Source organism: Anoxybacillus andreesenii (assembly GCF_030813005.1).
GTDB lineage: Bacteria > Bacillota > Bacilli > Bacillales > Cytobacillaceae > Robertmurraya > Robertmurraya andreesenii.
On sequence record NZ_JAUSTU010000002.1, the window covers coordinates 173,015 to 230,685 of the forward strand.

Sequence of the window (57,671 nt, forward strand, 5' to 3'; positions counted from 1 at the left end):
GTGCTGCTTACCTTTAAGCCGTCTAGGTCGTCCTCAGAAATCGAAACTAGCTCTTCCAGTCTTTCAATCTCGCCTTCCACTCTACTAAGCTGTGATTCTTTTTCATAAATCTGTGCTTTAATGGTGCTGTCGATTGCATCCTTATTTGAAGTGTCTTCTTCCTTTTCCTTCTTCTTCGATAAGTCACTCCTAATTTTTTCTAACCTACTTATGTTTTCTTTGATGGCATCCCGATCATTTTTTAGCTTCGTGACTTCCGCTTCGAGCTTCTTGATGGTTGCTTCTACATTTTTAGGAGAGTATTCAAAAAGAGGTGTACCAGAGTGGATCTCTTCCCCTTCCGTAACAAGGAATTCCCCGAAATCCCCCATTCCATTTTGGAAGTAGACATTTTCCTCTTCAGCGGGTGTTACGACACCTTCTTTCTGTTTCGTTAAAACGAGATTCTGTTCCTTAACTGTTCTCCAGTCATTTATGTATTTCGATCGTGCCACTTCACTGTCTTTTTTAAAAATCAGAAAGAAATTGACGACAACAAAGAGGGCAATCATACCGACGACGCTCCATTTTTTCCAATTCATTCTTGTTGCCCTCCTTAGAATAAGACCTCAAATTTAATAAAGGTAAAAAGTGCGAAAAAGACCCACATAAAGAGATTTATAGAGAGGGTTAGGATCAAGATGTACTTTGCACTTTTTTCCGTTATGACTCGCAAATACTTGAATTGAAGGATGATCACCCAAATGGAGAATAATGATATGACACCGAAAAAGTTGGAAATTAGTTCGTAGTCAGTTAAATATTGGGCAATAACCCCTATTGAAAAGGGAGAAGATGCATGATCTAATCCCCAATACAACTTCATTGGGAGAATGAGAGCTTTTTCAATTAGAAAAATACTCGCAGCATAAAGCTGCATAACCACGAGCTTCCGGTATTCAACATCAGTGAAAATCCAGAAAATAAGGGCTGGAAAAAAGATGATAAGAGCAGTTACGAGCACTGATTGAAGAACCTGTCCCATTGCAAAAAGAGCTTTAATAGTGGAAAGTTGTGTATCCGTAGTTTCATAGATTAGTTTGGATAGCTGCTCACTACCAATGCCGAAATAGGCCGAGATCGTTGCTAGTACGAAGGTCACAACCAGAAGAAGCGACGTTTTTTTCCATATGCCAGAATATTTTTCTGCTTTATTTAGTTGGTGAGAGCTTATATACGGCGTCCTTAGCCCCCTCCACAGCTGTACGTGAAACAACATTTAGAATCCCCCAAAAATATGTCATGAACTATCTTCCTTATTTTACAACAATATTTGGAAATCGGCACGCAATATATGACTAAACGGTACCAGGTACCTATTTTGAATGAACGTTCAAAAAGGTACCTGGTACCGCTTTAGAGGAAAAAACCGCTTGGCTCATCATGAACCAAACGGTTTTCAAGTAAATGAATGAGCAGCCATTCATTTTATTAGATAATACAGATTTTATCTTGCTACATCGATTTCGGTTGGTCGGCCCTTTCTAATCGCTGATACAACTAGTGCCAACACGGCGAAGACAGCAAGTAATACGATAACCACCAATGCATTCGACCAGGCAGAGCCCATATGATCAAGGGAAATAACTGCCTTAAATCCAGCATTCGTGTAAGTCAATGGCAAGAACTTACTCATTGAGCGTAATCCTTCTGGCAGCATTTCAACTGGTAGGTTGGAGCCTGTTGTTGAAAGCTGAAGGACGATGAATATAAATGCGATAAAGCGGCCAATATTTCCTGCGATAGAAACAAGGAAGAAGACAATCGCCAGGAACGCTAAGCTAACCACGCAAGCAAACAAGATGAAGGCAATGCTGTTGCCCACTTGAAGCTTTAAGAATACTAAGGCAAAAATTGAAACCACCAGTGCCTGAACAATCGCTAACACGGATAGATGTAGGAACTTCCCGATAAACCACGCAACACCCGAGGTCGTTACATCCGCTGGCTTTCTGAAATCAACCACAAAGGACATAATCAGAATTCCAACAAACAATCCAAGCGATAAAATGTATGGCGCTGTTGAATCACGGTAGTATTGGTAATTATTCACCTTTTCCTGAACGAGATTAACTGGCGATGAGAACATAGCAATATTTTTGTCTGTAACCTTCAGGGCACTTGTCTTTTCAGCACCGCCCTTTAGACCTTCCGCTAGTTCTTCACTACCTGCATTCAGCTTACCAACACCTTCATCAACCTTGGTAACGCCATCTGTCAAGGTCCCCCAGCCTGTTTGAACGGACCCTGTTCCATCACTGACTTGCTTCATTCCAGTGTTCAGCTTGGAAGCACCGGCTGAAAGCTGCTTCCAGCCCTGATCAACCGTTTGGTTACCAGCTGAAATTTGGCCTGCCCCTGAATGAAGAGTCGCAACGCTGCTCGTTAAAGTCTTCCAACCTTTTTCAAGATCAGATGTTCCGGCAGCTAATTGATTCGAACCTGCTGCTAAAGCAGTAGCACCATCAGATACTTGTTTTTGACCAGCAATTAATTTGTCAAACCCATCAAGCAGTGAACCAGGTCCAGGTAAAAGCTTTGATACAAGACCACCTACTTGAGAATTTAAGTTCCCCATATTCGTTGATAGCTCAGTCATACCTCCTGATACAGCTTGCCCCGTACCCACTAACTTCATGAAGTTCGGGTCGTTGCGAAGATTCGGGTTTGCTGCTAGATAAGCCTGTAAGCCATCGGATAAGCCTTTTGTTGCGGCAGAAAGATTCTGGGTACCTTCATTAAGCTTGCTAATAGCGCCCCCTAGACCCTCCGCACCTGGTTGTAGAGCCTGTAGGCCAGTGGCTAGCTCTTTTTTAGCTGTTTCGAGTCCAACCAATACCTGTTGGGAACCACCCTTTAAGCCTGTTAAGCCTGCTTCAATTTGTTTTGCTCCAGCGGATAATTTTTCTAAATCCTTCGTCTTCCCTTGGAGCGTCTGCAAAAGCAACCCTGTCCCATTATTCAGATCCTTCGCTCCATTCGCCAGCTTCGAAATATCCCCTTGTTTCGATGTAAGCGATGTCAAAAGTTCGCCAGTTCCAGCCTCCAATTGCTTGGCGCCGCTCGCTAGCTTGTTGATATCTCCGGACTTCTCTGTCAGTGCTGATAGAAGCTGACCAGTGCCATCCTTTAGCTCTGCCGTTCCGGAATGGATTTGCTCGGATCCATCTGCTGCGGACTTAAAGCCATCAGCCACTTCCCCAAGCTGTGCAAAAATATTTTCCACATAGGTTTGTGTAATTTTGTTTCCTAGTTGCTCACGAATTCTTTCTGTTGCACTGTTTGTTACTTGAGCAGCCATAAAGTTGAGCCCTTCATTTTGGATATATTTGAGCTCAAGCTGCTTTGGATCCGGATCTAATACCGTCGTGACATTTTTTGAAAAGTCTTCTGGAATTTCAATTACCATATAATAGTCTAAATTTTTGAGTCCCTTTTTCGCATCTTCTTCACTTACAAATTTCCAGCCTAGACTTTTGCTTTCCTTAAATTCCTCGACGAGATCCTTCCCTACGTTGATTGGTTCGTCACCAGACATTGCTCCCTTATCCTTATTGACAACCGCTACTGGTAAATTCGAGAGGTTGTCATAAGGCCCCCAAGTTGCTGATAACATCACGGCTGCGTAGACAATTGGGATTAACAAGACTGCGATGACGGAAATGAGTACCCCTTTGTTTGTGAAAAGCTTGGCCATTTCGGCCTTAAATAACTTCATTGCCTCCATCTGTATACCCCCTTAGCTTGATGAATCTATATCAAGATGGAGTTAGGTGTGCGAAAAATTCCGTCGTGCACCACAATTGTCTTATTAAATTGTCCATCTTCCAATACACAACGCCATGATTGGTTACCCACCCACCTCCATTCGTATTAACATAATATTCTAAACATTTTTGAAAAATCCTTCATTTTTTCAAATTTTTTAGTTGAAATTTACTATTTTTCTTTTTTGAGGGTAATATTATTGGGTTTTATGGGAAAAAAGAATGAAAAAAGCACCTCAGTAACCCGAGGTGTGAAATGGAGATTGATTTGTTCAATTTAAGAATTGAACAATAGGCGCCGCCTTCTAAAAAAGGAAGTTGCGTTTTCCTACTTTTCTATTAAAACATAAAATTTTCTTCTATGTTTTCGCCAAAAACCCGGAATTTCCCGCATTTACAGCACATAATCTTGTCTTTTTGAAGAAATCCTCGTTGCAATATAACTATAGTAATATTTTTTTCACTGACGATCCTTTCTTACCACTTAGAGTTCCTCCTCCGTCCCCCATGAATTTTTGTTATAATAGAGAATACGGTATTTTTGCACAGGCTGTTTTCTTATTGAGAATAGAGCCTTCACAAGCAGTTTGGAGGTATCGAAATTGTCATCGATTCCAGATAAATATAAAGAGTTGCTGCACATGGCTGCAGCTGATTTAAAGAACCTACTATGGTCGGAAAAAGAAGAGGATGCAAAGCTCGTTCAGAAGGGCTTGCTTTTGTATCGGCAAGGCCTTGTTTCAAAGGTTCGCCTAGAAGATGAGAAAATACTTGCGGTAGTACAGGATGTGACCCGCGTCCACGTCGAGCTCGACCTGAACTTCCTACAAATTAGCCACTGTTCCTGCCCAGCCGATGGGCTATGTCGTCATCAGATCGCTGCCTTTCTCTTTGTTTATGCCATGGTTGGGAGCGTTTCGGAATGGGTGGAAAGCTGGCGCCAGCCAATTCAAGAAAGAAAAGCTGCACATACCTGGGGCATCCAGCGTGCAAAAGATCTCCTTAAGACCTCTGGAAGCATGAAGCCAGACTATGACCGCTGGGTCCAGCGTTTTCAAGAAGGATTCGAATCAATCATGCAAGCTACGAAAAATCGTAAGCCTTACTTAGTCGCCTCTCTGTATGAGGCCTATTCGCGCAAGCTGAAAGCGGGTGCGCCTGTCGAACAGGAATGGCGTCAGCTCTATTTTCTTGTTGCGTCCATCCATACCTTTATCAACCTGCTCCGCTTGAGTACAGAAAACAGTTACACCGAGGACGAAATTAGCCGTTATTATCGTGGAGTATTCTTCACTATGATCGATGATGTGGAAGAATTAGTGGAGAAACTCAATGTCCAAGCCCTGCCCTTTGCCTTTGACAATTTTATTGAAGGGCTAAAGAATGATTCGACAAAGCTTGTATCGGAAAACTTTGTGCTGGAATTTGAACGGACTCATTTATATGTGATCCTGTGGACACGGCTTTTTAAAAAGAAATCCTGGCACGAAAAAGAGCTTGCCGATCTGGGACGATTTGAAAAAACATTACCAGTCCTCATGGCTACCATCCACCAATGTATCATGCTTTGTGAAGATGAAAAAGCCCTTCGTTTACTGCATGACCTAGAGAATTTTTCGACCCCTTTTATGATTTATTGGCTAGAAAAGCTAACCGCTGCGAAGGATTGGAAGCGAATGGGGCCCTATGTGGAGATGTTCACTGCTCATGCAAGAGAGTATATGCAATCCCTAAACGAGCATTATGCGCGTATTGACTTTTCGCGACTGGCCATTCGAACGGTTCAGGCCTACGCAAATGAGACAAAAAAAACCGAAGCTTATGAGAGAATACTCATTCAAACACTGCCCTATAGCTACCATTATTATGATGAATTTCTGTTTGACATGGGCTCCTATGAAAAGTGGTGTGATCTACAAGCTTATTTAGGATTTGATTTGAGCTCTATCTCGACTGAGAAAATTCGCTTTTTGCAAAAGGAGCAGCCTGACATCCTGCTTCCACTCTATCATCAAGCGATTCAGCAGCATATTGAGATGAAGAACCGCGGCAATTATCGGGAAGCCGTGAAGCTATTGAAAAAATTACGGACGATCTATAAAAAGCTAAAACGACAGGATGATTGGCAGCAGTTTCTTGACCTTTTATTAGAACGGACGAAGCGACTGCGCGCATTTCAGCAGGAATGCGAAAGGGGGAAGCTCCATGCTTAGCACGAATGCCTTAACGATAAATATTGAGCCGATTGGGGATAATCAGTTTTTTTTGACAGCTGAATGCGACGACAGGTTTGTCATGCCTTCCGAGTGGAAGGGACTGCTCTTTAACCGCCATGAGGAGAGCTACTACGGCATGCTGATTGAGGACAAAGGGCATGGTGTAGCCGTCAACGGCTGGCAATTAGCGACATTGCTTGCGAAGGAGTCGTTCAATCGTTTGATTGAGTGGGATTGGGATGAGACAGGGCAAATTTGCCTTGCTGCTGCCGAGCCAATCTATGAAGCAATTCAGGAAAAGGAGTGGGTGCCGGATTTTGCCGCTCTTTCACAGCAGGAATTCCGCTGGAGGCTTCCAGAGCGTGTGAAAAATGAGTTTGGACCTTCCTTTTGGGAGCAAACCATTGGAGAGGATGTTCCCGTTGGCGACTTTGTGGCCGATTGGTTCAACGCTTCACTCCACACCTTTTTCGAGAAAAATAAGGAGTGGAGGGAGAAGATTGGACAAAGGCTTGAAGCCCTGCAAAATCAGTCGATTGCCCCTGGTGCCTTGGCCGCTTATTTCGATGAGGAAACATGGAGCGAATGGATGGGCGTCAAGGAAAACAACCATCCTTTTACCATTGGTCTGCGCTTGGAGGAGCCTGCCGATATCGATGGAACATGGGATTTAGGAATATTTCTGCGGGGGAAAAAGGAACCTGACCTCATCGTGGATGTGAAGGATCAGTCCAATATGCCGAAGGAGTGGTTCGATTATTTGGACGGAGTTTCACGGCAAGAGGAGCGCTGGATTGGGCTATTTCCGTGGCTAAAAGGGAAAAAAGGAATAGCCAGCGCATTGACAGAGGAGGAAGCATGGCTCTTTTTGACGGATGCAAGTGAAACGCTGCTCGCTTTAGGGGTAGAAATACTGTTGCCGTCCTGGTGGCAGGCGATGAAGGATGCGAACCTAAAGGTGAAGGCAAAGCTCAAAGGAACCTCGAGCCACCGTCCTTCGTTCGTTGGCTTGCAGGCGATGCTTGACTATAATTGGCGCTTTTCCATGAATGGGGTCGAGCTATCTGAGGATGAATTTAACCAGCTTGTCGAGGAGAAGCGACGACTTGTCTATATTCGTGGGCGCTGGATTAAGCTCGACCCTGGATTCGTGAGGCAAATTCAGGATTTGATGAAGCGGGCCGAAAAGGAAGGACTCCATGTTCGTGACTTGATTGAGCAGGAGCTGATGAATGCAAATACTGATGAGGCTCTGACAGAGGACGAAAGAGCCTTTGCTCGCGTGCAAATTGAGCTCAATCGCCAGTGGAAGCAAATGGTTAAGCAGCTTCGGGATGTGAAAACAATTCCGCTCGAACCAGTGCCGAAGGGCTTTCATGGCGAGCTAAGACCCTACCAAATCTTAGGCATGAGCTGGCTATTATTCCTGCGCCAATATGGATTCGGGGCATGTCTTGCCGATGATATGGGGCTTGGAAAAACGATTCAGCTGCTGTCTTATTTGCTAGCTGTTCAAGAAAAAGAGCCAGACGGCGCTGCCCTGATCATCTGTCCGACATCGGTGCTCGGCAACTGGCAGAAGGAGATTGAACGGTTTGCACCCGATTTGAAGGTGTATTTGCATTATGGGACGAATCGACTGAAGGAGGGTGCATTTGAGGATGCGGTTAGCGAATCTGATATTGTCCTTACCTCCTACGGCTTGACACATCTCGATTTTTCCGAATTTGAGCGGGTGGAATGGAGCACGATTGCGATCGATGAGGCGCAAAATATTAAGAATGCCAACACAAAGCAGTCCCGTGCAGTTCGCAAGCTAAAGGGGAAGCATCATATCGCCTTAACGGGAACCCCGATGGAAAACCGCCTATCTGAGCTGTGGTCCATCTTTGATTTTACGAACCATGGGTTCTTAGGTAGCCTCGGACAATTTCATAAGCGTTATGTTCTTCCAATTGAAAAGGATGATAATAAGGAGAAGGTGCAGGAGCTGCAGGCCTTGATTCGCCCATTCCTCTTGCGGAGAACGAAAAAGGATGAAGAGGTGGCCTTGAATCTACCGGATAAGCAGGAGCAAAAGGAGTATTGCCCGCTTACGGCCGAGCAGGCCTCCCTGTACGAACAGCTCGTCCAGGATACCCTCGCTCAGCTTGAAACGTTGACAGGCTTTGAGCGAAAGGGTCTCATTTTGCAGCTGCTGGGTCGGTTGAAGCAGCTTTGCAACCATCCCGCCCTCTATTTGAAGGAAGCGAGACCTAAGCAGGTGCTAGAGCGCTCCTTGAAAATGGAAAAGCTAACCGAGCTAGTTGAAGCCGTACTCGAACAGGATGAGAGCTGCCTGATCTTCACCCAATATATTGAAATGGGCGAAATGATTCGTCAGGTGCTAAAGGATCGATTCGGAATTGAGGCACCGTTCCTGAACGGAAGTGTGGCAAAGTCAAAACGGGATGAGATGATTACGCAATTCCAGGAGCGAAAATTCCCTGTTTTTATTCTTTCCTTGAAGGCGGGTGGCACAGGGTTGAACCTCACCGCTGCCAATCATGTCATTCATTATGATCGCTGGTGGAATCCCGCAGTCGAAAACCAGGCCACCGACCGTGCCTACCGCATTGGACAGAAGCGCTTCGTCCATGTCCATAAATTCATCAGCACCGGCACCCTTGAGGAAAAAATCGATTTGATGCTCGAGAAAAAGCAATCGCTCAACGACCAAATCATCCAAAGCGACAGCTGGATCACCGAGCTCTCCACCGACGAGCTGCGCGACCTCATCCACCTCACCTAAAACAGTACCAGGTACCAGCCGAGTCAGGCTGGTACCTGGTACCGCCGATGGACATTTCTTCCCTTTTGTCCGCCTCAGGTGGACAGTACATTCTTTAACCCCATACAAAAAACGGCGGTGTATAGCCGCCGTTAAGATGAGGGTTCGGGGATATGCTTGATTCTATCTAATGGGGATGTCAGAGGAAATCGGTTCGAATAAGTGAGTTTCATACATATCATGAAATAAAGGATTTTTTCTCACGAAGGTTTTCTGAAGATTCTTCTAGGAGGATGCGTTCTAGCTGAAGAACGCGGTTGTAAAGATGCTCATGTCTTTCATTGGATTTGCCAACCATCATAATTAGTCTTTCGAGTAGGATTTCGAAGCTCTTTTCTCTGCTAATTGGTTCACTCAAGTCGTCGTCACCTCTTTTTCAACATGGGCCACATGGTCCCTTCTCGTATCGATGAATCGAACCGATTCTGCAATCACCTCTGTTACAAATTTTCGTACGCCCTCCTCATTTTGATAGTTTCGCGTCTGAATACGTCCGGTAATGCCAATAAGTGCGCCCTTCTTACAATACAAAGAAAGATTTTCCGCATTTTTTCTCCATATGGTACATTGGACAAAGTCGGTCTCAATCTCTCCTTTTTGATTGCGAAAATTGCGGTTTACTGCCAGGGTGACATTCACAACCGAACTACCTTCCGTCGTAACCTTCAGTTCTGGATCCTTCGTCAATCTTCCAACTAATGTGACTTGATTGATCATTTTTCGACTCCTTTCTACCATGATGCCCCAATCATATAAAAAGTCTTTGCAGAGGTAAAACAGACAAATTTGTCATTTCAGATTGAAATTCGGGGCAAAAGATTCCTTTACATGTCAAAAAAGGGCGAAAATACGATCTTTGGGCTCTAATTCGGGGTAAATAGCGATTTTTCATATTCGACAAAAAACATTTCGACAAAATGCGACAGAGAGCAAAAAACCTATGTCATCGAGCCCCACCATTTCTAACTAGGTATCGTTCGCATTGTGTCACGGTTATGTTATAATTTTTAGAAGGAAATTTTTCACTGGAAATGGAGGGAATTTCTATGAAAACATTTAAATTAGTTTCCTTGCACATTGTAAGAGAGAATAAAATTGAGGATATTCCATTAGAGGATGGTTTGATTATTAACAAAGAGGATGAAAACAACACCTGGCTCATCGAAGCATATACCGATAAATCATTCCTGGACCTTTTTCAAAAGGCCATTGATCAAGACAGTGAATTACTGGTGCAGGTCGTGATTACCAAAAAGGAAAATGATCCAGCTCCATTCCGAGTGAAAGCAAAATCCCTTCATGCCTTCGACCAAAATATTAGCGTTCTTTTAGAAGGGTTTCTAAAACGGACTAGAAGTAATTATTCGGAGTTGCTGCTGGACGACCTTCTTCAAAAAGGCCTATCTGGCGACGCATTAATGGAAGAATTTAAAATGAAAATGCAAACAAAGCCCAAGCTGGCTTCCATGAAAGAGCAATAAACCCATATAGGTAAAAAAACTCCCACTTGGGAGTTCTCTTTTTTAAGTGTTGCCTTTTAATGTAGGATATCGGCTTTAAAGATTTGTTGATCTTCCTTAATCTTCAAATTCAATTGTTCTATAATATAATTGATATCTTGCTGTCTATAGTCATAAAGGGGAAGCTCTTCTCCAAAAACCTGATAATACATAATCGCCGCCATCTTCAACGCTTTGTCGCTAGCAGGCATTAGCTGTTCTGCTTTTTTTTTATTTCTTTTTTAAGCAAATCAATCACATATTTGGCTTCGGTTTTGCAGGAGAAATCATATTCCTCCCCAAGCTCCTTTTGAAGCTTCTCGATTTCCTCCATCTGCTCCTTTGTTGGCTCCTCAGATAGAATTTTGTCGATGGTTTCATTAATCTTTGCTGCTAGCTCCTCATGAAAAACGGAGTTGTTCTTAATATCATCGCTTATTTTATCATACCAGGATGAATTCGAATTAATATACTTCCGCCACTCGTCAACAAATTTTTCCATACTAAATTTATTTTCGTCCCAACCAATATCGTTCATATAATTTTCGAACGTGGTTGTGATTGAGCGTGTAATACTAATTTTAATGCCTGGTGAAAGATCTTTAAACATTCTGGTAAAAGTACCCCCCAAACTTTATCTAAAACCGGAAACTGACTTTGGCAATATCATCGATGTGAGGCAGAAACATTGGCAACAAAGCAAAATACTTATTTTACTTTATCACAATAAGTTAAATATGACAAAAAATTCATGAAATCCAATACTAAATTCTAACATATCTCGACACAAAACCCAAGGAAAATCCTATAAAAAGGTTCAGTCTTAACAGCTTCTCTAGACCACTATTGTGAAAAAGCCTATCACAATTATTATTTAATTGCAAATATGTCCATATTCAACGTCTACAATAACCGCTCGACGCAAAAAGGACAGGTTCTCACCCTGTCCCATTCCATGTGCTAACGATCCTTATTATCCTTATCCTTTGCATCTAAATCATCCTCAATGATATCTTCACCCGGGTCGTTATTGTCCTTCATCATATCCTTATCGTTATCCAGGTTCTCATCATTGTTGTCATTGTTGTTGCCACGGTTAGGAGTAACGTTTGTCCCGTTATTGTTATCATTTAAGTTTCCATTGATATCCCCATTATTGTTCTCAGGTGGTGGGTTCTGATCATTGTCATTGTTCCCACAACCAGCCATGACCATTAGGGACAAGATCGAGCATCCTAACAAAGCCAAAAGCTTTTTCATCATAAGTAAAAAGCCCCTTTCTCTTCTTCAAAAATTTGACCTAAACCACGGTCTGATGTTAGGATGCCCCAAATGGAAAAAAATCTTACACTAAAATTTAAGGATCTCTTCGCAAACATTGTTGCTTTCAAAAAAACAAAAAGCAACGGGTTTCTTCCTCTCTATTCCTGTTTCTCACCTAAGCCAAACATAATTTCAGCTTCTACAGCAACCTCCCCGTCCACAGTAGCGATTGCCTTGCCCTTCCCAAACGACCCACGCACCCGGGTTAACTCTACCTCCAAACGTAGTTGATCACCGGGTTTGACCTGTTTTCTTATGCGGCAATTGTCGATTCCTGCGAAGAAAGCCAATCTTCCTCTATTCTCTTCCTGTTTTAAAATAGCCACTGCTCCTACCTGTGCGAGGGCTTCAACAATGAGAACTCCTGGCATAACTGGATAATCAGGAAAATGGCCGTTAAAAAACTCCTCATTGGCTGTCACATTCTTGATACCGACTGCTCTTTTTCCTTCTTCGACTTCCAATATTTTGTCCACTAGTAAAAAGGGATAGCGATGTGGGATGATCTCTTTAATCTGATGAATATCAAGCATTATTATTAGTACCTCCTACTAATACTAGGTTTTATATCCCTATTGTAAGTGAAGTCATTCCATTACGCAAGGGCAGATCAAACGCAAAAAAAGCCGACAAATGCCGACTTTTCCCATAAGGAGTAGTAAACTCATATTCAAAAACGATTTTATTTATGCTCAATCAGGTCCCTAATATAAGTCCAGGTTGATTTTTGAAAGACGTCCTTTGCCTCACCATTTCCAATCACACTATAGCCAAATATTGCTCCAAGAATCACGCTTATCACGATGAACAACGAAAGGATAATGAGACGCAGCCATAATGGAATAAGCCGAATGCGAATCCTTTTCCGCTTTCCACCCTGTGCAGACTCTGTCTTAGCCTGCTCAAACTTTTCCTTTTTTGCTTGTTTGTGTTGCTCTCGTGTTTGGCTGTTTACCGACATGATCTTTCTCCTTGAAAACAATTTTGAAAATAAGCCTTTTTTTAAGGCGGGTTTTTTTAACGAATTCCGTTCACAAGTCCCAGCATCTGATCAGCGATGCTTATGGACCTCGATTGAAATTGATAGGTGCGCTGGGTATTCATAAGGTCCGTCATTTCCTTTGCCATATCGACATTAGAGGATTCTAGGGCATTTTGTTGAATCCCGATTTCATTTCGAAGAGGACCCACTAAATCGGTAAAAATCTCCTCCAGCCCTACATTCAACTGGGCAAAATTCGTTGGCAGGCCGTACAGATTATTCCCTTTTGACTCTAGGAACTGAGGTTTGTTGACCTGGACGACGGCGAGATTAAAGGCTTGAACCGTCCCATCTGTCTTTGTCACGGTCAGTCTACCATTCGGATCAATACTGTAATCCTTCGGCTCTCCCGTTATGTAAATAGGATTTTCATACTCATCAACAATAGAATGGCCATCAGCTGTCACAAGAGCAAGTTCATTCACGCCGACGGGGGATAAGTAGAATGCTCCATTCCGTGTGTATTGAATTTCGCTCCCTGCTTCGGTTTGAACAAGCACCTTATAGAGCTGATTTTCCTTTGTAAAAGCGGTATCCAGCGGACGATCCGTCGTCTTAATCGGACCTTGTGTCATCACTAATTGCGCTTGGGCAAGCTTTGCCCCAGTGCCCTGACGAATACCATTTGGGGTAAGGCGATTCACTTCCGCCGCTAAATTACGCTGATTATTAAACTGCTGATACATCAGTTCCGTAAAGGTTGCCTCTCTCCTTTTGAAGCCATTCGTATCAATATTCGCCATATTGTTGGAGATGATGTCCAATTGCTTTTGCAGCTGTGATAATGTATTCGTTGCCGTGATCATCGTTCGATTCATGCTTTAACCTCCTTTCAGCCTAACGCTTATCCGATTCTTCCAACCTCATTGGCAGCCTTGTCCATGCTTTTATCATAGGCCTGTAATACCTTTTGATTCGCTTCAAAGGCCCGGTAGGCCGTTAGCATATCCGTCATGGAACGGCTCATATCTACATTGGATCTTTCTAATTTTCCTTGCTGCAGTGAAAATTGAACACCCGCTGCTCCCCGTGCATCCGCTAAAGCTCCTCCATCACCTGTGCGATAGAGGCCATCGCCCTCTTTGACGAGGTTATATGGATCGGCTGAATAGCTGATTCCTAAGAATGCTGTTTCTCCAGCTGCCCCTTGCAGCATCCCATTTTCGTTCACGGTGAATTGGTCACTGGACAGCTGAATTCGATTTCCATTCGAATCAAGGACATAATTGCCGCTCGCGGTTGTTAAGAAGCCTTGTCCATCTAAAGTAAAGTCACCATTTCTTGTATAGCGAATCTCCCCAGCCGCATTTTGCACGGTGAAAAAGACGCTGCCGTTAACGCCTGTTTCCTGGTTTCGAGGCATGATGATATCCACTAATGCAAGGTCTGTCGTTTGCCCCGTATCCTGCAAATCTCCTTGGACGAACTTTGGCATAACCTCCTGCATGTAGACACCCGTATTAACCGGTCCTACTGTTTTGTTAAAAGGGAGATTCAAGCCTTTTTCAGTTGGCACCTTCTCTTGGTCAAAGCGCTTCAGCAGCATTTCTGGGAAGGCTCTCAAGGATGATTGGTCCGCTTTATAGCCTGGCGTATTCGCATTGGCCATATTATTCGTTAACATTTCTGTTCGGCGCTGCTGTGCAAGCATCCCTGATGCAGCCGTATAAAATCCTCTAAACATTCGCTCACCCCATCGTAAGGACTCTTTTTTCAAACGCATATCCGTTAGAAACCCTTCAAACGACCAAATACTTCTTGATGCATCTGAAAAAAGAGTCCTGCTTGTCCTCGTCAAAAAGCCATATATTCCTATTATAAAAAAAATCAGTCAAATAAACATTATATTTTTTCTCGAAATAAGAAATGGTGATAAGTACCAGCTCGTTCACTGGTCCTCATCACCCTTCTAGAGCTGTTGATACACGCGGCTACGCGATGAGTTTTTTAGCCAAAGGCTGTTTTCGTATCGATTGCGGCCTAGCCGAATCTTCGACTAGAAATCCTGTCGATGTTATCAAGCATAATGCCCGTCCCAACTGCAACACAGTCCATTGGGTTCTCGGCAACCAACACAGGCACCTTTAATTCCTCTGCTAACAGTAGGTCGAAGCCATGTAAAAGGGCTCCCCCACCTGTTAGAATAACACCGCGGTCAATGATGTCAGCTGATAATTCTGGTGGAGTGCGCTCTAAAACGCTCTTTGCCGCTTGAACAATGACGAAAACAGACTCGCGAAGAGCCAGCTCAATTTCCTCAGAATTGACGGTAATCGTTCTAGGTAGACCAGAAACCATGTCACGCCCGCGGATTTCCATTTCTTCATGACGAGAGCCCGGAAATACCGTACCAATTTGGATCTTAATATTTTCAGCTGTTCGCTCCCCAATGAGTAGCTTGTATTCACGTTTGATATACTGAAGAATTTCACTATCGAATTTATCTCCAGCCATTTTAATCGAAGCAGAGGTTACAATGTCTCCCATTGATAATACCGCGACATCTGTCGTTCCTCCGCCGATATCGACGACCATATTTCCGCTTGGCTGGAAAATATCCATCCCCGCTCCGATGGCCGCTACCTTTGGTTCTTCCTCTAAGTAAATCTTCTTTCCTCCGCTCTTTTCAGCGGCTTCCTTGATCGCTTTTTGCTCTACACTTGTGATGTTTGTAGGGCAGCAGATAAGAATCCGTGGCTTTGACAAAAAGCCTTTGACATTCAGCTTGTTAATAAAATGCTTTAACATCGCCTCTGTCACGTCAAAGTCTGCAATAACTCCATCTTTAAGTGGTCGAATCGCCACAATATTTCCCGGAGTACGACCCACCATTCGTCTTGCTTCCTCACCGACAGCCAGTACCTTATTGTTATTCTTGTCAATCGCCACCACAGATGGCTCGTTCAGCACAATGCCTTTCCCTTTTACATGGATCAGCACGTTAGCAGTTCCTAAATCAATTCCAATATCCCTAGCGAGCATGCTTTTCGTTTCCTCCTTGAAAATATCCCAATCTATTCCTTCAAAATACTTCCCTTAGGAAATTCCTAAGAATAGCACTTACGTATCACCTGTTGTTGTTTTTATAAATGCACTATATCCTAATTGACTATTTTACCATACTTATTAAAAATAAAGTAACAATTTGTCAAAAATTGTTTGACACTTTGCTAAATATTTTCAAGGAAGATATCCGTATTCATTTTGGTTCGTTCATTAAAACGGCCGTCTAGCCTTTACTTTCGAATGGGCTCGCTTTCTAGCTCCTCCTTCTTGTATTTCATTTTTGTTGCTTCACCACCACGCAAATGGCGAATTGATTTATGGTAATCTAAGATTTCCTTAACTTCATTAGCTAGCTCTGGATTAATTTCAGGAAGCCTCTCTGTTAAATCTTTATGGACTGTACTTTTGGATACGCCAAACTCCTTCGCTATGACGCGAACCGTTTTTCTCGTCTCCACGATATACTTTCCAATCTTGATAGTTCTCTCTTTGATGTAATCGTGCACACCACTCGCCCTCCCTAAATTGGATGTGAGAAGTGTGAAATGAGACTCGCTTTCATCGCTTCATCAAGTACTGCCTACCGCACACAAAGTGCGTCAGAAAGCACGTTGCCTTCTGAATTTCAGGAAATAATCAGGTCCCCAACTATATATGCATTCTCATCCTCAAACGACCCCTCACCTCAAACACTCTCTTTGTAAGGTTTGTAACAGTTTATTAGCTTGGATTAAGGAATATGCACGAAAAAGGCAATAGGGACAAGGCATAAGGTGATTTTTTCGAAAAGTCAATCAATTTGCAGGAGTTTAGACCGAGCTGGACTCTTTTTTTCCGTCGCTTGCGGGGAATTACCCTCGGGGTTGCTTAAATATCGGAAGCTGCTCCACTAAAACCTCCGCCCAAAATCGACGGTAGCTCCATTATTTCCCGAGAAATTTGTCGGTTCGGATTGATATATGTCTGAGGGGGTATTTTTTCGACGGTATGAAATCCTTTGATGGAAATGGTGCCTATCTTAATGAGTCGGTGTTTGGGAAGAAAGCCGGTGTTTCCGTGCTATTTTAAATGGAGCTAGGAAATGTACTCTTAAAAAAGAAAAAACCCGCAACTAAGCGGGTTCCCTATCTTTTGGATATTATTAGGCGTCGGAAGAGTCTGCTTTATCAGCGTCTTCTTCGTCAGATGTTGCATCATCATCTTTAGTCTTATCTTGTTTGCTGTCATCAGCATTTTTCGACTTGTCTTCTTTAGGTGCTGGCTTTTCCTCTTTTGTTGAATCATCTGTTTTTCCGCTATCATCAATTTCCTTGCCTTCGGTCACTTTTGCTTCCTGTAAGGCACTTAACGGCTTGTTGAAGTAGTCAATTGGATTAACCGCTACCCCATCTTTGCGGATTTCGAAATGCAAATGTGTTCCAGCTTCCTCGTTGTATAAGCTTTTTCCTGCTTTTGCAAGGATGTGCCCCTGTTCGACCTGGTCCCCAACCTTCACACCAATATCCGTAACGGATTGATATTGTGTTACAATACCCTTGTCATGCTCAATTTCGATTACATTGCCGAGAAGTGCATCCTCTCGTACACTTGTTACTTTACCACTTAAGGCAGCCAGAACATCAAAGGTTTCGCCATTTTCCATCGTAATATCTATCCCCGTATTTGGACGATAGCTATTATTGTAAGAAACCAACGCTGCTTCTTGCTTTTCTTCTGGGCCATCAAAATCATAAAACTCTTTTTGAATGACAACAGAATCTGGATCTGCTACCGGCATAGAGAAGTTTTCCATCGCCCTATTAACTTCCAGAGCATCCTCTTGGAACTTCTTACCTGAAAGATCAGTGGCCTTGTAATCGATTTGTTTGTCGTTATCGGCATTGTTGCTGTTTTGGAACCAGAGAACCGCGGTTAGAATGATTGCAGCGCCTGCAATATATAGGCTAGGGTACACCCAACGCTTTTTCATGAAGCGCTTAATCTTTGAATCTTGAGAAGATCGTTTCTTTTCTTCCTCTCTCATTTTCATCACCTCAGCAACCATTCTGAACAGATTCAGCCAAATATATACATTTGTAAAAAATTTTTTTTGGTTTATTTTTCGACAAAGTCTTTAAGATTATTCATGTAAGGCGCTTTTTTTAAAAAAAATTTTTGTTGAACCTAAATATAGTTTTTATAAAGTAATCTTTGAGAAAACGTAAAAAAGCGCTACTCATTCTATTTGTATCGCCACCTAGTATGAAACGAAATGGCCGGTTGTAAGGCCATTTCATAACCATTTTCGTAGGAAAAGACCTTTTGGATAGGGGAAATTATTATGAAAAGATTTTTGAAATGGGTTGTGAGGCTACTGCCGTTTGCTTACATGCTATTGGTTTGGATTCTTTCAAGTTTGCCGCATAATGCTGTCGTGGAACTCCCAGACTCTTCCGTTGACCGCTTTTTCAAAGAGTCCATGCATCTTGTGGAGTTTGCAATCCTGTATTTGCTTTCGGTTGCGGCTGTTTTAACAAGCGGACAATTTTCAAGGGGCTTGAGCATGGTTTGTGCAGGGATTGCAATTAGCTATGGTCTGCTCGATGAATTCCATCAATCCTTTGTTCCATACCGCTCAGCAACCGTCATTGACTTTGTAAAGGATACGATTGGGGTATTAGTGGCTTATTATTTTGTTATGCGAGGCTATCGAAGGCATGGGTTTCGGTGGTTTAGTGGCTTTTTTGTAGGGAAATGAGGTGAGCAAATATCTGGGGGCCATTGAGCTCTTTTCTGACTAGGTGTAGTATCCAGTAACCTCTATTGGGTACTCGTGCTGTCTTTTTTCTAGGAGTTCAGGTTCCAATACCCCCTATTGGACACTCTTTCTCTCTTTTCTCCATCCGTTCAGGGGTCAATGACCCCTATTGAGTACTCTTTCTCACTATTCTCTCTCCATTCAGGCACCAATAAGCCGTATACTCAACTTTTACCCTCACAAACAAAAATAGGGTACACGAATCGCTTGGATCCTGTACCCTATTCTTTAAGAGCCTGTTATTTTTTGGCGGTGACTTTGGCAAGGAGGTTGGTCCCGGTGTCAATTTGAACTCCCTGGTAGTAATGCTGGACAATTTCTTTATAGGTCTTTCCCTCTTTGGCCATCCCGTTTGCCCCGAATTGACTCATTCCTACTCCATGACCGAAACCCTTTGTATTAATGACGATATTTTTTCCTTTTCGTTCCCAGGTGAAGTCGGAGGATTTTAGTTCGAGTGTCTCCCGAATATCCTTTCCGGTCAATACTTTGCCGTTGATATCGACCTTTCCGACGCGATTGCCCTTTGTCCTTTCGAGGATCTTGCCAACTTCACTGCTATTTGTCAGCTTTACACCGAGCTTTTTTTCGAACTCCTTAATAGATACTACCTTTTGCCCGTTGAATTTTTCCGTATTGACGTCCCATGGACTTTCCACACTCTTTAGATACGGCCGTGGACTCGACCAGTAATCCTCAGAGTTCTCTGTAAAACCGTTGCTTGTGGAGAAGAATGCAGAATAAATCGGAGCTCCTTCATAGGTTAAAATTTGTCCGCTCGTTGCTTGAACTGCTTCACGAATTTTCTTTACCCTCTTTTGATAATCCTTCCCCCACTGCTTCCTCAACTCTTCATCACTTTTGTACACTTGATGATTTTCCGTATCGGTCACATCGGCACCTTCAGGAACACCCTTTTTTTCTCCATTCATTAGGTACGCAAAATAAGTTCTTGCTGTTATCGCCTGAGCCTTTAGGGCTTCTAATTCAAAATCTGCTGGCATCTCTGCTGCGACAACCCCTACAATATATTCCTCGAGCGGCAGGTTCTCAATCTTTTCCTGACCGGCGCGATAAACCGCTACCTCAATAGCGGGCTCGTTTGATTCCACTTTGATTTCTTTCCCTTCAAGATCCTCATCAAGCTTGCCCGTTGTTTTTTCCATAAAAGGGAGGACCAGTGCTGTCGGAATGATCAGTGTGACGGCAAATAGTACTGCGGCTAAAACGGCGATTGGTTTCATATTTTTCATGCTAGAGCCTCCATATGTAAGTTTGTATTCACTTATACATATGGGAATGGACAAGCCAATAGAACTAAAAATGTGTATAATTTCCGCAAGTCTCATCCACAATATCTTATGGTGAGAAAAAAAATCCGCCATTCTGAAAGCAAAAATAAAAACCGCAAATGGTGAGACCATTTCACGGTTTTTGGTGAGTTCTTATGCATTTAAATCAGCAATATAAGCCTCTTGAATCGCAACTCTTTCTTCCATGTCATTAACACGTTCAATATCTGCACCAAGATTTGCTAGCTTATGATGGAAGTTTACATAGCCACGGTCCAGGTGCTTCAGCTCTGTCACTCTCGTGGTTCCTTCTGCAACTAAGCCTGATAAAATCAAAGCAGCTGCAGCGCGAAGATCGGTAGCCGCTACTTCCGCTCCCTGAAGATTGGAAGGGCCATTTAAGATAACGGATCGACCTTCAATCTTGATATCTGCGTTCATTCTGCGGAATTCTTCGACATGCATGAAACGATTTTCAAAGACCGTTTCCGTAATCATGCTTGTTCCTTGGGCATTGAGTAACAACGCCATCATCTGTGATTGCATATCCGTTGGGAAGCCTGGATGTGGCATCGTTTTAATATCAACCGCTCTTAGGCGCTCAGGCCCCAGCACCCTTAGCCCTTCCGCTTCCTCTTCAAAAATAACTCCCATTTCCTCCATTTTTGCAATAAGGGAGGTTAAATGCTCAGGAACAGCTCCTTTGACAAGGACATTCCCACCTGTAATGGCAGCCGCTACCATGAAGGTACCTGCTTCAATACGATCAGGGATGATCGTATGGTCTGCGCCAAATAGGACGTCGACACCTTCAATTCGAATCGTTCCTGTACCAGCACCGCGAACCTTTGCCCCCATTTTGTTGAGGAAATTGGCTAAATCAACAATCTCTGGTTCCTTCGCCACATTTTCTAAAATGGTTGTACCCTGTGCTAGGGTCGCAGCCATCATAATATTTTCCGTTGCTCCTACGCTCGGGAAATCCAAATAAATCTTAGCTCCATGAAGGCGGCCATCTACCTCTGCTTCAATAAAGCCGTTTCCAACCTTCACCGTTGCTCCCATTGCTTCAAAGCCTTTGAGATGTTGATCAATCGGCCTAGAACCAATGGCGCAACCACCTGGCAAGGCGACACGAGCACGGCCATTTCTTGCAAGTAGTGATCCCATAACTAAGACGGAAGCACGCATTTTTCGTACATATTCAAAGGGTGCTTCAATGTTTAACTCGCGTGATGCATCAACAGTGACTTCGTTATTTTTAAACTCCACATCGGCGTTTAAATAGCGTAATACTTCATTGATCGTGTACACATCGGAGAGAGTTGGTACATCCCGAATTACGCTTCTTCCGTCACTTGCTAATAATGTTGCGGCAATAACCGGCAAAACTGCATTCTTTGCTCCTTCTACTTTCACAGAACCGCTAAGCCTTCTACCGCCGCGGACGATGATTTTTTCCAAGTGTATTCCCCTCCGCGTCCAATTTCTCTATATTAATATTCAATCGTTATGATTGGTGTGCCAACTACGAGGGTCGTTTTGGCGCCTAATCCTTCTGCCCGAACTCCTAGCTGCAAATTCATGTTATTCTTGGTTGTCCTCAAACCATTGGCCAATAATGGCGAATAGGCAGATGTCGAGATAAAATTTGTTTCTTTTAGGGACTCCACTTCTACTGCCTGAAACTTGTCAAGTATCTTATTTACAGTAAAAGGCAAAGTCGTATTCATCTTATCATTGATTTCACCTTTTATACAAGAGAAAAATGTGGTATTTCCACGAAAAATGTCAGAAATTTTCCTTGTTACATCTTCTTTAATAAATTGCTCTGTTTTTCCCGTAAAATTCTTGCCACGGGCTTCATAAATCATGTAAGTTTGTGGATTTTGTGTTGTGAGGGTAGATAAAACTTGAATGCTCTCTTCTATTCCTTCGGAAGACGTTCGAGAAGCGATGGCTTGCCACTTTTTAGCGTCAGAGGAAATCCTCCATGTCCAATCTGGAAAATTCTTTTTGAGCTGCTCGACATGCTTTTGTACATCCTCTAGCCGTTTTGTTTCATATTTTTCCCTTGCGTGTAGAGACCATCCATTGATATCTATATTCTCACTTTCTAAAATTGTCACTAGTGTCAATAGGTCCTGATTCTCGTTTGCGATCGCTATTTTCCCATTTACATACAGCAAAAGAACTCCAATAATACCAATTGATGTGAATAATGCAATGATTTTTTTCCCCATTTTGTATTCCTCCCCTTAGTATCATTGTTACCAAGGCGAGACAGAGCATACAAAAAACGAGTCGTCAGTTTTTGACAATATCCCAATTGTCGGATTTATTCACACAAAGAGAATTGTACCGAATATCCTCATAATTAGAAAAGGTATGAAGGCCTATCTTTACTAGATATTTTCCCTTTTAATACAAGCTATAAGCCCTGACTTCTATAGGAATTTACCCCTTATTGGAATATCATGGGTAACTGCTGTGACCATAGTAAGTAATCGAGGAAAAAATTACTGACGGTTGAACCGATGACAATGGATAATAATATAAAAAGTACCCGTGCTTGGAATACATGGTTTCCCCGAAGCAATTTTTCGTAATTTATGCTTTGTAATGCCCACCATGCGATCGCAATAAAAACTAGGTGGGAAATAATGCTGATTAAAGCTTGGTGCCCAAAGCTTGAGACCATGGACCATCCCTCCTTTGGTATGTAATAAAGGATGCCTCCCTATTTGACGAATATGCAGTGGAAAGGTTTCACGATTGACTGGAAAGAAGATCGACTTTTAATTGGACTGGGTTTGACAATATTCTTACTCCATAGAAAAAGAAGGGGCCCCTTTTCCCCTTCTTTTCACGAACTATATAGAACCCCTTGTTTAATCTGACTCCCCCCGTCAGACTACTTTAAAAAATCATTAAAGCCATTGAAATTCGTATGGAAGAAATCCAACGCGGTGTTCGGGAATAGACCAAAGAAAATGGTTGCAATGACGCAAAGCCCGATCACGACGCCAATTCCAGCTGGCATTTTTGTTTTTTCGGTTGGCACTTCGATAGCAGATGGTCTGAAGAAGATCTGCGTTAAAATACCGAAATAATAGAAATACGATACGACCGTTGTTGCGATCATGACGGAAGCTAGTACATAATGGGCTGGCTCTTGAATTAAAGCCCCCATGAAGATATTCAGCTTCCCGATAAAGCCTGCTGTTCCTGGAATTCCGGCTAGTGAGAGGATGAATACTCCCATAGCAACAGCTAGCCATGGTGACCTCTGATACAATCCGGCAAACTGACCGATATCTTCGTTGTCTGTTTTCTCCGTCATCAGCTGAATCACTGCGAATGCCCCTAAGTTCATAAATAGGTATGCTCCTAAATAGAACCATAACGCATCAAACATGAATGTCGAAAGGGCAGTTACTGCGACAAGCAGGTAACCTGCATGTGCGATGCTTGAGTATGCAAATAATCGCTTTATATTTCGTTGTCTTAAGGCGATGACATTTCCAATAATCATCGTTGCTCCAGCAAGGACAGCAATGTAATCTTGAACCGAGATTAATAGACGTGTAGTCGCATCGACGCCAGACGCTCCTGCTGGTGTATTCAAGTAAATAACCAAGATTACACGGAGGACAATGACAAAGCCTGCTGTCTTGGAAACAACGCTTAAGAAGGCTGTAACAGGCGTTGCTGCCCCCTGATACACATCCGGTGCCCACATATGATAAGGAACGGTTGCCAGTTTAAAGGATAAGCCGACAAAAATCATGAAAAAGGCGAGGCCAAGCAGGTAAATATATTGTGAATCCGCAAGATTCGGCAGACTAGCAGCCATTTCAATTAGGTTTGTCGTACCCGTTAACCCGTACACATAGCTCATTCCAAACAGCGTGATCGCCGTTGAAATACTGCCATTAATCACATATTTCATCGCTGATTCATTGGAAGGCAAATGCTTTTTCCTGATTCCTGCAAGTATATAAGAGGAAAGAGAAAGAAGCTCCAATCCAATAAATAGCGTGATTAAGTCCCCACTTGAAGCCATCATCATCGTACCGAGGAGTCCTGCCAGTAGAAGATAGTAGAATTCCCCTTTAAATTCTTCCATCTCTTCCTTCGGCTTATAGCTCACGGCTAAAATCATGACGAGGGCTGCGCCAAGTAATAAGAGAATCTTAAAGGCTTTGGCAAAAGAATCGAGTCTAAAAGTATCGTATAGAATCGATATTGGCTCTAATTCTATTAAATTGATGAGCGCTCCGAGAGCTACTAAAATCCCCGCAAAGCCAATCCAGCCCAAGATTCTTCGATTAAAATGCTTTGGTGCAAACAGGTCGACAATGGATAGAATGGTCGCAACACCTAGAATGATAAACTCCGGTGCCATCGCACCCCATTCAAATGACAAAATTGTATCTAAATCCATTCAAATCAACCCCCTAACCCAAGCATGATAGTCTCAAGTGTGGCTTGCAATGGCTCGCTTAGTACACTTGGGTATACGCCAATCAACACAATCAGCGCCGTTAATACTAAAACTGGCACAAATTCTGCTGCTTTCAAATCAGTAACTCCAGCAAATTCACGATGAGCTTTGCCGTAGGTTATGCCCAGTGTGGCACGCAATAAATAGACAGCTGTCATAATGATTCCAATACATCCGATGGCCGCTAAGATTGGCATTTCCTCAAACAATCCAAGGAAGGCCATGAACTCACTGACAAACCCTGACATGCCTGGTAGACCAAGTGATGCCATTGCCCCAGCTAACAAGAATCCCGCTGTAAGTGGCATCCCTTTTGCCATTCCACCTAGGTTCATAATGGTGGATGTATGGAAACGCTCGTAGAATACACCGACAAGGAAGAAGAGCAAGGCAGAAATTAACCCGTGGGAAACGACCTGGAAAATCGCTCCTTGAATCCCTGCTTCATTTAATGCTCCTACTCCCATCAAGACAATTCCCATATGGGAAATCGACGAATAGGCGAGAACCATTTTGAAATCCTCCTGCAAAAATGCAAGGAAGGCTCCGTATAAAAGATTGACAACTCCAAGGATAACTATCAGCACCGCAAGCGATTCAAACTGCTCTGGGAAAATCCCCATTCCAAAGCGAATCAAACCGAACGCACCAATTTTTAGTAGAACCCCAGAGTGGAGCATGACGATGGATGGTGGTGCCTGAACGTGCACGCGAAGCATCCATGTATGCAATGGGAAGATGGGCAGCTTCACACCGAAGGCGATGAGAAGAGCAATCATCAATCCCATTTTTAATGAATCAGAAAAAGGCGAAACCGTTGCTGGATCCTCCATCGCCATGATTTTTGCCAGCGCCTCAATATTGGAGGTGCCTGTTCTGGCAAACAGAACCATGATGACAATCAATAGAATCGCAGAACCGAGGCCATTATAGATTAAATAACTATAAGCCGCCTTTTCTTTTTCAAAATAACCCCATTTTCCGATTAGGAAGAACATCGGAATCATCGTAATTTCAAAGAAAATGAAGAATAAGATTAAGTTTTGAGCCACAAAGACACCGAGCATTCCGATCTCAAGAAGTAGGAAGAGCATAAAATAGCCTTTCCATTCTTTCTTAATATGAATGGAGGCAATCGCTGCAAGTGTCGATAACACCGCTGTTAAGACGATTAAGATGAGGGAAAATCCATTCAATCCCAGCTCATAATCAATCTTAAACAAGCCCATTTCAGCAAAATCGCCAAAGTGGATCCAATTCACCTTCACATCGTACTGATCGATGTTCCCTCCACCTAAATGTTGAAAAAAGGCAAAGAGCGATAAGACGAGCGCTGGCAAGGTTGCCAAAAAACCAACAAACTTAATATTGGATTCCTGTGTCTTTGGCAAGAAGGCAAGCACCAGGATTCCTACTAAAGGGGAGAAGACTAAGATGGATAAAAAGAACTCATTCATTTTAAGTACCCCCCTGTTAATGCATAAATGACGATTAAGACGGCTAGACCAACAAAGGCAAATGTACCGTACGTTTGGATTTGACCGTTTTGGATTTTTGAGCCGATTTTTCCAAAGCCTTGAACGATTCCGGCAACCGTCTTGACGAGTCCCTCTACAATAAAGGCCTCAATATAGCTAAGGAAGACAGAAAAGAATTTCGTTGCTTTGACAACGGTCACGCCGTACAGCTCATCCATGTAGTATTTGTTGTATAGCAGCTTATAGGTGTATGGCGCTCGAGATGAAAGCCAATCTCTTGAAAGTGTCCTCTTTCCATACATGAGCCATGCTAGGAAAATTCCAAGCAAGGAAACAACCGTTGCGACGATCATAATCCAGGCTGGTCCTTCAATATGACCGTGTCCAAGAGCTGCATTTCCTTCTACAAGCCAATCTCCAAGGAATGTGCCAAACCAAGGAGTGTTCACGTAGCCCGCGACAACAGCAAGGATTCCCAGGACAATCATTGGGAACGTCATCATAGCTGGTGATTCATGCACATTCTTCATGTTGCTACGTGCTTCTCCCGTGAACACCATGAAGAAAAGGCGGAACATATAGAATGCAGTGAAGAAGGCAGCGACAACAGCTAGCCAGAACAGAGCGGTATTGCCATGTGCCCAGGCTGCAATTAAGATTTCATCCTTACTGAAGAAGCCAGAGAACAGTGGAACGCCACTAATCGCCAGTGTTCCAATCAGGAAGAGCGGACCCGTTAGACGCAGCTTTTTCCATAGTCCACCCATCTCTTCGATGTTCTGAGTGTGGACAGCATGGATTACACTACCAGCAGCAAGGAACAATAGGGCTTTGAAGAAAGCATGGGTCATTAAGTGGAAAACCCCTGCTACATAGCCAGCCGAACCGAGCGCGAGCATCATATAGCCAAGCTGTGAAACCGTCGAGTAGGCTAGTACTCTTTTAATATCCGTTTGGACGAGGCCAATGCTCGCGGCAAATATTGCTGTAATGGCTCCAACGACCGCAATGGTCAAGAGTGCTGTCTTGCTCGCTGTAAAGAGCGGGAACAATGCAGCGACTAAATAAACCCCTGCTGCAACCATCGTAGCAGCGTGAATTAAAGCCGATACAGGTGTTGGACCTTCCATAGCATCCGGAAGCCAAGTATGAAGTGGAAACTGACCAGATTTCCCGACAGCTCCAATGAAAATTAGAATCGCCGTAAGGGTAATCATTCCTGCAGAAACGGCTCCATTTTCAACAGCGAGGAAAATCTCATCATACTCGAAGCTGCCCACCTGCCAGAATAATAGAATCATTCCGATAAGAAGGCCGACATCTCCGATTCTTGTCATGATAAAAGCCTTTTTGGCAGCGGCCTTCGCTTCCTCTTTGTAAAAATAGAAACCAATTAAGAGGAAGGACCCGACGCCAACAAGCTCCCAGAAGATATACGTTTGCAATAGGTTCGGGGAAAGAACAAGCCCTAGCATTGCAAAGGTAAACAATCCTAAATAAGCGTAAAAAATGTGAAAGCGATCATCACCGTGCATGTAGCCCTTTGAGTAGGTATGTACGAGAAAGCTGACAAGCGATACGATGACGAGCATTAATGCATTTAACTGATTGACTTCAAAACCCGCTGTTAATTGAACATCCCCTATTGAAAGCCAATTTGCTTCGGCTTTAAACGTCGGGTGGTTGAAGCGGTCAAACAACACCACCAAGGAATAGATGAAAGCTGCGAGCGTGAAGAAGATGCCAATATAAGCACTCGTTTCTTTCATCTTCTTCCCAAATAGAAGAAGGAACAAAAATGAGAAAAGCGGGAAAAGCGGTATGATCCATGCATTCTCCATCAATATCACAATCCCCTTTTAGAACACGCTGCCTGGTTGTTAGCCCAAGCTTTCGCGCGTTTGATTGAGGCCTGCAGCAAGCAGGTCTTAGTTTTTGAGAAAGGCTCTATTCTCAATCATTGTTGCTATTGAGAGCAGAGTCTAGTTTTTCATCGAATTTATTTCATCGATATTTACAGTCTTGCGGTTTCGGTATAGGGCAATAAGTATTGCCAGACCTACGGCTGCTTCAGCGGCAGCTACCGCCATGGCAAATAAGGCAAAGACTTGACCTGTGATCGAGGGTATCATGCCATATTTGCTAAAAGCCACAAGGTTAATGTTCACCGCATTGAGCATGAGCTCGACGGAAATCAGCACGATAACCGTGTTTCTTTTGGTCAATGCCCCATACAAACCAATGCAAAACAAAATTAACGCTAGTGTCAGGTAGGCTGAAACGGGAACTGAGCTCATTCCTTATTCGCCTCCTTTTCATCATCTTTCTTGGCTAACACAATCGCTCCAATTAGGGCCACGAGCAGCACAACAGAGGTGAGTTCAAAAGGAATGATGTACTTTGTATACAGGGCCATTCCAATTTGCTCCACATTATTTACATGAAGCGTGCTTTCCTGTGGATTGAGGTCTAGATTGTAGATGCCAATATAAACTGCAAAGGCAAAGCCTAATACCCCTAATAAAAGGAGAATTTTCCGTAGGCCTCCCCCTTTTGCCTCAGTTGTCTCGCGGTGGCGAGTCAGCATGATTCCAAAGAGCATGATGATCGTAATCGACCCCGCATAAATAAGAATTTGAACGACTGCAACGAATTCAGCGGAAAGCATGACGAAAATGCCGGCAATGCTAACAAAGGTCAAAATAAGTGCCACCACCATGTGGACCACCTTATTTAAATTGAGCAAAAGTACGCCGCCTATGACCGCCGTTATTGCAAGGATAATAAATGCTAGTAATTCACCTGAAAACGTCATGGTTTATTCACCTTCCGAACATTCTCGTCATTTTCATCCAGCCATTCAAGGTTTTTGAATAGCTCATCACGGCTGTATTCAGCAAGCTCAAAGTTGTTGGTCATGACAATCGCTTCTGTTGGACATACCTCCGTACAAAGGTCACAGAGGATACAGATTTCAAAGTTAATATCGTACGTATCAATAATTTTCTTTTTAATGGAAGGATCCGGGTGCTTTTTCCCCGTTAATTGAATGCAATCTGTTGGACAAATATTCGCACAGTTGTTGCAGACAATACATTTCTCGGGATAGAACTTCTGGATGCCGCGGAAACGATCCGGCAGTGGAATTGGCTTCTTCGGATAATCGTAGGTCGGCTTTTCCTTCGTTAAGTTTTTAAGGGTATACTTTAAACCTTTCGCTAATCCAAGCATGTTTTTTCACCCCTTATGTGAAAGTGTTCATCTTCCCTTTTGCGTGTCCACCCCACGTGGACACTTTCGGCATTTTGTCCACGGATGGTACCAGGTACCTTTTTGAACTGTGGTTTAAAAGAGTTTAAGGATCTCTTTTAGGATGGCGGTTAGGAAGATATTGGCGAGTGCGACTGGGAGTAAGATTTTCCAGCCAAACTCCATCAGTTGGTCGGCCCGGATACGTGGGAACGTACTGCGGAACCAATACAAAATAAATGTGACTGCACAGAATTTCAAGGCAAACCAGACAGCTCCTGGAATGAAGCCAAGGAAATCAAACGGTGGCAACCATCCTCCAAGGAATAAAACGGTTGTCAGTGTTGCCATGGCAAACATATACACATATTCCGCCAGCATGAAAAATGCAAAACGGAAGCCTGAGTATTCGATAAAGTAACCAGCGATTAGCTCATTTTCCGCTTCAGGAAGGTCAAATGGAACCCGGTTAAGCTCTGCAACAGATGCAATAAAGAACACTAGGAAGCCAATCGGCTGAAGCAGGATGTACCAGACATTTTCCTGGGCAGCGACGATTTCATTGAGGTTCATGCTACCTGTTAATAGGACGACACCCAATACAGACATCACAAGTGGAATTTCGTAGGAGATCATCTGAGCGGCTCCACGCATTCCACCGAGAAGAGCGTATTTATTATTGGATGACCATCCCGCCAGCAAAATCCCGATCGTTGTTAGTCCAGAAATCGCTATATAATAAAGGAGACCTACCCCAATATCTGCAAATTGTAATTTGTCTGTAAACGGAAGCGTTGCAATGACTACAAATGAAGGTGCAAACGCAATGACAGGGGCAATAATAAACAATGGTTTGTCCACGAGCTTCGGCATCGTATCTTCCTTTAATAGAAGCTTCAAGACATCGGCAACCGTTTGAAGTAACCCCCACGGACCCCCAACTTGGTTTGGACCATAGCGCAGCTGCATAAATCCTAATACCTTCCGTTCGGCTAAAATGGCATATGTTACAAAGCCGAGAATAACCAAAAGCAATACGACTGCAAGTCCGAAGAAAATCAGAAAGTTCTGTAGCCCTGCTGGTGAGTGCAATAAATCTTGTACCATTAACCATCCACCTCCCCTAGGATAATATCAACTGCTCCTAGAATGGCAATTAGGTTTGAAAGGCTTTCTCCCTCTAAAAGCTTAGGCAGGATTTGTAGATTATAAAATGATGGTCTTCTAAATTTCAGGCGGTAGGGCTCTTTTTTGCCGTCGCTCGCTATGTAACAGCCGATTTCCCCACGAGGAGATTCAATACGTACGAATGCTTCTCCCTTTGGTGCTTTGATGATTCTTGGCACCTTCGCCATAATTTCCCCCTCTGCCGGGAATTGCTCGCAGGCTTGTTCTAAAATTTTGAGTGATTCTTCAATTTCAGCAAAGCGAACATGATAGCGAGATAAGACGTCGCCTTCCTCCCGCACGGGTACATCAAAATCAAAGCGATCATAGATGGAATAAGGCTCATTTTTACGTAGATCCCACTTTACTCCAGTGCAGCGAAGATTCGGACCACTTAAACTGTAGTTAAGCGCATCCTCTTTCGTGTATTTACCGATTCCTTTTACACGATTTAAGAAAATTTCGTTTCCAGTAACGAGATCATGGTATCCCTTAACCTGTTCACGCATATGGGGAATGAACTCTTTTACCTTGTCTACCCAGCCCTCTGGCGCATCCCATTTGACACCGCCAACACGCATATAGTTAAAGGTCAGACGAGCACCAGAAAGTTCATTAAGGAGATTTAGAATCATTTCCCTTTCACGAAACGCATAAAGCAGTGGGCTTGTCGCTCCTAAATCGAGTACAAATGTCCCCCACCATAGCAAATGACTGGAGACGCGCCCAAGCTCCATGGCCATCACTCTTAAGTATTCGGCCCGCTCCGGAACCTTAATCCCCATCATCGTTTCTACTGCATGACAGATTACATAATTATTTGTCATTGCAGAAACATAGTCCATGCGGTCGGTATACGGAATGATTTGCGTATATTGAAGGTCTTCTGCCAGCTTTTCTGTTCCGCGGTGGAGGTAGCCGATGACCGGCTGCGCCTCTTTAATTTTCTCCCCGTCAATTTTTAGAATAAGGCGAAAAACACCGTGCGTACTAGGATGCTGAGGTCCTACATTCAAAAGCAATTCTTCTGTTCTGAGCATGGTCACACCTCCACATCATACGGTTCATAGTCTTTTCTAAGCGGATGACCAACCCATTCCTCACCTAAGAAAATGCGGTGTAAATTTGGATGATTGGAGAATTTGATTCCCAATAAATCATAGGCCTCACATTCAGGCCAATTTGCACCAGCCCATAGAGAGCATAATGACTCGATTGTTGGTTCATCTCGGTCAAGCTTTACCTTAAGGGCAACCGACTGGCTATTTTTGTATGAATACAAGTGAACATAGACTTCCATATGTGATTCATAATCAACGCCATGCAGCTCCGATAGATAATCAAAGCCGAGCTGCTCATTATATTTCAAAAACTCTGCCACTTTAAAATAGCTGTCTTTCTTGGCAACCAGGGTTGGAACATCCTTTGAGAGTCTATTAATATAGGACTCTTCCAAAACCTCTTTCCCCAGATGCTCTTCAATCACTTTGACATATTTATCAAGGGTTGGCTGATTTACTGAAGGCTTTACTTCTTCAACTGGTGCTGCTTCTGCCTTTCCTCCTGCAGCGGCTCTAGCCTTTGCGGCAGCAGCGGCCTTTGCTTTTGCCTTCGCAGCAGCAATGGCTTTTGCTTTTTCATCATCACCTGCTGCTTCGCCCTCTTGTTTTGCTTTGGCAGCGGCTTTTGCCTTCGCAGCAGCGGCGGCCTTTGCTTTGGCGGCTGCAATTGCCTTTGCCTTTTCATCGTCGCCTGCTGCATCTCCAGCCTGCTCGGCCATCCGATTTGCTTTTGCTTTTGCGGCTGCAGCGGCTTTTGCCTTGGCGGCAGCGGCAGCTTTTTTCTTTGCCATATCGTCATCCTCTGACGCTTCCGATTCCGCTGGCGCTGTTGCCTCGGCTTCCTGCTGCTCCATGGCTTTCTTTTTCGCTAGTGCGGCTGCCTTTGCCTTGGCGGCAGCGGCGGCTTTTTTCTTTGCTATATCAGCATCCTCTGCTGGAGGCTCTGCAGCGGCTTTTGCTTCCTGTTCTTCCTTCGCATTCTTTTTTGCTAGAGCAGCGGCCTTTGCTTTTTCAGCAGCCTCTCTTTTTAGCTGTTCTAGATCTTTTTCCCCGCTCATCGATTAGATCACCTTCTTCCCAGTTTTCGCCTCGTAACGGATTTTTTCTTTCAATTTATTGATTCCATAGATTAACGCAGCTGGGTTCGGTGGACAGCCCGGAATATAGACATCAACAGGAACGATTTGGTCTACCCCTTTGACGACCGAGTAAGACTTCACATACGGTCCTCCTGCAGTTGCACAGGAACCCATAGCGATCACCCATTTCGGCTCAGCCATTTGATCGTATAAGCGTCTAAGGATCGGCGCCATTTTCTTTGTAACCGTCCCAGAGACAATCATGACATCTGATTGACGCGGTGAGTTACGATAGAAGGTTCCATAACGGTCTAAATCATAATGCGCACTACTCGAAGCCATCATTTCGATGGCACAACAAGCAAGCCCGAATGTCATTGGCCACAATGAATTGCTCCGAGCCCATGCTTTTATTTGATCGAGTGAGGCCATTAACACCGATCTCTCTACCTCTGCCATCTCTTCTGGTGAAATGTTCTCTAATTTTAAATCCATTTTAACACCTTCTTCTTCCATGCATACACAAGACCAATGAGAAGCATGAATACGAAAATAAACATTTCGATTAAAGCAAAAATCCCAAGCTTATCATAGGCTACTGCCCATGGATATAAAAACACCGTTTCTACATCAAAAATCACAAATAATAGGGCAAAAAGATAATAGCGGACGTTGAACTGAACAATTGAGTCACCAAAAGGATCGTTACCGCTTTCATAAGTAGTAGCCTTTGCTTCCGATGGAAGCTTCGGACGTAGCAATTTAGCTAAAGTAAGCGCCACAACCGGTAATATTACCCCAAGACATAGAAACACTACCACGATCAGATAGTTATTCTGATATAAGTTTAAAAGCTCCATACCCCTTCCCTCCAAAGTCGTATAACTTTTCTAAATCTTATATTTTGTAACCGAATTCATTATAACATTGTTACAAAGTTGTGTCGACAAAGGTTAGACACATTTAAGCTATGAATCTTGAAACCCTTCCTTATTCATTTTTAATGCAAATCCCGCCAAATTAGACCCAATATTTAACAACCCCCTTCAAACTAACAACCATTATAATCCATTAAATCTTATTCCATATATTTTGTATGTGAGAAATGTCAATAAATGTTCACATTTTAACAAATTATTATTTTCCCTCTGAACAGGCATATTGCACATATATGAATAATTCATCGGTTGGCATCCCCTCTTCGCTGTTACTCGAATAACCAAGAACAATGGCTTGTTTAGGCACGAACCGACAAAAGTAGACAAAAAAACACCTCTCAGTTCTATAACTGAAAGGTGTTTGGATTGGTTATTTCCCCGCAACATTGATGCGGTTAATTGCTCTTTGTAGTGCAAGCTCTGCCCGTCTGAAATCAATGTTATCCTGCTTTTGTTCGCGAAGGCGTTGTTCTGCACGTTCCTTCGCTTTTAATGCACGTTCAACATCGATGTCTTCTGATACTTCGGCAGCCTGTGCTAAAATGGATACTTGCTCAGGGCGAACCTCTAATAGGCCTCCACTGACTGCAACAAATTCCGTTTTACCTCCGTTTTTTAGACGGACCGCACTAATTTGTAACGGTGCAACCATTGGAATATGCCCAGGTAGAATTCCTAGCTCTCCGCTTTCTGCTTTAACGCTGACCATTTCCACATCTGATTCATACACTGGGCCATCAGGAGTAACAACACTGACTTTAATCGTCTTCATATTTTACCCTCCTGGTCTAGAGTTAGACCTCTACGCCCATTCTCTTAGCATTCTCGATCACGTCTTCAATGCGTCCAACTAGACGGAATGCATCTTCTGGAAGGTGATCCCATTTTCCATCAAGAATTTCTTTAAAGCCTTTGACTGTTTCTTTTACAGGTACATATGAACCCGGCTGCCCAGTAAACTGTTCAGCAACGTGGAAGTTTTGTGATAAAAATACTTGGATACGACGAGCACGTTGAACGACAATTTTGTCTTCGTCGGATAACTCGTCCATCCCTAACATGGCAATAATATCCTGTAATTCACGATATTTTTGTAGGGTGGACTGAACTCTACGAGCAACCTCGTAATGCTCTTCTCCAACAATTTCAGGAGACAAAGCACGTGAAGTAGAAGCAAGAGGGTCCACAGCAGGGTAAATACCCATCTCAGAAAGCTTTCGCTCAAGGTTTGTTGTTGCATCTAAGTGAGCGAATGTTGTCGCTGGAGCCGGGTCTGTATAGTCATCGGCAGGTACATAAATCGCTTGGATAGATGTAACAGAACCTACGTTAGTAGATGTGATACGTTCTTGTAGTTTACCCATTTCAGTAGCAAGTGTTGGTTGGTAACCAACGGCAGATGGCATACGTCCTAAAAGAGCAGATACCTCTGAACCTGCTTGAGTAAAACGGAAGATGTTATCCATGAAGAAAAGAACGTCTTGTCCTTGTTCATCACGGAAATATTCTGCCATTGTCAAACCAGTCAAGGCAACACGCATACGTGCACCTGGTGGCTCGTTCATCTGACCGAATACCATCGCAGTTTTCTTAATAACACCTGAATCTGTCATTTCATGGTAAAGGTCGTTTCCTTCACGTGTACGCTCTCCAACACCAGCGAATACAGAAATACCGCCGTGCTCTTGAGCGATGTTATTAATAAGCTCCTGAATTAATACGGTTTTACCAACTCCGGCACCACCGAATAGACCGATTTTTCCACCTTTGATGTATGGTGCAAGAAGGTCTACTACTTTAATTCCAGTTTCAAGGATTTCAACCTCTGTTGAAAGCTGTTCGAAATTAGGTGCTTCTCGGTGAATTGGATCACGACGAGCTTCTGCACCGATTGGTTCATCAAGGTCAATATTGTCACCTAAAACATTAAACACACGACCAAGTGTTACGTCCCCAACTGGAACAGAAATTGGTGCACCTGTATCAGTTACTTCAACACCGCGGGTAAGACCGTCAGTAGAAGCCATTGCAATCGTACGAACGGTGTCATCACCTAAATGAAGGGCAACTTCAAGAGTTAAGTTGATGTCAACCTCAGATTCGTTACGCGCTTTATTAACGATAGTTAAAGCGTTATAGATTTCAGGAAGCTGACCGCTTTCGAACTTCACGTCAACAACCGGACCCATAACCTGAACAACGCGTCCTTTGTTCATCTTTTTCCCTCCTAATAAGAAATGCGAAGGCGCCTTGCTTACCCCCGACAAGCAGAAGACAAGCCGACTGGAAGGTTGTTCTGTAACCTTCAAGGCGGATTGGCTTCTGACCTCGAGGGGGTAGGCGCCGTAGCTAGACAATCAGAAATGCGAAGGCGCCTTGATAGCGCCTGAAGCTAGACAAATCGAAATGCGGAGGCGCCTCGCTAGCGCCTAAGCCAGATAATTCTAGCCTATTTATCTGTACTATTTTATAAGTATTATTCTAACGCCGCAGCTCCACCGACAATTTCGGTGATTTCCTGTGTGATCGCTGCCTGACGGGCACGGTTGTAGCTAAGACTTAATGCTCGAATGATTTCATTCGCATTATCTGTAGCACTACTCATCGCAGTCATTCTGGCAGCATGCTCACTTGCCTTACTATCTAAGAGAGAGCCATAGATTAGGCTTTCTGCATATTGAGGTAGCAGAACTTCCAAAATCTCTTCAGCAGACGGCTCAAATTCATAGGAAGTAAGCTTATTGCTTGAAGAAATATCTGTAAGCGGTAAAAGCTTCTTCTCCGTTACGTCCTGTCTGATCGCATTGACGTAGTGACTGTAATAGATGTGAATTTCATCTAATGTTCCATCTGAGAACATTCCTACAGTCTTGCTAGCAATATCCTTGATCTCAGCAAAGTTTGGCTGATCAGGTAATCCGACAATATCAAGAACGACATTCATGCCATTTTTCTTAAAAAAGTCACGACCCACACGACCGACGGCAATAATCGCAAACTCATCGTTGGATTTATGACGTTCCTTTACGGTTTGGAATACTTGTCGCAAAATATTACTGTTATAGGACCCAGCAAGTCCTCGGTCAGAAGTGATCACTAAATAGCCTGTCTTTTTCACAGGGCGAGTGGTCAGCATTGGATGCGTTGCATCCTTACTTCCTAACGCGATTGAAGCAGTTACTTCTTGAATTTTGTCCATATAAGGAACGAATGCCTTTGCATTTTGCTCTGCACGACTCATTTTCGAAGCAGATACCATTTGCATGGCCTTCGTAATTTTACCCATTTTCTGGGTAGCGGTTATACGTGATTTTATGTCGCGTAATGATGCCACTTACTTCTCACCACCCTTTTCAAAGATTGTTAAGGCTAAAAGCCAATGTAGAAGAAAACGACGTTCTCTGTCTTTAATTGGCTTTTGCCCTCCTTAAAGTTAGACCTTATTCGGTTACTGCGAATGTCTTCTTGAAGTCATTAATCGCAGCAGCCATATCATCATCAGCAGGAAGATCTTTTGTTGTGACGATATGGTCTAACAAATCTTTGCGGTTATGGTCTAACCATGTTAGGAACTCAGATTCGAAACGACGAATATCGTGTACAGGAATATCATCTAGGAACCCACGAGTGAGGGCATAAAGAATCGCAACCTGTTTTTCTACTTTTAATGGTTTGTTTAGATCCTGCTTCAGAACCTCTACTGTACGAGCACCACGGTCTAATTTTGCCTTTGTTGCTTTGTCAAGGTCAGAACCAAACTGTGCAAAAGACTCTAACTCACGGAAAGAAGCAAGGTCTAGACGCAATGTACCAGAAACCTTTTTCATCGCTTTAATTTGCGCTGAACCACCAACACGTGATACAGAAAGACCTGCGTTAATCGCTGGACGTACACCAGAGAAAAATAGGTCAGATTGTAAGAAAATCTGTCCATCTGTGATGGAGATAACGTTTGTAGGAATATAAGCAGAAACGTCCCCTGCTTGTGTTTCAATAAAAGGTAGAGCTGTGATTGAACCAGCACCCTTTGCATCACTTAGTTTTGCAGCACGCTCGAGTAAACGGCTGTGTAGGTAGAATACATCCCCTGGATACGCTTCACGACCTGGAGGACGACGTAATAATAAGGAAAGCTCACGATAAGCAGCTGCTTGCTTTGTTAAGTCATCATATACGACTAGTACGTGTTTTCCTTGGAGCATGAACTCTTCCGCCATTGATACACCCGCATAAGGTGCTAGGTATAATAATGGAGCTGGTTGAGATGCAGAAGCGGTTACAACAATTGTGTAATCTAATGCACCATTTTTACGTAAAGTTTCAACGAGTCCACGAACCGTTGATTCTTTTTGTCCGATTGCTACGTAGATACAAATCATATCCTGATCCTTTTGGTTCAGGATGGTATCAACTGCAACAGATGTTTTACCTGTTTGACGGTCACCGATGATTAACTCACGTTGACCACGTCCGATTGGCACTAGCGCGTCAATCGCTTTAATCCCCGTTTGAAGCGGCTCATGAACCGATTTACGATCCATTACTCCAAAAGCTGGGCTTTCAATTGGACGAGTCTTTGTTGTGTTTACTGGTCCCATGCCATCTACTGGCTGACCCAATGAATTAACAACACGTCCGATGAGTTCTTCCCCTACAGGAACCTCCATGATACGGCCCGTACGACGTACCTCGTCACCCTCACGAATTTCTGTAAAAGGTCCTAAAATAATGATACCGACGTTATTTTCTTCAAGGTTTTGCGCCATACCCATAACGCCATTTGAAAATTCAAGAAGCTCTCCAGCCATGACATTGTCGAGGCCATGAGCACGAGCGATACCGTCACCGACCGTGATAACCGTACCTACATCACTCACTTGAATTTCTGACTGATAGTTTTCAATTTGCTTTTTTATCAGCGCACTAATTTCTTCAGCATTGATGCTCATGAGTTTCACCCCTATCTACGAACTTAACTTAACAGTTGTCGTTCTAAACGCTCCAGCTTGCCACTTAAGGATCCGTCGAAAATACGGTTTCCAATCCGGACTTTCACACCGCCGAGCAAATTAGAATCAACGATATTATTTATACGAAGAGATTGTTTTCCAACCTTAGCAGCAAAAGATGCAGAAAGTGCTTGACGTTCATCGTCTGTTATCGGACGAGTTGTATAAACCTGCGCCTCTGCAATTCCACGATCATCATTTGCTAATTGAATAAATTGGTCCGCCATATCCGTGATGTAATCCTCGCGATGACGATCAATTAAAATTAATAATGTGTTCAAAACAAATGGATGAACTGCCCCAAAGGATCCGCTGATGATCTCTTTCTTTTTATCAATAGAAACCTTAGGAGACTTAAGGACAGCCTTTAATTCGCCATTGTCTACTAAAACATTTTTTACTACACGAAGCTCTTCTTCCATTCGGTCAAGAAGCTGGTGTTCTTTTGAAAGTTGGAAAAGAGCGGTCGCATAGCGTTTTGCTATACTTGAGCTACTCATCGCTCTTCTCCTACCTCTTGAATATATTCATTAATGAGCTTCTCTTGATCCTCGGCGGAAAGCTCTTTTTCAATTACTTTAGAAGCAATCATGACAGATAGAGTAGCCACTTGCTCACGAATCGCTGCAACAGCCTTTTCCTTTTGCTGTTCAATTTCTAGCTTAGCAGATTCCTTCAAGCGCTCCGCTTCTGTACGAGCGAGTACGATAATTTCCTCACGTTGAACGTCGCCTTGCTTTTTCGCATTCTCAATAAGGTTTTGCGCCTCTGTACGTGCTTCCTTTAAAAGACTGCGTTGTTCTTCAAGTAGCTTTTGTGCTTCCGCACGGCTTTGTTCAGCCGAATTTATTTCATTTGCAACATGTTCCTCACGTTGCTTCATGATTCCCATTAATGGACCCCATGCGTATTTTTTTAACAATGCTAACAGAATAGCAAACATAACAAGCTGGAATAAAATATCCCCACCGTTAAAGCCATTATGTGCTGTTTCAGCTGCACCCAAGATTAGACTGTTTGTTAACAAGACTTGATTCACTCCCTTCAAGAGTCGTTCCTTATACTTGCTAAGAATTTAGTAAACATTTCATTTAGAAAAAATTAATATTTTGCCAAAAGAACATAAAGGAATGGCGAAGCTACACATGAATGATCTTCGCCATTTTTGTTACTATTGTCTAGCTCCAGCGCCTATCGACCTTGAACCATGAATGCGATAACAACTGCGATGATAGGAATCGCCTCAACTAACGCTACCCCGATGAACATTGTTGTTTGAAGCATTCCACGTGCTTCTGGTTGACGTGCAATACCTTCAACTGTACGAGATACGATAAGACCGTTACCAATACCAGCACCTAGTGCCGCTAAACCAATTGCAATTGCTGCTGCTAACATACCCATTATAGAGTTCCTCCTTAAATATAAGAAAATATGATTTATTTTGTTTGTTCATAATCAATTTCATAATCTTGATTTATCGCCATTAGGATACAGCATTTGCTGCCGTGATATGGCTAACTATTGATATTATAAAATTGACTCGAATGAACAGGTTTTATATTAATGGTCTGAGCTCACTTTGTGTGAGAGGTAAACCATTGTTAACATACAGAAAATAAATGATTGGATGGCGCCAACAAAGACTGAGAATCCCTGCCAAGCAAGCGTTGGAATAATTGCTGCTATCGTGCCCCCAACTCCAGTTGCAAGACTTCCTGCAAGTAACCCAAGAAGAATTTCCCCTGCATAGATGTTACCGTAAAGACGTAGACCAAGCGTTAATGTGTTTGCAAATTCCTCAATAATTTTAATTGGGAACATAAACCAGAACGGCTTAAAGAACTCTTTTCCATATGCGCCAACACCTTTGGTCTTCACCCCATAATAATGGGATAGTGCTACAATCATTGTCGCTAATGTTAATGTAACAACTGGGTCAGCTGTTGGTGACTTCCACCAAAGTTCCCCATTATAGGAGACTGAAAAAGGAAGTCCTAGCATATTGGAAACAAAAATATACATGATAATGGTGATTCCTAATACATGGAATTTCCCACCGTCTTTCCAATCCATCGTACTGTTGATGATATTTTTAACAAAATCCATGATCCATTCGAAGAAGTTCTGCATTCCGGTTGGCTTCATGGCAAGCTTTCGTGTAGAAAGAACAGCAATAAAAAAAACGATGGCACTGGCAACTGTTATCATTAATACGTTTGCCAAGTTGAACGTTAAGGTAAAGTTGTCCATAATTTTCAAATGATATAATGGAGCTCCATGTTCCACAGTATTCACCTCTCTTCTCCGCTATTTATGTAAATGAAAAGCTTGCTTAAAAAAATTTATCATAATGACAAAATATGGTGTCATTAATCCCAAAATCACACTGTACAGATGAAACAGATTAGAATATTCAAGGGCAATCACCACTGCTAAAATAGCCGTTGCCATTCTTGAAATCATTCCGAGAGAACGAACCTTCTCCCCTCTGATAACCGCATCTCCAAACCTGTCTACTTTTCTGGCAAGCAGCCACATGTTAAACAAGCCGAGCGCAGTTCCGAGAACGAGTCCCAGAAATATAGTTTTATATGAAGTAAAACCCCAGCCAAGAACATAAAATGAAAGCAAAAAAAATATGTATCGTTGATGCTGTTGAAAAATTGTTCTTACATCCGGCATATTTGATTATTCTCCTGAATAGAAATGTTGGACTAAACGCAGCATCGCGTACACACCTGCAGCTAGTCCTAACAATAATCCAATTATTAAGAATAATGGTTCTGTACTGAATTGACGATCGAGCCATCTTCCTACGAAGATACCAATCAATACAGACCCTACTAATTGAGAAAGAATCGCGGACATTAAGCCGTAAGCTCGCAATGGGTGGCGGTTTTTTTGTTTCATATTAGAACGCATCCTCTCTTTAAGAGAATGGTAAGAAGGCTGAGAAAAGAACAATTTCCCAAAAAAAATCAAGCAAAAAGGTAAGTTCTATGACGATGTTGAAAACCCTATCATTCTTACCCTTTGTAAGCATACAATAGGGACATTTTTATGTCAATGCGTTTGTAGTGAAAAAGCTCACACAAACAAGCACCATTATTGAATATGTTCACACAATATTCGAAAATTATTTTTCCAGCCTTCTTGATTTATTTTTTTGTATTGTTCTCAGAATTTTCTTTTAGATTTTTTTGCTATTTTTTATGAAACTCGTACGGATCTTTTCATTCTATCTCTTCTATATACAGGGGAGTTTCGATCATATCCTCTTTTCCAGATCGCTTTGCAAAGACTTTGGCGATATATAGGCCGCTTTCCGGAAGACGTTCTCTATCAATCGTCTCCTTTAGAAGTCCTTTTCCAACCTTTCTTTTTGTATCGAGAAAGCCAACAAACTGAAAGGAGTCAGGATCAAAAAGGGCGATCCCAAATTCCTCGGCGCCTCCAGGTAAGTAAACCTCATACTGATACGTTCCTTGTTCATCCCCAGCGCCAAAATCAAATCCCATAACCCTTGGATAATTGGGCTCTTCTAAAACATATAAGTAAGGAATTCTGAAAGTTTGAGACCCTGCCTGCAATTCTATGGTGCCATCATGGATTTTTTTCTTAAAGGCTTTTGGGTCCACCATCATTTTGATGGCCACCCTCTTTTTTTCATTTGGCTTCAGAGTAAAAGAAAAAGGCATTTCCCACTGGATTCCAATTTCATTCTTGGGTATGGCAAAGGAATAGACTTGCACCTTATCACTGACGTTCTCCACCGTTACGTACTGTGTATGGGAATGGGGCTCTTCAGCTAGCTTGAACTTACCAAATTGCAGGGAACCAGGCATAACAAGGGATTGCGTCTTAATGGCCGCTTCTACTTGAATTCTACCCGCACCCTGTTCATAGGTTCGATATGGATTTCCTTTTTGATCAGAAATTGGTTTCGCTGTATTCATTAAAGCTGCCTTAATTTGTTCGGGTGACCAATCCGGATGCGCTTGCTTGATGAGGGCACTTGCACCTGCGACATGCGGAGCGGCCATGCTTGTTCCTTGAAGGGCCAAGTAACCGCCAGGAATCGTGCTCGTAATCGCTACACCTGGTGCGACGACATCCGGTTTGATATCCCAGGTGGAGGTCACTGGTCCACGTGAGCTGAAATCAGCCAATAAATCCTTCTCTTCTATTATATGAATACGGGCTTCTGCCTCTCCCTTTTCAGTGAGCTGCTTCAATTTCTTGCCTTCTTCCTTAGAAATTGTAGAGACGGGCAAATCTACCTCTCCCTCAAGATTTCCAATAAAGCTCCCAGAAATATGATTATAAATAATCACAGCAACTGCCCCCGCCCGCAGTGCGTTGTTGGCTTTTTCGGTAAAAGTGATTTTCCCCCGCTTGATAAGGGCGATTTTCCCTTTGACGTTGGTAAGCTCTTTTGGTTTGCCTAATCCTCCGTCTACGACTTCATAGGAGCGATCAAGCTTCCATTCGTGTGAGCCCTGCATCGGCTCAAGTCTAATTTTTTCTGAAAGTCCTACAACCGAAAGATAAGGGATTTTCATGGGTGGAGTGGAAGCTCCAACAGAAATGGCCTTTGCGGCTGTTCCAGGAGAGCCAACGGTCCACATATTTGGACCTGAATTACCTGACGAGGTGACAGGAATAATACCTTCTTCTGCCGCCTTATTCAGGGCAAGACTAATCGGGAGATCAGGTCCATTAATGCTATTGCCAAGGGACAAATTCAGAACATCGACTTTATCTTTAATCGCTTGTTCAATCGCCGCTAGGACCTGTTCGGTTGTCCCTGCTCCCCCAGGACCGAGCGCTCGATAGGCAATCACCTTGGCATCTGGAGCTACCCCATTGATTTTTCCATTTGCCGCAATGATCCCCGCAACATGGGTACCGTGCAGAGTGATCGGACCGTCTGGGCCTTCTGATTCCATTGGATCTGCGTCTTGATCCACCAGATCATGCCCACCCTCATAGTTTCTTCTCAAATCCTGATGGCGATAGTCAATCCCTGTATCAATCACCCCTACTGTAATTCCTTTTCCCGTCAGTCGATGATTCGTTTGATCGTATATTCCTCTCACCGCATCCCCGCCGATGATTCGGATGTTTTCTTCCTGTTGGGTTTTATAGGTTTGGACCTGAGAGACAAGCTCGACATGATTTGATTTCGCCAGCTTTGCTAGAGAGGAGAGGGTCCCTTTTACAGAAAAACCGTTCAGGGCATGCTTGTATGTATATCTCAGCTCGATATCCTGGTATGGTTCAAGGATTTTCTGGATATCCTGTTCGGTAAAATTGTTAGCGATGGTCACAATAGCAACTCTTTTGGCTTGTGGAGATTCCTCTGGGAGAGGAGGATGGTGGAGGCTTTGAGCGTGAGTTGACAGTGGAAAAAGAAACATAATGAGCATGATGACTAGTCTTTTCAACGTATACACCCTCTTTTTTTTACTAGAATGTTCCTGTTTCGGTCTTTGTATGCATGGTTGAGTTTATAGATTGCGTTAGTTCGGCGGGGGATTACGGCTGGGACAGGTGGAAATTGCACTGGACCAAGCAGGAAGTGCGTGGACCAAGGCGGGGGATTGCGAAACACACAAAAAACTGACCACAAATGGGGTCAGTTTTTCAATGGATGATATGGTTCAGGTCTTTCGGCAGTCTGGTTGAAGTAGTAACGGATGGCCTCGCAAATTCTGTGCGAAGCTTCTCCATCTCCATATGGATTGACGGCTTTGGCCATTTTTTCATAGGCTGCCTTGTCAGTTAAAAGCTCAGTTGCAAGTTGGTAAATCGTTTCTTCCTCGACCCCAGCAAGCTTAAGCGTGCCTGCCTCAATTCCTTCTGGGCGTTCGGTTGTATCACGAAGAACCAGTACAGGAACACCGAGGGATGGAGCCTCCTCCTGCACCCCGCCCGAATCGGTTAGGATGAGATAGGCTCTCGAAGCAAAATTATGAAAATCAATGACATCAAGCGGTTCAATGAGATGGATGCGCGGGTCATCCCCAAGAATTTCATCCGCAATTTCCCTTACGACCGGGTTCAAATGAACAGGGTAAATGACTTGGACATCCTTTTGTTCTTCGACAATTCTCTTTACTGCCCGGAACATATTGCGCATGGGTTCCCCTAAATTTTCACGGCGATGGGCAGTAAGAAGGATCAGTCGGTCATCTCCGAGCTTTGATAAAATCTCGTGATGATACTCCTCTTTTACCGTTGTTTTTAAGGCATCGATGGCCGTATTCCCCGTAATAAAGATGCTTTCTTCCTGCTTATTCTCTTGGCGTAAATTCTCAGCAGACTCCGTTGTCGGTGAAAAATGGAGGTCTGCGATCACTCCCGTTAGCTGACGATTCATTTCTTCTGGATAAGGAGAATACTTATTCCACGTTCTTAAGCCAGCTTCCACATGGCCCACCACAATTTGATTATAAAATGCTGCGAGACTCGCAATGAAGGTGGTTGTCGTATCGCCGTGAACAAGAACGATATCAGGCTTCACTTCTTTCATAACCTTGTCCAATCCTTCAAGACCACGAGTGGTCACATCGACAAGGGTTTGCCGCTCCTTCATGATATTAAGATCATAATCAGGAGTGATTCCGAATATGGATAAGACTTGATCCAGCATTTGGCGATGCTGCGCAGTCACGGTTACGATCGATTCGAAAGCCTCTGGATATTTCTGCAGTTCGAGAACGAGCGGAGCCATTTTTATCGCTTCAGGTCTTGTCCCGAAAATCGTCATAACTTTTATCGGTTTGTTCATTTCGAACACCAACTTTCTCTACCACTTTTTATCGTACCGAGCAAAACACGTTCACCCCATACCCATAAGGCTCATTTCAGCACTTGACTCTGGTTTTTGGTAAAAACATTATTTAGTCCCGAATAAACGATCTCCTGCATCTCCTAGTCCAGGGATGATGTAGCCTTTTTCATTAAGCCTTTCATCTAGAGCAGCGATGTAAATATCCACGTCTGGATGGGCATTCTTCACCGCTTCCACGCCTTCAGGAGCGGCAATCAAGCACATGAATTTAATATTTTTGGCACCGCGCTTTTTGAGAGAGTTAATGGCTTCCACTGCTGACCCACCTGTTGCAAGCATCGGGTCCACTACGATGAAATCTCTCTCCTCTACATCACTAGGTAGTTTCACATAATACTCAACCGGCATCAATGTTTCTGGATCACGATAAAGACCGATATGTCCTACCTTTGCCGCAGGGATCAGCTTCAAAATCCCGTCTACCATTCCGATGCCTGCGCGAAGAATCGGAATAACCCCAATCTTCTTACCAGAAATAACTTTGGACTTCGTCTTGCTTACGGGTGTTTCAATTTCAATTTCTTCAAGAGGCATATCACGAGTGATTTCAAAGGCCATTAAGGTTGCAACCTCATCCACAAGCTCACGGAAATCCTTCGTACCCGTATCTTTTTCACGGATGTATGTAAGCTTATGCTGAATTAACGGATGATCAAAAACATATACTTTTGCCATGGAGCTCTCTCCTTTTTAAATCATTTGGTCTCAAGTAAACCTATTATGAACAAAACACACTTCGTCTAATTTTACAGAAAAAGCTTTTTAAGAGCAACTCATACAGAAAAATGTCAGAGAAAATTCGGTACCTGGTACCGCCCGTGGACTTTTTACCGAAAATGTACGCCTCCAGTGGACACTTTTGTCGACAAAAAGGTGAAACTCTTTGTTTGGTAGGGTTTCACCTGCTAAATAATTATCTATCTTCGTAGAGCGGGAATCGGCTTGTTAGAGCTTCTACACGTTGTTTTGCTTCTTCCAGCTTTGCTTCGTCCTCATGGTTTTTCAAAGTGAAACCGATGATGGATGCGATTTCTTCCATTTCTGCTTTCCCGAAGCCACGTGATGTAACAGCTGCTGTACCAATTCGAACACCACTAGTGACAAATGGACTTTCTGGATCAAACGGGATCGTATTTTTGTTCACGGTAATGCCCACTTCATCGAGAACCTTTTCAGCTATTTTTCCCGTGATGCCTAAAGAACGAACATCGACTAATAATAGATGGTTATCAGTTCCGCCTGAAACAAGGTTGAGTCCTTCTTCCTGAAGCTTTTCCGCCAAATGCTTGGCGTTAGAAATAATATTAGCTGCGTATTCCTTAAAGCTTTCTTGTAAAGCTTCCCCAAAGGAAACCGCTTTAGCTGCAATGACATGCATTAATGGACCGCCCTGAATTCCTGGGAAGATCGATTTATCAATTTTCTTTGCGAATTCTTCCTTACAGAGAATCATGCCGCCACGTGGGCCACGAAGTGTTTTGTGTGTGGTCGTAGTGACAAAATCAGCATATGGAACTGGGTTTGGATGAAGTCCAGCGGCTACAAGACCAGCAATATGGGCCATATCGACCATCAAATACGCTCCAACCTCATCGGCAATTTCTCTGAACTTCTTAAAATCAATCAGGCGTGGATAGGCACTTGCACCAGCAACGATCAGCTTTGGCTTATGGGTACGGGCCTTCTCCAATACATCGTCGTAGTTAATCGTATGGGTGACCTCATCCACCCCATACTCAACGAAATTATATTGAACACCACTGAAGTTAACAGGGCTTCCGTGTGTCAAATGCCCACCGTGAGAAAGGTTCATTCCAAGAACAGTATCGCCGTGCTCAAGGATTGTGAAATATACAGCCATGTTAGCTTGAGCACCTGAATGGGGCTGGACATTCACATGCTCCGCTCCAAAAATCTGCTTGGCTCGATCACGTGCAAGATCCTCAACAATATCAACGTACTCACAGCCGCCATAATAGCGTCTTCCAGGGTATCCCTCCGCATACTTGTTTGTTAATACGGACCCTTGAGCTTCCATCACCGCTTCACTAACAAAGTTCTCCGACGCAATTAACTCAATTTTGGAACGTTGGCGTCCTAATTCCTTTTGAATCGCTTGAAGTACCTGTTCATCCTGCTGCGCTAAATGCCTCATGATAATCCCCCTCTAATGTAAAAATATGTACGAACTTCTTCCACTTACATGCTTTCCATTTTAAGCGTTGGTTGGAAAATATTCAAGACTCATAATCAGTAAAATCCGAATACTATAAAAAATCTTGCTATAATTGTTCGGTAATCCCTATGAAAAAAGCTTCTGAACGACACAGAAGCTTGAATCAATTACCGGCAGGATTCATTTTCCTTATTTCTTTCATACACTGCTCTTGAGCCGCCAATCAGCTTTGGTCGAGTCGTTGCCAAGGTAATATGAGCGTTTCCAACCTGTTTTTCCGACACCCGAACTGGAACGGCCACATGCTTTAAATGCATGCCAATTAGTGTATCACCAATGTCGATACCAGCCTCTGCCTGAATATGCTCAACCACAACCGGGTCCTCAAAGTGCTCGAATGCATAGGTCGCCATAGCACCGCCTGCATGGCGAACAGGAATCACTGTAACCTCTTCAAGCCCACGTCGCTCCGCCACAGCTCTTTCAAGAACGACCGCCCTGTTCAAATGTTCACAGCATTGAAAGGCAAGTTCGATTCCAATTGCATCCTTCAGCCCTTGAAGCTTTCGAAAAATCATTTCTGCAACTTCAATCGTTCCTGCTGTTCCAATTTTTTGCCCGATGACCTCACTTGTACTGCAGCCAATAACAAAGACCTGCCCCGATTTTAAATGAACCTTGAATTCTTCTAGTATCGTCTGGAGCTGCTGCTCCCATTGCTTTAGATTAACAGACAATGAAAAGCCCCCCTTCAAGAAGGATTAATTCTTCTCCTCGTAAGCCGTAATTTTCCCTACTCGATTTTGATGACGTCCGCCCTCAAATTCGGTTGTCAGCCAAACTCGTGCAATTTCGCGAGCAAGGCCAGGCCCAATCACCCGTTCCCCCATGGCTAAAATATTGCTATCATTGTGCTCACGAGTTGCCTTTGCACTGAAAACATCATGGACAAGGGCACAACGAATTCCCTTTACCTTGTTTGCGGCTATGCTCATCCCAATTCCGGTTCCACAGATGAGGATTCCACGATCAAATTCACCAGAGGCAACCTTACCTGCCACTGGCAAGGCATAGTCTGGGTAGTCAACGGAGGTGCTGCACTCACAGCCAAAATCCTCATATTGGATGCCCAGTTCATCCATTAAACTCTTTATTTCCTCGCGAAGATGGATGCCACCATGATCAGACGCTATCGCAATTTTCATGTATATTTCCTCCTATGTATATACGATTCATGCATGTTTATTTTGACACATTCCTTACTAAATATAAAGGTTCTTTTAAATGGATCTTCGGTTGTCACGCCTTCTCATCGCTGCTGCTCTAAAAGGCTCGCTCAGGCGTGCCAACCTGCGATAATTATTCCTATTAAAAAAGGCCCCCCATCGGAGAGCCTATAATTTAAATCTAGTGATCGTATTCTTCAATGCCTCTGCTTGACTTTTTAGTTCAAAGGCAAGCTTTTCTACGTTTTCAATAACCGCTGTCTGCTGTTGCGTCGCCGATGTGACTTCCTGAGCACCTGCAGAGGTTTCCTCCGCAATTGCGGCTACCTCTTGTGATTGATGAGAAGTATGCTGGATGCTTTCCATTTGTCGATCTACTAAATCGGTAATCTGTGCAACAGATGTCGCCATCTCATTCACAGTCTTCGTCATTTCTTCAATCACTTCATTTGTCCTTGTGCCTTTTTTCGCTTCGGTGTTTGCCACTTCGACCTGATCGGTGATTTGCTTCACCACGTTGCGAACCTCTTCCTGAATGTTTCGGATCAGCTCCGATATTCCCTGGACAGCCTTAGCACTTTCATCAGCAAGCATGCGAACCTCTTCCGCTACAACGGCAAATCCTTTGCCATGCTCTCCCGCTCGAGCTGCTTCAATGGAAGCGTTCAGAGCTAAGAGATTGGTTTGAGCAGCAATATCGCCAACAAGCTGAATAATTTGTTCAACCTTCGCCGCATTATCCTCTAATCGTCTAACCGTTTGCAGTGAGCCTTCATTCTCTTTTGCTAGTCGTTGAATACCAGACACGAGTGAATGAATAACCTCTTTAGATTCCTGCAAGTCCTTCACCATTTCCTTTGACACCATTCCAGACGTATTTGCCGTATTCTGTACCTCTTCAGCAATTCGAATGACATCTTCCACCGATTCTGCAGTCTCTTGAATGGAAACAGCAGAGTTGTCTGCCCCTAAGGAGATTTCTCCTATCGTTCTAGCGATTGCTTCTGCTTGTTCCGCTGCCAAAGAGGACTCCTTAGAAATCGCGATAACCTTTTCATTCGTCTCAAGAAAGTTCTCTTCAATTTTTTGAACCATTTCCTTCAAGTTAAGAAGCATATGATTAAAAGCAATCCCTAATGACCGAATCTCATCATCTGACTTTGGAAGGTCAACCTCCACACTGATGTCCCCATGAGCGGCCTTTAATGCCACTTTTTCAAGCCTTTGGAGAGGTTTTATAATATAAAACGCCGCAAAAAAGGCTAAAATTCCCGTCCAAGTAATCCCAAGGAGTAGCGTAATAAGTGTAAAGGAAACCTCTCCTAACGGGATACTATCCTTGAACATCGGATAGAGAATATAAATGAAAACTCCACTAGTTGAATAAGTTATAATAGCAAGGGTTGTGACAAATAGAACCAGTTTCTTTCTTAAACCAAACTTATAGCTTTTTTTCTCCTCCATTTTCTTCCTCCCTGAGAAAATCATTCATTTCCTAGTCTTTTCAGAATCTCCTCAATGTTTTCTTGGATTTCGTGATATGTTTGTCGATAAATTTCTAAAGAACCACCGAACGGATCCATAATTTCTACATCTGCTGTATGGCCAGCAAATTCCTTCAGAGTATACGTTTTCTCTTTCACTTTAGGAAACATGTTAATCACAGCCTCTTTATGACCCTCCGTCATGGTAAGAATATGGGTCGCCCAATCCACTAGCTCATTCGATAGACTTGAGGACTGGTGAGCATGACTGATATGTTGCTCCTCCAAAACCTTTTGTGCTTGCTCTGAAGCTGGCATACCACTAATGGCATACACTCCAGCAGATTTTGCATCTATTCCAGAAATCGCTTTATTTTTTAAAATTGCTTCTGCCATCGGGCTTCGGCATGTATTCCCCGTACAAACAAATAATATGCGGATCACGTTGGTACCTCCTTCTTTCTACATTATATGACATTTACACTAGATTCAATAGACCTAGAAAGAATAAAGAAGAATTATTTTTGTCAAAAGCTCTTACTACACAAAACAATCATGAGCGCCTTCTCCCAACTCCAACGAAAATAGTCGGTAGCCTACCTTCTCTTCGTTATTGCTCGAGAATCTCGAGCAAAGACTCGTTCAGGCAAACCACCGACCATCAATCATTCGCACAGTAAAAAAGCTCCTATTAGAGCAGCAATAGTTTTATCCCAAAAATCATCAATATGCTTCCGCCGAGCGCTTCGCTATAGGTGCCTAACCAGCCTTGCACCTTTCGTCCAAGGAGGAGGCCAAGCCAGGATAGAATGCAAGCTCCAATTCCGAAGCTCAAAATGACCATCACGATTTTCGCTCCATAAATCCCTAATGTGAGGCCTACCGAAAAACTATCAATGCTGACACTTATAGAAAAAAGGAGCAACCCTACACCAGCCGGGGTAAAAACTGAATTCTCTTTTTCCTGAAATCCCGACCAAATCATCTGCACACCTAGTATCAAAAGCAGGACTCCCCCCAAAATGGCAGCGATATCGCCGAAGCGTTCAGAGAGAAAATGGCCGGTGACCATCCCTAAAAGTGGCATAATAACGTGGAACAAACCAATCGTTATCCCAATTTTGAATATTTGTCTTAATCTGATTTGATACATGCCCATGCCTAACCCTACGGAAAATGCATCCATGCTGAGAGCAAATCCCATTATGATTAGTGTGATTAGTTCTCCGATAAATTCAGACATTCATGCTGCTCCCCCTTTGGACTTGCTAATTCAGCATATGCTTGGACCTGAGGGATAAAGAACTAGATTTGTAAAAATTTAAATAAACTCCTGTTTTTCTAAATAACTTTATGGCCCGCCGCCTTCAGAAGACGGTTCATGATTGCTTGTCCAACACCCTCATTTGGAAACATCTCACTAAATATGATGTCCACTTGTGCTTGATTAAAACTTCTCAAAGTATCATAGAGGGAGCTAGCTATTGATTCGAGATGAGCTCTTTGTCCACATACCTTGACGACATCACCATCATAAAAGGAACGATTCTCCTCCGTAGTCAGGACGCCCACACGGAATCCTTCCTGCCTTTTCTCATCTATAAGACCCTGAATCCTCTCTCTTGAACCTTCTACTAAATAGAGAGGGGCATTTGGCGCATAATGAGTGTATTTCATTCCCGGGGATTTGGGCGCCATCTCTTCATTAGATAAGGCTGGGTCGATCTTGACTTCTCCAATTACGGAAACAAGCTCTTCCATTGTGACTCCACCTGGTCTCAGGATTTGCGGAATCTCCATGGTACAATCTAGAACGGTTGACTCCACACCAATCCCCGTTGGACCTCCATCCACAATCGCTGGAATCCTTTCATTTAAATCCTCCCAAACATGGGTAGCGGTTGTTGGGCTTGGACGACCGGAACGATTGGCACTCGGGGCTGCAATTGGAAGTCCGGCTGCTTGAATAATCGCTAAGGCAATTGGATGCTCCGGCATTCGTACAGCAATTGTGGATAACCCCGCCGTTGCTTTGTCTGAAAGCACCCCTTCTTTTTTCTTAAAAATGATGGTCAAAGGGCCAGGCCAGAACTTTTCCATCAATATGGCGGCTTTTTCCGGTATTTCTTCCACAAACTCTGTTAATTGTTCGAGCTTGCTTATGTGAATAATTAACGGGTTATCACTCGGTCTACCCTTCGCTGCATAAATCTTCTCCACTGCCTCATCTTCCTTCGCATTTCCTCCCAGACCGTATACGGTTTCCGTTGGAAAAGCGACTACCTCATTGGCTTTTAAAAGATTCGCAGCTTGTATAATTTGTGGATATGTGTGCAAGTCATCCACATTTTTATCCACCGATAGCCATTCTGTCTTCATGATTCTCCACCTTCATTTTCATGCTATAAATAAACGCTTTTTCCTACTTTATCACGTATGAAAGTATAAAAGAAGGTGGTCGCGATCTCAAGTATTATCCACAAATTGTGTATAAAAATGACTGAAAAGTGGATAACTTTGTGGATATATCCACATTTTTATAGTTTTAACTTCAAAAACATCGAGTTATCCACATTTAAAATATGATTGACATGAACGGATGTGAATAGCTCCGACGGAAGACTATTTTGCTCAACTCTTTCAAATCCTAGCAATGTAAAAAACGGCAAGGAGGATTCTTTATTTGTGGCAAGATAAAGATGATCTAACTCCTTGCTACGTGCTAGCTTCAGCATTTGTTCAAAAATGATGAGCAGGTCATTCTCTCTAGCATTTGTTGTCATTGCCAAGGATCTCAGCAATCCAATGCGGCCTAACGGCTCAATTCCTAATGTTGCCTGGATTCTACTAGTTTCATCCTCCATAATCAAAAAATATTCAATGGCTTCTTTCACACCATCAGTTCCTAGTTTTGCTTCATTTAAAAAGGTTATGAGCTTACCTGTATCTTCAGCCTGTGCACAGCGTACAATCATTCCCATTATCCACACCCCATTTTAATATGATCTATTCTATTAATATGACGAGTTGATAAAGTTAGAACATTTTACTAGAAAAAAATAGCCCTGTACGTCAGGACTATCCAAAGATTTTCTCAAAGATTTCTACTAGGAAAAATTTTACCTTAACTGGCTCTTCCTCTTCTTCTACAAAAAGTGAGTCGTCTTCTTGTTTCTCCTCTTTATTCTCTGCTTCCTGGGCCTTAGAATCCTCTTCTTCTTCTGCCTGCTCCTCTTCCTCAAAGCCCTCACTGACGGCAACACCATTTGAGAAATCTAGAAAACATAGCGGCGGGAATAGAACACACCACCAATTTGCTCCCTTACCCTCTCCCAAGGTGACAAGGATCGCCTCATACTCTCCCGCCGGGTATAGAAACTCTCCATAAAGCTTGGTCGGGAAATCTACCTTTTTTCCATACTCTGCCTTGACGGACTGCCCGTTCTCATTTTCTAGTAAAACCTGTTCAGCTATTTTTTGAATCTCTGGTATTCTATTTTGAATTAAGCTTCGAGCGGCCTCAATGGTCGTTAAGTCCGATACCCAGTTCGTGATTTCTGCATTGATCGCATCGCGTACTTTTCTCTTTAGCTCTTGGTCCTGCTCATGATCACTGTTTGCTAGAATGCGAAGTCGAATCGCTTCATTCGGAATCACGACAAGATCATTTGCCGCAACTTCGTTTTTTGGTATATATAAATCCACTAAGGTTCCAATTGATAATAAAATGATGTAAGCAAATGCTGCTAGTTTTGTATTCAAGCTAACCACCCCTTCACCACCCATTGTGGACAGGAGCGCTACATCTTAAACTAGTAAAATGAAATTTTTTAATAGAAAGCCCAGGTACTCTAATAGCGGTTGGCATACCTTCTCTTCACTGTTGCTCTAAAACCCAAGAGCAAAGGCTTGTTCAGGCATACCAACCGGCCATTTTAAACAAAAAAGCCTCCCGCAAACACGAGAGGCTAACCAAGTTCTGCAAAAACCATCCGGTCCTTGCCATTGATATCATATATGACCTCGACATATGCCTCGGAAAAGGTTTTTTTCAAAAGCTGGGACACTGCCACGCTCTGTCCAGCACCGATCTCAAAGCCAATCAATGCCTTGTCCTTCACCACTAGAGGCAGCTGTTCCATCAAGCGACGATAAATCGCAAGTCCATCCTCCCCTGCAAAAAGGGCACGGTGTGGCTCGTGTTCGGTGACAACAACAGACATGCTTTCCTTATCACTAATAGGGATATAAGGTGGATTGGAAAGGATAACATCAAATTTTTCACGGCCGATGAAGGGTTCTAGCAAATCTCCTTCAACAAAACGAAGTTCAGCCTGAAGATTTTCTGCATTTTTCTCCGCAACCTGTAAGGATTCCTTCGCAATATCGGTAGCGGTGACCTGGATGGCAGGTCTTTCAAGCTTCATTGTAATCGCAATGGCTCCACTGCCTGTACCAATATCAACGAGCTTTAGGTCTTGTCCTCCAAAGCGCTTATCCATTCGCTGCAGCGAATTAAAAATAAGCTCCTCCGTTTCTGGCCTTGGAATGAGAACCTCCCTATTGACATGAAATCTTCGTCCATAAAACTCCTCATAGCCCATAATATACTGAATGGGCTCACCTTCTCCATGCAGATGAACAGCCCTTTCAAATTGCTTCAAAGCTTCCTTAGGGATTTCGTCATGAAAGCTAGCGAATAAAGTAGAGCGACTCATCTTTAAATAATGACGTAACAAAATTTCGCCCGCATTCTCGTCTCGACCCTTTTCCTTCAAAAAAGAAGAAGCCCATCTCAGGGCCTCATATACCTTTTTATACATCTGAAGCACTTTCCAGCTTGGCAGATTGATCTTCTAAAATTAGTGCATCAATTATTTCGTCTAATTTCCCTTGAAGGATTTGGTCCAGCTTTTGAATCGTTAAGCCAATGCGATGATCCGTCACACGATTTTGCGGGAAGTTATACGTGCGGATCCGCTCTGAACGATCTCCTGTTCCAACCGCTGATTTCCGATTTTGATCATATTCGGCTTGCGCTTCCTGTTGGAATTTATCGTATACACGTGCGCGCAATACCTTCATTGCCTTGTCTCTATTTTTGTGCTGGGATTTTTCATCCTGACATGTAACAACAATGCCTGTAGGAATATGGGTTAACCGTACAGCCGACATCGTTGTGTTAACGCTTTGCCCACCTGCACCAGAAGAAGCATACGTATCAAAACGAATATCTTTATCATGAATTTCCACTTCAACCTCTTCTGCTTCTGGTAAAACGACAACCGTTGCCGTAGACGTATGAATACGGCCGCCAGATTCTGTTTCTGGTACACGTTGAACACGATGGGCCCCACTCTCAAATTTCAGTTTTGAGAATGCACCCGTACCGTTGATCATAAATATAATCTCTTTAAAACCACCTACACCTGTCGTATTAGACTCAATGACCTCAATTTTCCAGCCCTTTGACTCAGCAAAACGGCTGTACATCCGGTACAAATCACCAGCAAATAGAGCAGCCTCATCTCCACCAGCAGCACCACGGATCTCCATGATTACGTTCTTCTCATCGTTCGGATCCTTAGGAATAAGAAGAATTTTTAAGCGAGCTTCAAGCTCCTCGACTTTTTCCTCGAGCTCATCGATTTCTTCTTTCACCATTTCACGCATGTCAGCATCGAGCTTTTCTTCAAGCATTGCTTTCGCATCCTGGTACTGTGTGCGAACTTCTTTATATTGACGGTACGCATCGACCGTTTCTTGTATATCGGATTGTTCCTTCGAATATTCACGTAGCTTTTTTGGATCATTGACTACTTCTGGATCACTCAAAAGCTCATTTAATTTTTCATAGCGATCTTCCACCGCTTGCAATCGATCAAACACAATTATTCACCTCAGGTTATTGATCCCTTAATCTCAGGGTTTCCGTACAAAAATATATCGATACCTATAACAGTCTAATTATAGTATAGGTGAAAAGCATCGTCAAAACCCAAAATGAAATCTTATCTAATAAGTCACTGTTATATCTGGTTGTTGATTTACACACCGCCTTATACGTGTACGTTCGCTAAGTTATTCGTACCGAATAAAACCCGCTCACGCACACGTATAAGGCTAAAAATTAACATAGTCTTTAATAAAAAGAAAACCTACTTTGCAAAAAGTAGGTGCTATGAATTAAATTGGGTTGTTGTTTGTGGTTCCAGGACGTTCGGGGATTTCGGTACTTCATGATGATGGCGGCAACGGGCCTCATAGGCTTCAGAAGCGCCAACGAGAATAATTGGATCATCATAGGATGCAGGACGACCGTCGATGAGCCTTTGTGTCCGACTGGCAGGTGAACCGCATACCGTGCAAACCGCTTGAAGCTTTGTAATATTTTCTGCGATCGCCATGACCGCTGGCATTTGTCCAAAGGGCTCCCCACGGAAATCCTGGTCAAGTCCAGCGGCGATGACTCGATGTCCACTATTGGCTAGATGTTGAATCACCTTCAATATTTCCGCATCGAAAAACTGAACCTCGTCAATGGCAATGACATCCTCATCGCCATCAATATATTTAAAAATATCAGTTGATTTTTTAATTGGTCTGGCATGATACGATGTACCATTGTGAGAGACAACAGCTTCATCGCTATAGCGATTATCTATTTCTGGTTTAAAAACGGCAATTTTTTGTTTGGCATACTGGGCTCTTCGAACTCGGCGTATCAATTCCTCTGATTTGCCAGAAAACATGCTGCCGCAAACAACTTCTACCCAGCCGTGATGATTTACAACATACATCAACAGGTCTCTCCTTCCAAAATCAATCCTAATCTATGTAAATTATAGAAATAAAAAACAGGCAAAAAAGCTTCTGCCTGTTTTATTGTCTGTTTTTTATTGTTGCTTAAGGCCGTATTTTTTGTTGAAGCGGTCAACACGTCCACCAGCTTCAGCGAATTTTTGACGACCAGTATAGAATGGATGACATTCAGAGCAAGTTTCAACGCGGATTTCCTTTTTTACAGAACCTGATTCAAATTGGTTACCGCAAGCACATGTCACCATTGCTTTGTTATAATTTGGATGAATTCCAGCTTTCATTCCTATTCAGCTCCTTTTTTGCCCTGAATCTTTCGAAACAGAGTTATCTTTACAGCATAGTATTGGCCATGCTGCTTAAAATCATAAACGCACAAAAACTATTATAACAGCGTGAATTTCGTTTTGCAATATGGGAATTTTTATCGAAAACTACGATCTCTTTGCCTTCATCTCTTCATCTAGCTTAGCAAAGAACTCCTCATTCGATTTTGTTTGTTTAAGCTTACGAATAAATTTCTCCGCAAAATCAGGTGAATCTGTCATGGATTTGCGAATCGCCCAGAGCTTATCAAGATGCTCCTTCGGAACAAGCAGCTCTTCTTTGCGTGTACCTGAGCGACGAATGTCAATCGCAGGGAAGATTCTTCTTTCAGCAAGAGAACGGTCAAGATGCAGCTCTAGGTTCCCTGTCCCTTTAAATTCCTCATAGATGACATCATCCATGCGAGAACCTGTATCGACAAGTGCTGTCGCTAGGATCGTCAAGCTTCCACCTTCCTCGATATTCCGGGCCGCTCCAAAGA

The 57,671-nt window shown here is 43.1% G+C and carries 61 protein-coding genes (2 of these 61 running past the window's edge); 4 read left to right on the forward strand and 57 right to left on the reverse strand.

Features of this window, described 5'->3' with window-relative positions; genetic code table 11:
• The 3 genes from J2S07_RS02800 to J2S07_RS02810 all read right to left on the reverse strand — a co-directional run.
• Positions 1–581: the 5' end (the start) of an efflux RND transporter periplasmic adaptor subunit gene (locus J2S07_RS02800; RefSeq protein ID WP_307148878.1), read on the reverse strand. Its footprint begins 742 nt before the window's first position; only the first 581 of its 1,323 coding nucleotides appear in the window; it begins with the start codon at positions 579–581; its stop codon lies beyond the left edge, outside the window.
• 14 nt (positions 582–595) lie between these two features.
• Positions 596–1,258, reverse strand: a complete 663-nt coding sequence (locus tag J2S07_RS02805) for a hypothetical protein (protein ID WP_307148879.1) — start codon at positions 1,256–1,258, stop codon at positions 596–598.
• 228 nt (positions 1,259–1,486) lie between these two features.
• Positions 1,487–3,766 carry a YhgE/Pip domain-containing protein gene (locus J2S07_RS02810; RefSeq protein WP_307148880.1) on the reverse strand — a complete coding sequence of 760 codons (2,280 nt, stop codon included), beginning with the start codon at positions 3,764–3,766 and terminating at the stop codon, positions 1,487–1,489.
• Positions 3,767–4,408: 642 nt separating this feature from the next.
• Here J2S07_RS02810 and J2S07_RS02815 point away from each other — a divergent pair.
• A complete protein-coding gene (locus J2S07_RS02815) occupies positions 4,409–6,019 on the forward strand; it encodes an SWIM zinc finger family protein (RefSeq protein ID WP_307148881.1) in 1,611 nt (536 codons plus the stop codon).
• Positions 6,012–8,813, forward strand: a complete 2,802-nt coding sequence (locus tag J2S07_RS02820) for a DEAD/DEAH box helicase (protein ID WP_307148882.1) — start codon at positions 6,012–6,014, stop codon at positions 8,811–8,813. The genes J2S07_RS02815 and J2S07_RS02820 overlap by 8 nt, the downstream gene beginning before the upstream one ends.
• A gap of 217 nt (positions 8,814–9,030) precedes the next feature.
• Here J2S07_RS02820 and J2S07_RS02825 read toward each other — a convergent pair whose 3' ends face one another.
• Together J2S07_RS02825 and ssb are read right to left on the reverse strand one after the other, a co-directional pair.
• Positions 9,031–9,210: a hypothetical protein gene (locus tag J2S07_RS02825; RefSeq protein ID WP_307148883.1), complete on the reverse strand. Its 180-nt coding sequence runs from the start codon at positions 9,208–9,210 to the stop codon at positions 9,031–9,033.
• The gene (gene ssb, locus J2S07_RS02830; protein ID WP_307148884.1) at positions 9,207–9,569 is read right to left on the reverse strand and encodes a single-stranded DNA-binding protein; all 363 of its coding nucleotides are present in this window, start codon (positions 9,567–9,569) and stop codon (positions 9,207–9,209) included. The genes J2S07_RS02825 and ssb overlap by 4 nt, the downstream gene beginning before the upstream one ends.
• 329 nt (positions 9,570–9,898) lie before the next feature.
• Here ssb and J2S07_RS02835 point away from each other — a divergent pair, with 329 nt between their 5' ends.
• Complete coding sequence (locus J2S07_RS02835; RefSeq protein ID WP_307148885.1) at positions 9,899–10,333, forward strand: YwpF-like family protein; 435 nt, start codon at positions 9,899–9,901, stop codon at positions 10,331–10,333.
• 56 nt (positions 10,334–10,389) lie between these two features.
• Here the strand turns inward: J2S07_RS02835 and J2S07_RS02840 are convergent, their stop codons facing one another.
• From J2S07_RS02840 to spoIIQ, 10 genes are all read right to left on the reverse strand, one after another.
• Positions 10,390–10,563, reverse strand: a complete 174-nt coding sequence (locus J2S07_RS02840; RefSeq protein ID WP_307148886.1) for a hypothetical protein — start codon at positions 10,561–10,563, stop codon at positions 10,390–10,392.
• Positions 10,563–10,961: a hypothetical protein gene (locus tag J2S07_RS02845; RefSeq protein WP_307148887.1), complete on the reverse strand. Its 399-nt coding sequence runs from the start codon at positions 10,959–10,961 to the stop codon at positions 10,563–10,565. The genes J2S07_RS02840 and J2S07_RS02845 overlap by 1 nt, the downstream gene beginning before the upstream one ends.
• A gap of 350 nt (positions 10,962–11,311) precedes the next feature.
• Positions 11,312–11,614, reverse strand: coding sequence for a hypothetical protein (locus J2S07_RS02850; protein WP_307148888.1), 303 nt, complete (start codon positions 11,612–11,614; stop codon positions 11,312–11,314).
• Between the two features lie 158 nt (positions 11,615–11,772).
• Positions 11,773–12,207, reverse strand: coding sequence for a 3-hydroxyacyl-ACP dehydratase FabZ (fabZ, locus tag J2S07_RS02855; RefSeq protein WP_307148889.1), 435 nt, complete (start codon positions 12,205–12,207; stop codon positions 11,773–11,775).
• Between the two features lie 149 nt (positions 12,208–12,356).
• Positions 12,357–12,635: a DNA-directed RNA polymerase subunit beta gene (locus J2S07_RS02860; protein ID WP_307148890.1), complete on the reverse strand. Its 279-nt coding sequence runs from the start codon at positions 12,633–12,635 to the stop codon at positions 12,357–12,359.
• A gap of 56 nt (positions 12,636–12,691) precedes the next feature.
• A complete protein-coding gene (locus tag J2S07_RS02865; protein WP_307148891.1) occupies positions 12,692–13,534 on the reverse strand; it encodes a flagellar hook-basal body protein in 843 nt (280 codons plus the stop codon).
• Between the two features lie 26 nt (positions 13,535–13,560).
• The gene (locus J2S07_RS02870; RefSeq protein WP_307148892.1) at positions 13,561–14,400 is read right to left on the reverse strand and encodes a flagellar hook-basal body protein; all 840 of its coding nucleotides are present in this window, start codon (positions 14,398–14,400) and stop codon (positions 13,561–13,563) included.
• A gap of 296 nt (positions 14,401–14,696) precedes the next feature.
• The gene (locus J2S07_RS02875; protein ID WP_307148893.1) at positions 14,697–15,698 is read right to left on the reverse strand and encodes a rod shape-determining protein; all 1,002 of its coding nucleotides are present in this window, start codon (positions 15,696–15,698) and stop codon (positions 14,697–14,699) included.
• Positions 15,699–15,952: 254 nt separating this feature from the next.
• The gene (gene spoIIID, locus J2S07_RS02880; RefSeq protein ID WP_307148894.1) at positions 15,953–16,228 is read right to left on the reverse strand and encodes a sporulation transcriptional regulator SpoIIID; all 276 of its coding nucleotides are present in this window, start codon (positions 16,226–16,228) and stop codon (positions 15,953–15,955) included.
• Positions 16,229–16,863: 635 nt separating this feature from the next.
• Positions 16,864–17,745 (reverse strand): stage II sporulation protein SpoIIQ, encoded by an 882-nt coding sequence (spoIIQ, locus tag J2S07_RS02885; protein WP_307149043.1) that lies wholly within the window; start codon positions 17,743–17,745, stop codon positions 16,864–16,866.
• A 297-nt stretch (positions 17,746–18,042) separates the two neighbouring features.
• On the opposite strand from spoIIQ, the gene J2S07_RS02890 reads away from it, so the two are divergent.
• On the forward strand, positions 18,043–18,459 hold the full coding sequence (locus tag J2S07_RS02890; RefSeq protein WP_307148895.1) for a VanZ family protein: 417 nt from the start codon (positions 18,043–18,045) through the stop codon (positions 18,457–18,459).
• A gap of 299 nt (positions 18,460–18,758) precedes the next feature.
• Here J2S07_RS02890 and spoIID read toward each other — a convergent pair whose 3' ends face one another.
• The 42 genes from spoIID to rho form a co-directional block, all read right to left on the reverse strand.
• Positions 18,759–19,772 (reverse strand): stage II sporulation protein D, encoded by a 1,014-nt coding sequence (spoIID, locus tag J2S07_RS02895; RefSeq protein ID WP_307148896.1) that lies wholly within the window; start codon positions 19,770–19,772, stop codon positions 18,759–18,761.
• A gap of 192 nt (positions 19,773–19,964) precedes the next feature.
• Positions 19,965–21,275, reverse strand: coding sequence for a UDP-N-acetylglucosamine 1-carboxyvinyltransferase (gene murA / locus J2S07_RS02900; protein ID WP_307148897.1), 1,311 nt, complete (start codon positions 21,273–21,275; stop codon positions 19,965–19,967).
• A 32-nt stretch (positions 21,276–21,307) separates the two neighbouring features.
• The gene (locus tag J2S07_RS02905; protein ID WP_307148898.1) at positions 21,308–22,054 is read right to left on the reverse strand and encodes a YwmB family TATA-box binding protein; all 747 of its coding nucleotides are present in this window, start codon (positions 22,052–22,054) and stop codon (positions 21,308–21,310) included.
• Between the two features lie 221 nt (positions 22,055–22,275).
• Entirely contained in the window at positions 22,276–22,512 is a 237-nt protein-coding gene (locus J2S07_RS02910) for a DUF1146 family protein (RefSeq protein ID WP_307148899.1), read from the reverse strand.
• A 213-nt stretch (positions 22,513–22,725) separates the two neighbouring features.
• Complete coding sequence (gene nuoN / locus J2S07_RS02915; protein ID WP_307148900.1) at positions 22,726–24,258, reverse strand: NADH-quinone oxidoreductase subunit NuoN; 1,533 nt, start codon at positions 24,256–24,258, stop codon at positions 22,726–22,728.
• A 5-nt stretch (positions 24,259–24,263) separates the two neighbouring features.
• The gene (locus tag J2S07_RS02920; protein WP_307148901.1) at positions 24,264–25,775 is read right to left on the reverse strand and encodes an NADH-quinone oxidoreductase subunit M; all 1,512 of its coding nucleotides are present in this window, start codon (positions 25,773–25,775) and stop codon (positions 24,264–24,266) included.
• Entirely contained in the window at positions 25,772–27,640 is a 1,869-nt protein-coding gene (gene nuoL / locus J2S07_RS02925; RefSeq protein WP_307148902.1) for an NADH-quinone oxidoreductase subunit L, read from the reverse strand. The genes J2S07_RS02920 and nuoL overlap by 4 nt, the downstream gene beginning before the upstream one ends.
• A 138-nt stretch (positions 27,641–27,778) precedes the next feature.
• The gene (nuoK, locus tag J2S07_RS02930; RefSeq protein ID WP_307148903.1) at positions 27,779–28,093 is read right to left on the reverse strand and encodes an NADH-quinone oxidoreductase subunit NuoK; all 315 of its coding nucleotides are present in this window, start codon (positions 28,091–28,093) and stop codon (positions 27,779–27,781) included.
• Positions 28,090–28,611, reverse strand: coding sequence for an NADH-quinone oxidoreductase subunit J (locus J2S07_RS02935; protein ID WP_307148904.1), 522 nt, complete (start codon positions 28,609–28,611; stop codon positions 28,090–28,092). Before J2S07_RS02935 ends, nuoK begins: the two co-directional genes overlap by 4 nt.
• Complete coding sequence (nuoI, locus tag J2S07_RS02940) at positions 28,608–29,027, reverse strand: NADH-quinone oxidoreductase subunit NuoI (protein WP_307148905.1); 420 nt, start codon at positions 29,025–29,027, stop codon at positions 28,608–28,610. The genes J2S07_RS02935 and nuoI overlap by 4 nt, the downstream gene beginning before the upstream one ends.
• Positions 29,028–29,141: 114 nt before the next feature.
• A complete protein-coding gene (gene nuoH / locus J2S07_RS02945; RefSeq protein ID WP_307148906.1) occupies positions 29,142–30,152 on the reverse strand; it encodes an NADH-quinone oxidoreductase subunit NuoH in 1,011 nt (336 codons plus the stop codon).
• Positions 30,152–31,252 carry an NADH-quinone oxidoreductase subunit D gene (locus J2S07_RS02950; RefSeq protein WP_307148907.1) on the reverse strand — a complete coding sequence of 367 codons (1,101 nt, stop codon included), beginning with the start codon at positions 31,250–31,252 and terminating at the stop codon, positions 30,152–30,154. Before J2S07_RS02950 ends, nuoH begins: the two co-directional genes overlap by 1 nt.
• A gap of 2 nt (positions 31,253–31,254) precedes the next feature.
• A complete protein-coding gene (locus J2S07_RS02955; RefSeq protein ID WP_307148908.1) occupies positions 31,255–32,331 on the reverse strand; it encodes an NADH-quinone oxidoreductase subunit C in 1,077 nt (358 codons plus the stop codon).
• A gap of 3 nt (positions 32,332–32,334) precedes the next feature.
• Positions 32,335–32,847, reverse strand: coding sequence for a NuoB/complex I 20 kDa subunit family protein (locus J2S07_RS02960; protein WP_307148909.1), 513 nt, complete (start codon positions 32,845–32,847; stop codon positions 32,335–32,337).
• Entirely contained in the window at positions 32,838–33,212 is a 375-nt protein-coding gene (locus J2S07_RS02965) for an NADH-quinone oxidoreductase subunit A (protein WP_307148910.1), read from the reverse strand. The genes J2S07_RS02960 and J2S07_RS02965 overlap by 10 nt, the downstream gene beginning before the upstream one ends.
• Before the next feature lie 448 nt (positions 33,213–33,660).
• On the reverse strand, positions 33,661–34,062 hold the full coding sequence (locus J2S07_RS02970; protein WP_307148911.1) for a F0F1 ATP synthase subunit epsilon: 402 nt from the start codon (positions 34,060–34,062) through the stop codon (positions 33,661–33,663).
• Positions 34,063–34,084: 22 nt separating this feature from the next.
• Positions 34,085–35,506 (reverse strand): F0F1 ATP synthase subunit beta, encoded by a 1,422-nt coding sequence (gene atpD / locus J2S07_RS02975; RefSeq protein WP_307148912.1) that lies wholly within the window; start codon positions 35,504–35,506, stop codon positions 34,085–34,087.
• Positions 35,507–35,766: 260 nt separating this feature from the next.
• The gene (gene atpG / locus J2S07_RS02980) at positions 35,767–36,624 is read right to left on the reverse strand and encodes an ATP synthase F1 subunit gamma (protein WP_307148913.1); all 858 of its coding nucleotides are present in this window, start codon (positions 36,622–36,624) and stop codon (positions 35,767–35,769) included.
• A gap of 106 nt (positions 36,625–36,730) precedes the next feature.
• Positions 36,731–38,239 carry a F0F1 ATP synthase subunit alpha gene (gene atpA / locus J2S07_RS02985; protein ID WP_307148914.1) on the reverse strand — a complete coding sequence of 503 codons (1,509 nt, stop codon included), beginning with the start codon at positions 38,237–38,239 and terminating at the stop codon, positions 36,731–36,733.
• A gap of 23 nt (positions 38,240–38,262) precedes the next feature.
• Complete coding sequence (locus J2S07_RS02990; RefSeq protein ID WP_307148915.1) at positions 38,263–38,799, reverse strand: F0F1 ATP synthase subunit delta; 537 nt, start codon at positions 38,797–38,799, stop codon at positions 38,263–38,265.
• A complete protein-coding gene (gene atpF, locus J2S07_RS02995) occupies positions 38,796–39,326 on the reverse strand; it encodes a F0F1 ATP synthase subunit B (RefSeq protein WP_307148916.1) in 531 nt (176 codons plus the stop codon). Before atpF ends, J2S07_RS02990 begins: the two co-directional genes overlap by 4 nt.
• A 164-nt stretch (positions 39,327–39,490) precedes the next feature.
• Positions 39,491–39,703, reverse strand: a complete 213-nt coding sequence (gene atpE / locus J2S07_RS03000) for a F0F1 ATP synthase subunit C (RefSeq protein WP_018708433.1) — start codon at positions 39,701–39,703, stop codon at positions 39,491–39,493.
• Between the two features lie 159 nt (positions 39,704–39,862).
• Positions 39,863–40,588, reverse strand: a complete 726-nt coding sequence (atpB, locus tag J2S07_RS03005; protein WP_370872775.1) for a F0F1 ATP synthase subunit A — start codon at positions 40,586–40,588, stop codon at positions 39,863–39,865.
• Between the two features lie 21 nt (positions 40,589–40,609).
• A complete protein-coding gene (locus J2S07_RS03010; RefSeq protein ID WP_307148917.1) occupies positions 40,610–40,984 on the reverse strand; it encodes an ATP synthase subunit I in 375 nt (124 codons plus the stop codon).
• A 6-nt stretch (positions 40,985–40,990) separates the two neighbouring features.
• Entirely contained in the window at positions 40,991–41,212 is a 222-nt protein-coding gene (locus J2S07_RS03015; RefSeq protein ID WP_307148918.1) for an AtpZ/AtpI family protein, read from the reverse strand.
• Between the two features lie 323 nt (positions 41,213–41,535).
• A complete protein-coding gene (locus J2S07_RS03020; RefSeq protein ID WP_307148919.1) occupies positions 41,536–43,749 on the reverse strand; it encodes a S8 family serine peptidase in 2,214 nt (737 codons plus the stop codon).
• Between the two features lie 191 nt (positions 43,750–43,940).
• Positions 43,941–45,095 (reverse strand): non-hydrolyzing UDP-N-acetylglucosamine 2-epimerase, encoded by a 1,155-nt coding sequence (gene wecB / locus J2S07_RS03025; RefSeq protein ID WP_307148920.1) that lies wholly within the window; start codon positions 45,093–45,095, stop codon positions 43,941–43,943.
• 108 nt (positions 45,096–45,203) lie between these two features.
• The gene (upp, locus tag J2S07_RS03030; protein ID WP_307148921.1) at positions 45,204–45,833 is read right to left on the reverse strand and encodes a uracil phosphoribosyltransferase; all 630 of its coding nucleotides are present in this window, start codon (positions 45,831–45,833) and stop codon (positions 45,204–45,206) included.
• A 238-nt stretch (positions 45,834–46,071) separates the two neighbouring features.
• A complete protein-coding gene (gene glyA, locus J2S07_RS03035) occupies positions 46,072–47,313 on the reverse strand; it encodes a serine hydroxymethyltransferase (protein WP_307148922.1) in 1,242 nt (413 codons plus the stop codon).
• A gap of 188 nt (positions 47,314–47,501) precedes the next feature.
• Positions 47,502–48,071, reverse strand: coding sequence for a TIGR01440 family protein (locus tag J2S07_RS03040; RefSeq protein ID WP_307148923.1), 570 nt, complete (start codon positions 48,069–48,071; stop codon positions 47,502–47,504).
• Positions 48,072–48,095: 24 nt separating this feature from the next.
• Positions 48,096–48,539 carry a ribose 5-phosphate isomerase B gene (gene rpiB / locus J2S07_RS03045; protein WP_307148924.1) on the reverse strand — a complete coding sequence of 148 codons (444 nt, stop codon included), beginning with the start codon at positions 48,537–48,539 and terminating at the stop codon, positions 48,096–48,098.
• Between the two features lie 189 nt (positions 48,540–48,728).
• Positions 48,729–50,024, reverse strand: coding sequence for a methyl-accepting chemotaxis protein (locus J2S07_RS03050; protein WP_307148925.1), 1,296 nt, complete (start codon positions 50,022–50,024; stop codon positions 48,729–48,731).
• Between the two features lie 20 nt (positions 50,025–50,044).
• A complete protein-coding gene (locus J2S07_RS03055; RefSeq protein ID WP_307148926.1) occupies positions 50,045–50,488 on the reverse strand; it encodes a low molecular weight protein arginine phosphatase in 444 nt (147 codons plus the stop codon).
• Positions 50,489–50,735: 247 nt separating this feature from the next.
• A complete protein-coding gene (locus tag J2S07_RS03060; protein ID WP_307148927.1) occupies positions 50,736–51,287 on the reverse strand; it encodes a manganese efflux pump MntP in 552 nt (183 codons plus the stop codon).
• Between the two features lie 98 nt (positions 51,288–51,385).
• Positions 51,386–52,423, reverse strand: a complete 1,038-nt coding sequence (locus tag J2S07_RS03065) for an L-threonylcarbamoyladenylate synthase (protein ID WP_307148928.1) — start codon at positions 52,421–52,423, stop codon at positions 51,386–51,388.
• A 158-nt stretch (positions 52,424–52,581) separates the two neighbouring features.
• Complete coding sequence (locus tag J2S07_RS03070; RefSeq protein ID WP_307148929.1) at positions 52,582–53,025, reverse strand: GNAT family N-acetyltransferase; 444 nt, start codon at positions 53,023–53,025, stop codon at positions 52,582–52,584.
• A 97-nt stretch (positions 53,026–53,122) separates the two neighbouring features.
• Entirely contained in the window at positions 53,123–53,806 is a 684-nt protein-coding gene (gene spoIIR / locus J2S07_RS03075; protein ID WP_307148930.1) for a stage II sporulation protein R, read from the reverse strand.
• A 206-nt stretch (positions 53,807–54,012) separates the two neighbouring features.
• On the reverse strand, positions 54,013–54,867 hold the full coding sequence (gene prmC / locus J2S07_RS03080; protein WP_307148931.1) for a peptide chain release factor N(5)-glutamine methyltransferase: 855 nt from the start codon (positions 54,865–54,867) through the stop codon (positions 54,013–54,015).
• A complete protein-coding gene (gene prfA / locus J2S07_RS03085; protein ID WP_307148932.1) occupies positions 54,860–55,933 on the reverse strand; it encodes a peptide chain release factor 1 in 1,074 nt (357 codons plus the stop codon). Before prfA ends, prmC begins: the two co-directional genes overlap by 8 nt.
• Positions 55,934–56,223: 290 nt before the next feature.
• On the reverse strand, positions 56,224–56,844 hold the full coding sequence (locus J2S07_RS03090; RefSeq protein ID WP_307149045.1) for a thymidine kinase: 621 nt from the start codon (positions 56,842–56,844) through the stop codon (positions 56,224–56,226).
• Positions 56,845–56,940: 96 nt separating this feature from the next.
• Positions 56,941–57,147, reverse strand: a complete 207-nt coding sequence (gene rpmE, locus J2S07_RS03095) for a 50S ribosomal protein L31 (RefSeq protein ID WP_307148933.1) — start codon at positions 57,145–57,147, stop codon at positions 56,941–56,943.
• 150 nt (positions 57,148–57,297) lie between these two features.
• Positions 57,298–57,671: the 3' portion of a transcription termination factor Rho gene (rho, locus tag J2S07_RS03100; protein ID WP_307148934.1), read on the reverse strand. Its footprint extends 892 nt past the window's final position; only the last 374 of its 1,266 coding nucleotides appear in the window; its start codon lies off the right edge, out of view — the gene reads right to left on this strand; its stop codon occupies positions 57,298–57,300.

Coding starts and splice junctions, on each gene's coding strand:
- rpmE (WP_307148933.1), bottom strand. CDS start 57,147: ATGAAAGCTGGAATTCATCCAAATTATAACAAAGCAATGGTGACATGT.
- J2S07_RS03090 (WP_307149045.1), bottom strand. CDS start 56,844: ATGTATGTTGTAAATCATCACGGCTGGGTAGAAGTTGTTTGCGGCAGC.
- J2S07_RS03010 (WP_307148917.1), bottom strand. CDS start 40,984: ATGCCGGATGTAAGAACAATTTTTCAACAGCATCAACGATACATATTT.
- J2S07_RS02910 (WP_307148899.1), bottom strand. CDS start 22,512: ATGGTCTCAAGCTTTGGGCACCAAGCTTTAATCAGCATTATTTCCCAC.
- spoIIQ (WP_307149043.1), bottom strand. CDS start 17,745: ATGAGAGAGGAAGAAAAGAAACGATCTTCTCAAGATTCAAAGATTAAG.
- J2S07_RS02950 (WP_307148907.1), bottom strand. CDS start 31,252: ATGCTCAGAACAGAAGAATTGCTTTTGAATGTAGGACCTCAGCATCCT.
- J2S07_RS02835 (WP_307148885.1), top strand. CDS start 9,899: ATGAAAACATTTAAATTAGTTTCCTTGCACATTGTAAGAGAGAATAAA.
- J2S07_RS02905 (WP_307148898.1), bottom strand. CDS start 22,054: ATGGGGAAAAAAATCATTGCATTATTCACATCAATTGGTATTATTGGA.
- J2S07_RS02845 (WP_307148887.1), bottom strand. CDS start 10,961: ATGTTTAAAGATCTTTCACCAGGCATTAAAATTAGTATTACACGCTCA.
- spoIID (WP_307148896.1), bottom strand. CDS start 19,772: ATGAAAAATATGAAACCAATCGCCGTTTTAGCCGCAGTACTATTTGCC.
- J2S07_RS02875 (WP_307148893.1), bottom strand. CDS start 15,698: ATGCTCGCTAGGGATATTGGAATTGATTTAGGAACTGCTAACGTGCTG.
- nuoH (WP_307148906.1), bottom strand. CDS start 30,152: ATGGTACAAGATTTATTGCACTCACCAGCAGGGCTACAGAACTTTCTG.
- prmC (WP_307148931.1), bottom strand. CDS start 54,867: ATGTATAAAAAGGTATATGAGGCCCTGAGATGGGCTTCTTCTTTTTTG.
- J2S07_RS03050 (WP_307148925.1), bottom strand. CDS start 50,024: ATGGAGGAGAAAAAAAGCTATAAGTTTGGTTTAAGAAAGAAACTGGTT.
- J2S07_RS02805 (WP_307148879.1), bottom strand. CDS start 1,258: ATGTTGTTTCACGTACAGCTGTGGAGGGGGCTAAGGACGCCGTATATA.
- atpE (WP_018708433.1), bottom strand. CDS start 39,703: ATGGGTATGTTAGCAGCAGCAATTGCAATTGGTTTAGCGGCACTAGGT.
- glyA (WP_307148922.1), bottom strand. CDS start 47,313: ATGAGGCATTTAGCGCAGCAGGATGAACAGGTACTTCAAGCGATTCAA.
- fabZ (WP_307148889.1), bottom strand. CDS start 12,207: ATGCTTGATATTCATCAGATTAAAGAGATCATCCCACATCGCTATCCC.
- wecB (WP_307148920.1), bottom strand. CDS start 45,095: ATGAACAAACCGATAAAAGTTATGACGATTTTCGGGACAAGACCTGAA.
- atpD (WP_307148912.1), bottom strand. CDS start 35,506: ATGAACAAAGGACGCGTTGTTCAGGTTATGGGTCCGGTTGTTGACGTG.
- J2S07_RS02960 (WP_307148909.1), bottom strand. CDS start 32,847: ATGGATTTAAAATTAGAGAACATTTCACCAGAAGAGATGGCAGAGGTA.
- J2S07_RS02935 (WP_307148904.1), bottom strand. CDS start 28,611: ATGACGTTTTCAGGTGAATTACTAGCATTTATTATCCTTGCAATAACG.
- nuoK (WP_307148903.1), bottom strand. CDS start 28,093: ATGAGCTCAGTTCCCGTTTCAGCCTACCTGACACTAGCGTTAATTTTG.
- J2S07_RS03065 (WP_307148928.1), bottom strand. CDS start 52,423: ATGAAGACAGAATGGCTATCGGTGGATAAAAATGTGGATGACTTGCAC.
- J2S07_RS02870 (WP_307148892.1), bottom strand. CDS start 14,400: ATGTTTAGAGGATTTTATACGGCTGCATCAGGGATGCTTGCACAGCAG.
- nuoI (WP_307148905.1), bottom strand. CDS start 29,027: ATGCTTGGATTAGCGAAAGGTTTAAAGTATACCCTTAAAAACTTAACG.
- J2S07_RS02970 (WP_307148911.1), bottom strand. CDS start 34,062: ATGAAGACGATTAAAGTCAGTGTTGTTACTCCTGATGGCCCAGTGTAT.
- J2S07_RS02810 (WP_307148880.1), bottom strand. CDS start 3,766: ATGGAGGCAATGAAGTTATTTAAGGCCGAAATGGCCAAGCTTTTCACA.
- J2S07_RS02850 (WP_307148888.1), bottom strand. CDS start 11,614: ATGATGAAAAAGCTTTTGGCTTTGTTAGGATGCTCGATCTTGTCCCTA.
- J2S07_RS02920 (WP_307148901.1), bottom strand. CDS start 25,775: ATGAATGAGTTCTTTTTATCCATCTTAGTCTTCTCCCCTTTAGTAGGA.
- J2S07_RS02990 (WP_307148915.1), bottom strand. CDS start 38,799: ATGAGTAGCTCAAGTATAGCAAAACGCTATGCGACCGCTCTTTTCCAA.
- J2S07_RS03070 (WP_307148929.1), bottom strand. CDS start 53,025: ATGGGAATGATTGTACGCTGTGCACAGGCTGAAGATACAGGTAAGCTC.
- ssb (WP_307148884.1), bottom strand. CDS start 9,569: ATGATCAATCAAGTCACATTAGTTGGAAGATTGACGAAGGATCCAGAA.
- J2S07_RS02840 (WP_307148886.1), bottom strand. CDS start 10,563: ATGCCTGCTAGCGACAAAGCGTTGAAGATGGCGGCGATTATGTATTAT.
- J2S07_RS02860 (WP_307148890.1), bottom strand. CDS start 12,635: ATGTCGGTAAACAGCCAAACACGAGAGCAACACAAACAAGCAAAAAAG.
- rpiB (WP_307148924.1), bottom strand. CDS start 48,539: ATGAAAATTGCGATAGCGTCTGATCATGGTGGCATCCATCTTCGCGAG.
- upp (WP_307148921.1), bottom strand. CDS start 45,833: ATGGCAAAAGTATATGTTTTTGATCATCCGTTAATTCAGCATAAGCTT.
- J2S07_RS03015 (WP_307148918.1), bottom strand. CDS start 41,212: ATGAAACAAAAAAACCGCCACCCATTGCGAGCTTACGGCTTAATGTCC.
- J2S07_RS02820 (WP_307148882.1), top strand. CDS start 6,012: ATGCTTAGCACGAATGCCTTAACGATAAATATTGAGCCGATTGGGGAT.
- J2S07_RS02955 (WP_307148908.1), bottom strand. CDS start 32,331: ATGAGCGGGGAAAAAGATCTAGAACAGCTAAAAAGAGAGGCTGCTGAA.
- J2S07_RS02965 (WP_307148910.1), bottom strand. CDS start 33,212: ATGGAGCTTTTAAACTTATATCAGAATAACTATCTGATCGTGGTAGTG.
- nuoN (WP_307148900.1), bottom strand. CDS start 24,258: ATGGATTTAGATACAATTTTGTCATTTGAATGGGGTGCGATGGCACCG.
- J2S07_RS03060 (WP_307148927.1), bottom strand. CDS start 51,287: ATGTCTGAATTTATCGGAGAACTAATCACACTAATCATAATGGGATTT.
- atpA (WP_307148914.1), bottom strand. CDS start 38,239: ATGAGCATCAATGCTGAAGAAATTAGTGCGCTGATAAAAAAGCAAATT.
- J2S07_RS02865 (WP_307148891.1), bottom strand. CDS start 13,534: ATGAATCGAACGATGATCACGGCAACGAATACATTATCACAGCTGCAA.
- J2S07_RS02890 (WP_307148895.1), top strand. CDS start 18,043: ATGAAAAGATTTTTGAAATGGGTTGTGAGGCTACTGCCGTTTGCTTAC.